We start from the raw sequence: 57,671 nt of genomic DNA on the forward strand, positions 1-57,671 counted from the left end.
GTCCCACGCACCCGTACGTCCTACCATGGCTACTGATATATTAAATCCTATAAAAATAAGGTCAACCAGTAAAAACTGGTTAACCTTATAATACGAAAGCACCCGTTACTTGAATAAGGATTGCCTTTTTTAGTCATCAAAATTTTCATCATAAGGGTTCGCATACAAATCTATATCAAATTCAGCTTTTATACTATTTGCAAATTCAATCTGTTCGTTATCAATATGCAAACCAGGTGTATATCCATTTTCCATTATTATAACAATTGAGAAATGGCATTCCAGTTCATACTCCGTTTTCAACTGATTTATTAAAGCTGCTTTATTTTTTAACTGTCCTAAGATTTGGTCCATTTGCACTTTCACATCAAAGGAATCTTGATAACCTGTACTTAGTTCCCAAGCTGTTTCTAATCGATAATGGGTTTTCGTTGAAGTAACTTCTTGATTAAAGGGTCTTACGATGGTATCACCCTTTTTATAGGTTTCTGTAGGTTCAATTTCCAATGTTTCGGTCACATAATCAATTGGAAACTCATCTCCATACAAGCTGAAGTAAACCATTACTTGAGTTTTGTCCAAGTTAAACTTTCCCCTCCGATAGTTCTCATTTTCCATCTTTATATGAAAATTATTATATCATCCTTCTTGAACTAACCTGCCCCGTTAGTCGAATAAGGAAAAGGATTGCCGCAGCAACCCTCCATCTTCAACTCTTGCACCCGTTAGTGAAACAAAGATTTCTAATTACTTGTTAAAATTCAAATAGCTCTGCTTTTTCTTCTTTAGTCAAACCTGTAAAGAAAACTTTGTGTACTCTTAACTTCTTCTCCTTTTTTGGTAATACTTTTTCGTGCCAAGTCACTGCCATAGGAGTATGTTCAGGTTGAGCGTTAACCTTTTCTAGAAATAATTCATATTCGTTTAATATAGTTTCATCAATAAGAGATATATCTTTCTTTCTACTTTGATAATCTAATTCGGCTAATTGTGCTGCTGTAATATAACCTTCAATTCTTTTTACTACCCCATACTCTGATGGTGTGCGTTGACTGTTTAATGCTACAAAGAAATATTTATATTTAGGCAAACGAAATAGGCTCTTTTTTGTATCTCGTTTATTTGCGATATAAAGCCATTCCCCTTGATTAGCAAAACAATTAAATTCCTCAACATTAAAGGCTACTAACATTTTTTCATACTTTTTCATAAAGGACTCCCAACTATAATCATTTTTTATGAAAATCATATATAAATTGTACTCAACTTCCTACTACTCAACAATTTTTGTTCAACTAAACTGCCCCGTTAGTTCAATAAGAATAAAGAGCCCCTAAGAAGCCCCTGTTATTCAACTAAAGCATCCGTTAGACCAATAACAAAAAGGTCACCCCATTTCAGTAGCATAATCGGAAGCCTCAAACTTTTTGTCCCCAAAAAGAGAACCTGTTAGCTATAGCACCGATCCTTTTACATTAACGTTTACTTTCCCGAATATAAAATAGCTAATTTAATTATTTCTCTCTCAAATCAAAACGAGCTATTTCTTTATCTTCAAAAAATACGATTAAAGTGGCATCTAAAGCATTATCATTAATTTTCTTTAATTGTTCCTTTGATGGTACAAGAAATCGAACGTTGGGATTTTCTTCGCTTACACCTAAATCATAGTGAAGAGTAAATTTCCCCTCTTGATCAAGCTTAATAACTGATTCATAGGTTTCACCGTAACCCATTCCACTTTCGTCATATTCGGATGGATTAAAAATATTAAAACCAATTATTGCTTTGGATGAAGCAACTAAATCGTCATTAGGCTCAATTTTTATATCTAAACCCTTGTTAGCTGGATCTCCAATTTTTTTATTTCCAATATTTTTAATTGTAAACTCATAGTACAATGCGGTTGGCACAAGTTCCTGCCCCTTTTTATCGCCTTCAGTTATACCTATGGCACCAACCCGATTGATATCATTAACAATATCTACACTTGCACTCACAAGTTCAACGGATGGTTTAGAAGAGCAAGCAGTTAAAAGTATAAAAAGAGATATAAAACCTAAAAGTATAATAAATCGTTTCAATTATATTCCCCCTTTGTAATAGACCTCACTTATAATATTATCAGAATCCTTTAGGGATTTATGTAAAACAAAAAATATTCAAAACCTTATCTACAAGTTATTTTCTTTTGTATAGAAAATAACTTGATAATTGTATATGGTATAACCGTTAAAACAGCATAGTGAATCTCCTGTCAGCAGCTATTGCGCAAGATAATATCTTTGCTAGAAACTATTTGTATCCCCCCTATTAGTTAATTTCTCCAATCTTCTTCTGAACTTCTTCAACTAACCTGCCCGTTTGTTGAATATAAAAAAAGAGCTCCCTAAGAAGCTCCTGTTGTTGGACTTAAGCACCCACTAGTTTAACAAGTAAACTTAATTTTTTTTCTCTTTTTCAAAATAGAAACCAGTCTCTTTTTCTTGTGGAACAAACCCTTGTTGAGCTGACATATTTTCTGCCATTTCTTGCTCTTTCGCTGTTATAACTGTAGAAACATCTTTTCCTTCAGCTTCTTCAGCTAACATACTTTCTCTAGTTTCTTGTACCTCTCTTGTTATTACTTTGTTTTGATCTCCGCTATTAATGCCTGTTTGTCCAACTTCTACTTTTGGTTGTTCATTTTGTGCAAATACCTTTGTGCCTTGCAAGTCTTTCGTAAAACCAATTGATAGTGCGAGAACTCCTACAAAACCAAGAATAAGAACTGATTTTCTTTTCATAAATAAACCTCCCAATATTTCCCCAACTTTTTACATCCTATTATTGTAATTATATTAACATGAATAAATTATTTATCCTAGTTCAACTATTCTTTCGATTTGGTTTACCAATCTTTTCCCCTATACTCTAATGGTATAAATAAATTCTCTACGGTAATTCCCAAATTCCTAGCAATATCAAAAGATAGAGCGTTTTAAGGTCGTTAGGGCGCGCTGTTTCAGTTGACTACGAACGGATCTGAATGCATTGAAGAAACCTATATACGAACGCCCTGTGCAGTTTAACGACTGCTTGAACCGTATTGTGTTATAGAACGATGAGGTTTTTGTCTTTCTGATTGTACAGAGGTGAATGCTATGTCAATCTCTGCGACTTTACAAAATCCTATATCTATCTCTCTGACATAATTTTTTTGTAATTTCCGCAAAAATCAGGTCGTCTCACGCGAATGAAACTAACCTTTGTGGTATCAAGGGATATGAGCATTTCTCGTCTCAATCCCTAAAAAGTTATCTCAATCTCTAAGATGCTATGTCAAACATCGAAAAGGATTACAAACACCAAAATCCATCATCCTATAAAAACAACCGACAGGATCCTTGGAGTGAACAGTAGTTAATACCAAATGACCGGTCAATGCTGCTTGAACTGCGATTTTAGCGGTTTCACTGTCTCGAATTTCACCTATCATGATCACATCAGGTGAATGGCGCAATATCGCTTTAAGGCCAGCGGAGTATGTCATGCCGGAACGCTCATTTACTTGAATTTGTAGAAGATGTGAATGATTATTTTCAACAGGATCTTCCAATGTAATCACATGTCGCTCAAGATTATTTACACAATGGGCCGTTAAAGAATAGATAGTAGTCGTCTTTCCACTTCCAGTCGGACCGGTCAATAGAAGCAGTCCCTGCGGCTCAGACATCGCCTGACGCAATTTATCTGCCCATTCTTTCTCCATACAGAGCTCGTCGATGGAAACAATCCGGTCATGCCTTTGCAGCCGAATGACAACACTTTCTTTCATTTGAATTGAAGGGATTGTTGATACGCGAAAAGAAAAATTTTCTCCTTGGAATTGTTTGTGAAATGAACCACTTTGGGGTTTACGTTTATCGCTGATGTCGAGTGAGGACAAAAATTTGTAAAATGAAATCATACGGCCCGCTAACTGTGGGGGAATTGTTCCAGACCGGTCCAGTTTCAAATCTTTTTTGAAGGATATATCATATCCTTCCTTCGTGGGGATAAGGTGGATATCTGAAGCTTCATATTTAATCGCTTTTTCTAAGAGTTGAAAACTTTTCTGTTCTACTACGTTGTCATTTCTAATCATTAAACACCCCTCTTTCTTTTTTAAATGCAACGGTATTTAAATGCTTAATAGGTTGAATAATCTGCATTCAACCTATGTCATATTATACGATTTCGAATTGCAGATTGGAATACTTTCCTTCAAAGTCGAATTGTGTATCGCGGAAAAGAAGGGATATTTCATATTTGGCCTTTTTTTACCTAGTAAATCTCATTTTTCATAAAAATACAGCTTATACACGTCTTTGTCACAATGAAAGAACGATTGGAGTTTACATCTGCAGTTGTTATCCTTTATAATGAATGGGAGCTTATTGTAATGTTTTATTAAGGAGGGACGCACATGGATAACATGTTTAAGTTGATGGGCTTCTGGACTGGTATTTTCGCAGTAATGTTTTATATTGGAGACATGCTGCCAGCCGCACTTCTTTTTGTTGCGAACACAGGGTTCTTCCTACTACTTGGATATTTGAACCTGACAGAGCGTATGTACATGTACCTATTCGGAGCTTATCTGATGGTGTTTATGGTTGGTTTCAGCTACTACTCAACGTTTATTCACGTACCTGGCGCTGGCCACTAATAGTACATACAAAAAAACAGCCTATTTCTGGCTGTTTTTTTGTTTTAAATGAATCATTCGCTTAAAATCCGTTCAAAAAAGGGTTTGAGTCTTTTTCATCCCCGGGATTAGTTGGAGCTCCATGTCCAGGGTAAATTACAAAATCATCATCTAAAGATAATAACTTGTCATGAATAGATGTAAGTAAAACTCCCGTATTTCCTCCAGGTAAATCCGTCCTACCAACACCTTGCTTGAATAATGTATCTCCTACAATCGCGAAGCGAGATGATGTAAAGACGTACGAAACACTTCCTGGAGAATGGCCAGGTGTATGCCTTGCCTCAAAGGTAAATGGTCCAATAGACATTATTCCTTCATTGAAAATAATTTCATCTGCTTTTTTGCAATATATATCCGGTAGTTGTGGATATTTGGCAGATCCATTCAGTTTTGGATCCAGGAGCCAATCTTGCTCCTCTTCATGAATATAGACTGGAATGTTATAGCGATCTCTAATACTCTCAACTGCTCCGATATGATCGAAGTGCCCATGAGTCAGAAGAACCGCAATCGGGGTTAGTTCCTTGCTTTTTATCTTATTAATAAGCCGTCCACTTTCTTCACCAGGATCTATGATTAGGCAATTACCCGCTTCATCACTTATGATGTAACAATTTGTCTGTATCGGTCCAAGCGAGTATGTATTGATTTTAAGCATGGCCTCCACCTCCTTCAAAACATATTACGCAAGATGAAATACAATTTCAAATAATCGTCACTTATATACCTCGACAAAAATGTTTGGAAACAGTACAATAGAAGAGGAATATCGCTAAATCGGCATTCATTTTTTATTGTTGAAAGGAGTGTCATCCCTATGAACTTATTGATGGTCATTTTTGGACTCATCGCAATCTTAGCGGTTGTTGGTACAGTCCAAGCATTCAAGCAACGAAACGCTTTAAGTATTTTATTTAATCTTGGAGCTGCAGTTATTTTCGGCGGCTTCACAATTGCTACACTTGTTTTTCAAGGGTTCCCACCTACTGCATAATTAGAACAAAAAGACTCTCCTGCGTTAATTCGCAGGAGAGTCTTTTTTTGAATAGAACTATTAACTTCTCAAAATATAGTCAATTCACAAATCCATCCGGGTCGTGCTTTAGCAGACGCCCAGTCTCAGTGTTCTATCATTCAGTAAAATTTAGCCACAAATTCTCAACCGCGGAAACTACATCAATCAAATTTTCCGAGGAATTGCCTGTTAAACATTTTTCTCCCGAAGGTGAACAACGAAGAAGGCCAGATGCGATTTCATCAGCTACAACATCTTGACGTCCTTCAGTTACTCGTATTAGTCGATAGGGTGAAAGGAGTTCATCAAGTTGCCCCCCCTCTACAGGAGAAGAAAGCAATACGGTATCCTTTGAAATCCATTCAACTTTAGGGATAACCCATTCCGAATAATTACTAATAACAGGCATCATCCATTCAGAACGAATCTTTCCGTCCTTGTCCATAATGGAGTAATGCGCATCTGTCTCCTCATTCACTGTAACAACAAGCAGTGACTCTTCATATGTATCAAAATAAACGACTTCATCCACCTCTAATTGGTCCCATTTTTCAGTGGCGGGCTCAAAAATATGTATTTCTCCTCCATCAAGTATGTGCCCCTCAATTTGACTGACTGCAACCTTGTCTTTGCCAAGCCATTTCGGAAAAGGATCTTCTATCGCTAAAAGTTCTAGAGATTTCTTTTCCCCATTATATAATAGCAAATCGAATGTCCAATCTTCATGAAAAGCTGTGAAAAGGATGAGTGATGGATCGATATCGTTCCATTCAATTTCCAGCTCTGTGGATGCAACTTTAATTTCATCATGTATCGCGCCATCCATACTGACTATCTTAATTATTGCAGACGTGGAATTATCGCTAGTATGTAGTAAAAAATAATTCTTAGAAGGGTGGATTAGAACATCAATAATTATAGAACTTTCTTCATAAACAATATCTGATTGACCTGATTCCAAATCAAATGTTTTCAATAGATAAAGCCCATTTTCCTTTTCGACATAGACAATCTTGGTCTCTGTTAACCAATCCACTACAAAATGGAACTTTGCGGAGTCAGCTGTTAATGTCTTACTAATTTCTTTTTCTTTCACTTCTTTAAACGCATTTTCTTCAAGGTCTTTTGAGTTTTCAATGATTTCATCAGTCTCTTCTGTACATCCTGTTACCAACAGGAGTGCTACACAAAAGATGAATAACCTTTTTCTCACCGCGTCTCCCCCTTTTCCGTATTTAGGTTAAAAAAAGGCTGCACGGAGAGTTCCGTGCAGATCCAATTCACTTTTATTCTTTACTATTTACTGCAGGTAAATTTGTCTGTTCATCTTTAAATCTAAGTAAGTCTCCGTTAATAATCATATCCGAATAATTAAGCTCAGTCATAGCACGTTCAATAAACGGCTCACACTCGCTTATATCAGTTTCCTCTTCGGTTTCACTATCATAACAAACCTCTTGCGTGTAGACATTTTTATCAGTTACAAAACGTCCATCACGGAAAATTGTAAATGGTTCATGACTTGGAGAGAAGATGTCAGCACCAAGTTGCATATCATCCTTGGTATCTATACCCATTAAGTGAAGAATTGTAGGTTTCAAGTCTACTTGTGATGAAACTTGGTCAACTGTTTTTCCTTTTCCATGACCCGGAATATGGATATACAGTGGAACCCTTTGCAGTTTCGCATTATCAAAAGGTGTAATCTCTTTGTCCAAGTACATTCCCATTGCCTTATTATGATTTTCGGAAATGCCGTAATGATCGCCATACATGACGATAATTGAATTATCATACAAACCGTTTGCTTTCAAGTCATCGAAGAGAACTTTGATAGCCTCATCCATATATCGCACGGCTTGGAAATATCTATTCAATGTGGCTGAATTGGATGTATACTCTGGAATAAGTTTATCTTCTTCATCCAATGTGAATGGATGGTGGTTAGTTAATGTAAGCAATCTCGAATAGAAAGGCTGCGGCATATCTTTCATAATGTCCACTGACTGTTCTAAGAATGGTATGTCTTTCATACCCCAGTTGACTGCTTGCCCCTCACCCACACTGTAACTTTCTAAATCATAGAATTTATCGATTCCTAGAGAGTTATACATGATATCTCTATTCCAGAAACTCCGATTATTTGCATGCATTACATTTGTGAAGTAATCTTCTTCGCCAAGTCTTTCAGCCATTGAATTGTACGTATTTCCACTATTCGTGAAGAATACTGCGCTACCATTTCTAGGGTAAAGTGAATTTTCAAGAATGAACTCTGAATCCGACGTCTTTCCTAAACCGGTGTTATGATAAAACTCAGGAAAATAGAATGTATCAGGATCCTTCGATAATTCGTTTAAAAATGGTGTAATGACATGTCCATCCATCTCTTCATTAATGACAAACGACTGTAAGGACTCTAGAGAGATGGCAATTACATTACGACCTTCCGCAGCACCAAACATCTCTGGATCGGGAGCAGCGTAGTTCGCATTAATATAGTTACTTACTTCGACAAGTTCACTGCCATCTGCAAGCGCACGTTGAGCGTGGGTCTTGGACTGAATAAACAAATCATAAATATGGTAGTTATACGTTCCGATATTTTTCACGAGAAGTTCTCTATCAAAACTACGTGTTAATAATTGTGGTCTTTCCATTTCGGCAAGGCCCAAATTCACCATCATAATTGCAGCTGACATGACAAAGTAAAGTTTGCGTGCAATTTTACTCCGTTGTTCAACGCTATTATTTTTCGGAATAAAGCGGATTGCCAACAAGATGATTAGCACGTCCGTGAAAAAAAATATATCCGTTGCATGAATATTGGCAGTAACCGATGATGTAAGATCACTGAAGTTACTCGTTTGAAATAGAACAGGTACAGTAATGAAGTCATTAAAGAATCTATAAAAAACTGCATTACTAAACATAATAATTGAAGTTAACATACTTACTGTAAGTAAATAGAAGTTACGTCTTTTCGTACTCTTGATGAATAGCGCAATACCATATACGAATAGAAGAAAACTAAGAGGATTCAAAAACAGAATGAATTCCTGCATCATATTATCGATTTTCATATTAAAACTTGTAATATAACCGAAATATGTTGTTAACCATGTTGCGACAATTGCGACGATGAGTACGGAATGTTTAGGCCATACTATTTTTTTCATTCCTTCTCTTCCTTTCAAAAAAAATGATATAAAAACAAGTCGTTCTTAATCTTACTACATTTTAGACGTTGTAACTGAGCAATAGTTTCACAATACGTTGAAAAAAAGTCCATGAGAATGATATTCCCAGTCCCTATTTCATAATTTAGCTGCTTCTTGACGTAATATGAGGATAGCTTTCAAGTAGTCTTCCTTCATCAGGAGTCCACTTTCGTATAAGTCCTTTACTTCGGATTGTACAAAATCAATATCATCAATTTTATTTCCTGTATAGACATATATGCCAAATCGCTTTAGTAATTGGAGGACCCCATAAAAGTCTTTCACTCACAGTCTCCTCCATTTTGGCTGATGATAACCTTTTCTTCGGTAAAAATTTTATTGACAGGAACATCGTGGGATTCAATAGGGACCTCTTGACCTGTCTGACATAAAAATGCCAATGATAATGTAGCACCTTTAAAATCGCTCATGTAACGGTCATAATAACCCCCACCAAAACCAATTCTGTAACCCTCATCGGAAAAAATTACGCCGGGTACAATTTGCAAATCAATTTCATGTTTTGCAACAGGAACCGTTTCTTCGATAATTGGTTCCAAAAGATTGACATAGACCGTTTCTAAACTGTTGAACGTAGTTATAGAACGAAAATCCATTTCACGGGTTGCATGCAAACATTTAGGTACAGCAATTCGTTTCCCAGTTTTCCAAGCCGCTTCGATAAGCGCACGTGTGTCCACTTCGGGATAACGAGAAATCGTTATCCCGATTGTGCCCGCACTTTGAAATTCATCCGATTCAAGTACTTTTTGAGTAATTTCCAACGACTTCTTTTTGTGATCTGCGTTGCTCATATTATTCAATGTAACTAGCATTTGTCTCCTCAAAAAATCTTTACTCAATTTTCTTACCCCCAGTTCTGAAATGAAAAGACCAAAACCGATGAAGGTTTTGGTCTGAGCGATTATTTCGTTTCACGATGCAAAGTTTGTTTCTTTTCACGTGAGCAGTATTTTTTCATTTCAATCCGTTCTGGATTGTTACGCTTGTTTTTCTTTGAAATATAATTGCGCTCACCGCATTCTGTGCAAGCAAGTGTAATATTTACGCGCATTGTTGGTCCCTCCCACTCATCAGGAATGTAAAATTTTATATGAGCATGATTTATACGACTAATTAAGTGTACCACATCAGAAGTATATGTCCACTAGAAAGATTGAAATTACCATAACGAAATGCATATGGTAAAATGGTAGCAAAAGAAGCAAGCAAAGGAAGTGATGAAATGGACATTCCGATAATTCTTCTTGTTATTGGACTTATAAGTATACTGGCATCATTTTTTATCGGTAATTCTGCGTCCCACTATGCGGACGAATTGGAGAAAGTTTCAATTAGTCTCCACCAAGAAACGAATAGCCTAAAAAAAAGAGTTAAAACTATCGAAGAAGAGTTAATGATTGGTGCCGGTTCTCTACCTTCAAGCAATACAGCTAAAAAGCAAACAAAGCCAGTACATGAAATCATCGTTAACCAAATCTTGTCTTTACATTCCCAAGGATATTCCGTTAATGATATTGCTAAACGCTCTTCCTTAACAAACGGAGAGGTAATCGCAGTATTGCAATCTAGAGGTGTGGTTTCATGATAAAGGATATGCTACGCATACTCGGGACCGCGTGTATTCTTGCCGGTGGGATTCTCTATTTCATCAACGAAAGCGAACGTATAACTCCTTCCAAAGCACAGCAACCGCAAAGTGAAGTCGTAGAACTTCGAGAGGAACTCGCCAAAACAAAAGAACAATTAGCTATCGCTCAAACCATATCTACAGTTAAGGAGCCTGACCTAGCAAAAAATGAGGAGAAAGCGAAAGAACAGCAAGATGGTGTAACTGAAAATAACTCCCCAACCACAGACACTGCTATCAGGACAATCTTAATGATTGAATCGGGTTCGAATTCTGCAATCGTCTCAGCTGATTTGGAAAGAATGGGTATTATAGAAGATGCATCCATATTTGATGCCTTTCTTGCTGGTAATGGGCTAACGGGTAAAATTCAGATTGGTGAACATAAAGTAGATTCGTCAATGGATTTCCATGCTATTGCTAAAGAAATAACGACTGTAAAATAGATAGTAGGGAAACCATTTTTCTGGCTTCCCTACTTTCTTTCTATTTACCAGTTTCCACTTCAGGTGCCTGGATGATTGGTTGAGTTACGCTTGGTGTGATTCCTTCTGAAGCCCTTGTTGCCTTCAGCGTGAAATATTTGTCCACAGCTTGCTGAATAATTTCATTCTGCGCATATGGATAGCTTCTCTGATTTGTCGATATGTTAGGAATTATGATTGCATATGCAATTTCAGGGTTTTCAAAAGGGGCAAAGCCGACATGTGATAAATTAATTGTCGGTTTTCCTGAACTGAATGCTTGTGCGGTTCCCGTCTTCCCACCGGCATCATAATCTTTTCCGGCAAAGAGATTCCTGGCTGTCCCGTTTTGACCGTAATAGACATAGTGCATACCGCGCTTCACTTGGTTGATCTCCGCTTCGGTATTTTTTATTCTGTTTAAAACCTTAATGTCCGTCTCCTGAATAAGAGGGCCTAGAGTTTTTCCATCTTCAGAAGGTTCGCGAATCTCCTTAAGTACCTTAGGAGCTATCCGATAGCCGCCATTTGCGATCGTAGAGACAAACTGGGCGAGCTGAAGTGTTGAATAAGTATCGAACTGCCCAATGGATAAATCCATTAAAATACCTATTGAATTACTATCGCCAATCAGGCCGCCTGACTCACCCGGTAAGTCAATACCGGTTTTTGTTCCAAGTCCGAAAGATGCGAATGATTGTCGAAACGTGTCAAATGCATTTGCTCTAATACGTGCCGAATCTTCAGAACTATAGTTAGAATTCGCCAAGGCCAATGCAATACGGAACATATATACGTTTGAAGACCTACCGATTGCTTCAATATCATTTACAGCAACCCTACCGTTTTGATTAAACAGTGATCTTTTTGTAAAACCACCGATTCTAATTGGTTCATCTATCTTCGTTTCGCCGATACGTGCCACATTTTCCTGATACCCCGTTAGAAGCGTCGCCATCTTGATTGTTGAACCCGCTTCATGGAGTGCAGTGAACGTACCAAATGCATAATCCCAAATTTCGAGCTTACCTGTTTCTTTATTAGTAACGACTTGCTTTCCAACAAGTGAAAGAACCTCGCCATTATTAGGATTCATCATAACTAAGAAAGCCTTTTCCAGTTCCCCCGAATTTGGTCCCCTTTTCAATTCCAAAAGTTTATCAGACACAACTTTCTCGAGTTCCTGTTGCAGTTCACTATCAATCGTTAATATTAAATCCTTACCGGGTTCGCCTTCGTTTATTGTCTTTGTTTCGACGACACGGCCGCTGCGGTCTTTAATATTCTTCACAATTGTTTTCTGTCCTTTTAGCAGTTCTTCATAATATTGTTCGATGTAACTTCTTCCAACCCTGTCATTCCTGGAGTAATCCCTTGCCAAAAAGTAATCTTCCCTTGATTTAGGAATACCTTCTATCGGACTTGTAGTTGATCCAAGTATCGTATTATCTGATTTCTTAACTCTTTCCCAGTCCGTCGTTGTATCGACACCTGGCAATTCTCCAAGGCGCTCGGACACTACTGCGAATTCCTCTTCCGAGACATCTCCACTTTTAACGATTTGCGGAGAATAAGCATAACCTGACATCATTTCCCTGTAAATCGCCAACACCTCAAGATCTTTTTCAGAGAAAGAATCTATTTCCTTTTTCGTAACTCGTTCTCGTGTAAGTCCATTTATCTTCCGCTGAACTTCCATTCGTGAAAGTGAACTATCCTTCTGAAGCGTCATCAATTCTTTTTCAGAAACTTTTTTAACTGCTTCTTCGGGATGATTTAATATCCAAAAGTCCCTTTTATCGCCCATTGTTATCCTTTTTGTATCTTGTTCAATCAATTCGGATAGTTTTTTAGCGATATTCAGCATTTCTAGCGAACTGGTAGATGTCGTCTTCGTATATGTAATGGCATTTTTCGGATCATTATCAACTAGGACATGCCCCATTCTATCAAATAACCTGCCCCGAGGTACGCTTGTATTAACAGCGATTTCTTCCGTTCTTTCCAGCGCACGGGAATAATCTTCACCTTTGACGATTTGTAAATAGCCAAGACGGAAAATTAACATTGAAAACAGGATAAAAATAGAAAAGAATAGGAAGTTCATCCGGAAAGCGATATGTTTCCGTTGGCGTATTTTAGCTTGATCCGCCTTACCTATCTTCTTTTTCATATTGTCCTCCTTTCTTCGTTTATCCATGTTGAATTATAACATTCAAAAATGGAAAAGCACACATCTTGACGAACAAGATGTGTGCTTGGTTCCTTTTCATCGAAGAATTAAGTAGAATAAAAATTAATTACTGAAACGTTTTGCTACCGCATCCCAATTAACAACATTCCAGAATGCTGAAATGTAGTCAGGACGACGGTTTTGATAGTTCAAGTAATATGCGTGTTCCCAAACGTCAAGACCAAGAAGAGGCGTTTTGCCTTCCATGATTGGTGAATCTTGGTTTGGAGTTGACGTGATTTCAAGCTCTCCGCCGTTTAGTACAAGCCAAGCCCATCCAGATCCGAAACGAGTTGCTCCTGCTTTAGCAAACTCTTCCTTGAATGCATCAAAACTACCGAATTTCTTATCTATCGCTTCCGCTAGTGCACCTGAAGGATTACCGCCGCCTTCTGGTGAAAGTAGTTCCCAGAATAGTGAGTGGTTCGCATGTCCTCCGCCATTGTTGCGGACAGCAGTACGTTTGTCTTCTGGAACTGCATCAAGATTCGCAATTAGATCTTCGATTGATTTGTTTAGAAGTTCTTCATTTCCTTCTAGTGCGTTATTCAAGTTCGTCACATATGCATTATGGTGTTTCGTGTGGTGAATTTTCATCGTTTCTTTGTCAAAGTGTGGTTCAAGTGCATTTTCTGCATAAGGTAGTTCTGGTAGTTTGTAAGCCATTTGTACATTCCTCCTCGAGAGATTCATAAATACGTTACGCATTCAACATTAGCAAAATTATTGAAAACGTTCAAACAAAATGGACTATTACATCATTTTTTATCTAACATAGAATACAAATACAATAATCATAATAACCATAACCAGCCCTTTTGTCACCACTGAAGTCAAAAATCCGACTAGCGAACCAATACCTGTTTTCACCGCCTGCTTCACTCCCGCGCGCGATACGGCTAGTTCTGCAATGACTGCTCCTAGAAATGGGCCAATTAAAATACCCGCAACCGGAATAACAAAAGGACCAATTAAAAGTCCGATTGTACTTCCCCACATACCAGCCTTAGAACCACCGAATTTTTTCACACCGACGAGATTCGACAATGTATCTGCGCCGAACAACAAGATAACGAACAACATTTGAATAATCCAAAACCATATAGTCATTCCGTCAAATGTATCGATAAATCCATATAGGAGGAAACCTCCAACTATAAAGAGGGCTGACGGAATGATTGGATATACGAGTCCGGCAAAAGCAATAATAAACATAGCAATCGCAACAATCCAACCTACAAACTCCATAAATTCATCCCCCTAAAAACGATTATGCTCTGTTTCCAAGAATTGCTTCCGCGATATTCACAGCATGGTCACCGACTCGCTCTAAATTAGAGACAATATCTACAAACACCATTCCCGATTGCGCTGTACAACGACCCTCATTTAGCCTTAAAATGTGATTCTTTCTGAATTTCCGTTCCATCCTATCAATGAGAACCTCTTTTTCAGCCACCATTCTGGCCAAATCAACATCATTCGAGTTAAGTGATTCGACGGCTTTTTGAACTGTTTCAATCGTTAATGTGAACATTTCAGTTAAGTCATCCATTGCATCTGCTGTCAGTTTAACTCGGTTTACATCGCGGTAATCAATAAGTTCTACAATGTTTTCGAAGTGATCACCTATCCGCTCAATATCACGCACAGTATCCATAAGCATGAAGTGACGTGCAGATTCTACCGGCGAAATACTTACTGTTGTAATCTCAACTAAATAGTCTGTAATTTTTCGATCAAGGTTATTGATGGCATCTTCAATTTGATATGCCGTCTCCGCATGTTTTTTATTGCCTGTCTTTAAATACTCAAAAGACTCTTGCAAACCACGCACCCCAAATTCACCCATTCGAATAATTTCTTCTTTCGCTTGTCCAATTGCAACAGCTGGTGATTGTTCTATAAAATGCCTGTCCAGATGTTTCGGTTTGTACTCGATCGTAACATCTTCACCGGGAATCAATTTTGTAACCAACCAAGCCCAAGCTCCAATTAAAGGAAACTGAATAATCGTATTCACAATATTGAACGTACCGTGCGCAAAAGCAATTTGCATTTTATTTTCAAGATCGAGTACATCTGATAACCACACTATATATGCCGTGAAAGGTACCAGTAACAACATAAAGATAATTGTCCCAACAATATTAAACAATACATGTGTAGCAGCTGCACGCTTTGCCGCTACTGATGCGCCGATTGACGCAAGAACCGCTGTTATTGTCGTTCCAATATTATCACCAAATAGAATTGGCAGAGCTCCGTGAATGTCTACAAGATTTTCAGCGTAAAGACCCTGTAAAATCCCAACCGTAGCACTCGAGCTTTGAACAATTAGTGTAAATACCGTTCCAACAACGACACCTAACATTGGTTGGTCACTCATGGAAACCATAAGATCCGTGAATGTTTCCAATTCCCTGAGAGGCTTCATACCACCACTCATTAGTTCAAGGCCCAGGAATAGACCTCCAAAGCCAAAGATGACTTCACCCAAGTTTCTAATTGAGCTCTTTCTAATGAAAAAGATTAGAAATGCACCAACAGCCATAATTGGAAGTGCATACGCCCCTACATCTAATCCGATGATAAAAGCCGTAACCGTTGTCCCGATATTTGCACCCATTATCACGCCAATCGCTTGACGAAGTGTCATGAAACCGGCACTGACAAGTCCCACCGTAATGACAGTCGTACCTGAACTAGACTGAATCAAGACTGTAACAATAATTCCGACCAATACGCCCATGAACGGGTTCGTCGTGAAACGATCAAGAATTGCACGCAACCTATCCCCGGCTGCTTTTTGAAGTCCGTCTCCCATATACTTGATTGCGAACAAGAAAATTCCGAGTCCACCAAGAAACTGGAACAACATCTCCTGCCAGTTAACTTCCATTATGCAGTCGACCTCCATCTAACTTTATATAGTGCATCTTATTATGGGAATAGCTGTATCGAATTGTAAATAGAAGCAATCCAAACTTTACAATCCCTTTACAATCAGTTTTAGAAGTGTCATCATACTGTCAGATATTGTTGTGGACAAAATGATAGAATTAGAATAGATGGAGGAGGTAAAAAATGAAGTTCCACCAGCTATTTAAAGCATCCCTATTTGAACCCAAAAAACTAGCTGCATTCCGCTTACTTCCGATTGGCAAGGTGTTCAGCTATATATTCATTTTTGTTGCTCTTTTTACAACCCTCTCATTCATACGTTACCTGGGAGGGAACGAGGTTCTCTTCGAGGCCTCACCCGAACAATTGGAACACGGTGAAACAATTGGCGGACTGGTCTATCCAATGGCCTTCCTGCTCCAACTCGTCATCAGCACTTCCTACATATTCCTCAGGGTTAGTCTTTTTGGATTAATAGGAATAATTGTGTTGAAACTGATGAAAAGACGTGGTGAGTATCGTCATATGTGGAGAACTTCTGCTATTGCGATTACCTTACCAATTCTTATGACGATAGGACTCGATTTCTTGCCTGCACTAAAGACCTTCAGTACAGTAATCACATTTTCTATTCATCTAGCATATATCGCAGCGGCGGCTAAGTATTATCCAAAAATAACTAGATGAATATTCCCCCCATACGTGCATATAGTGGCGGAAGGGGGAATTTCCATGAGAATACTACTACTCGCAGTTTTACTTTTTGTAACGTTCCATTTCATCCGAATTGATCTAGTGGAAGGCACTATCCCACTCGCTTCTTTTAAGAATGAACAAAAACAATGTGAAGAAGAAAAAAGTACATCCATAACTGTTACGACAGTTGCTGGGGACACTATTGAAACGCTATTTGCACTATACCCGGATACTGAATCCAGTTTCATCGATAGGTTGTCTTCCTTCTATTCCTTTAATCCTCATCTTCAAAACCAGCAGATTATTGGCGGAGAAAAAGTTGTTCTACCACTATCCAGCTTGCTAACGGAGAAGTGTGCAGGTTCTAATTGATAAGGGTTGTCCCTTGTCTTTTTGGCATGAAGATTGCTAAAATAGTTATAGTTATAAGGCTAATTGCCAACTAAGGAGAGAAACAAATGAGTGCAATGATAAATAGAAAGAACACACGTCCCGTAAAAGTCGGTAATTTGACTATCGGGGGGAGCGATGAGCTATTCATTCAAAGTATGACGACTACCAAAACGCATGACATTGAAGCGACAGTAGCAGAAATTTTGCGCTTGGAAGAAGCAGGGTGTCAAATCGTACGAGTTGCCTGTCCGGACGAACGTGCAGCTTATTCAATCGGTGAAATAAAAAAACGGATTAACATTCCTCTCGTTGTCGATATCCATTTCGATTACAAGTTGGCGTTAATCGCGATTGAACAAGGTGCCGATAAGATTCGCATCAATCCTGGAAATATCGGTAGACAAGCCAAAGTCGAAGCAGTCGTCAACGCTGCAAAGGCAAAAGGCATTCCGATTCGAATCGGTGTTAATGCCGGTTCACTTGAAAAGAAAATTCTTGAAAAGTACGGGTATCCAACTGCTGATGGTATGGTAGAAAGCGCTTTGCACCATATCAAAATTCTTGAAGACCTCGATTTCCACGACATCATTGTGTCATTGAAAGCTTCAGATGTAAATTTAGCGGTCGAGGCCTATCAAAAAGCGGCGGCAGCATTCGACTATCCATTACACCTGGGCATCACGGAGTCTGGAACACTATTTTCAGGGTCTATTAAAAGCTCTGCCGGTTTAGGTACACTTTTATCCGCAGGCATCGGCAACACGATGCGAGTCTCATTAAGTGCTGATCCTGTTCAAGAAATCAAAGTAGCTCGCGAGTTACTAAAAATATTCGGTCTTTCTTCCAATGCAGCAACACTTATTTCATGTCCAACCTGCGGAAGAATTGAAATCGACCTCATTACCATAGCAAATGAAGTAGAGGAATATATTTCACATATTAAAGCCCCACTAAAAGTTGCAGTTCTCGGCTGTGCAGTAAACGGTCCCGGCGAAGCACGTGAAGCCGATATTGGAATTGCAGGAGCACGTGGTGAAGGTCTCCTCTTCATGAAAGGGAAAACGGTTCGAAAAGTTCCAGAAGCAACTATGGTGGAAGAATTGAAAATTGAAATAGACAAACTCGCAGAAGAATATTTCGAAAAGAAAAGACAAGAAGAACTTCTCATACAAGGTGAGAAAGTCGAATGAGAAACCTTCGCTTCGGCATTGATATCGACGGTACAGTAACTTGCCCTACTTCTTTACTGCCACATATCAATGAGCAATTCGGATGCAATCTTGTTCTAGATGATATAAAAGAATATGATCTGACAAAAGCATTTCCGGTTGATGAAAAAATCTTCTTCGAGTGGTATAAAGGAGCCGAAACGGGCATTTACGAAACTTCTCCTGCGCAAAAATACGCTAAACAAGTTTTGACCGATTGGAAAGAAATGTTCGAACTTTATTACATTTCTGCAAGGGGTCATCAAGTATATGATTCCACACTTGATTGGTTCAAATTGCAGGATATTCCTTACGATCATATCGAACTCATCGGTAGTCACAATAAAATTGCAACAGCGAAAAAGTTTGATGTCCATGCATTTTTTGAAGACAAGCATGACAATGCAGTTGAAATTCATGAAGAGCTTGATATTCCAGTCATATTATTCGATACACCGTATAATCGGAATCCCATTCCCGATGGTGTCATCCGAGTTTACGACTGGCAAGAAGCAAATAATGTTATCAAACAGCTATTCCCGGTTTTGATAGCTTAAATCGAATATAAAAACGGTGTGGATCTCTATTAATAGAGATTCACACCGTTTTCTAGTTTATGACACATAATGGACATTTTCCGTATATCTCAAATTTATGCCCTTCCACTTCATAGTCAGGTAAATTGACGGTAATCATTTCCATGGGGCAATGTGTTATGCTTCGTGTCTTTCCACATGTTGTACATATAAAGTGATGATGATGAACGCCCGGATCACACTGCATTCGGAAGTGCCGGTCTCCATTTAATTCGGTTTCTTCTAGTATACCTAGTTCTGAAAAGGTTGATAAATTACGATAAATTGTATCAAAGCTAATTCCAGGATTATCGTCTTCCATAAAGTTTTTAACTTCCAAAGCTGTTAAATAACGATCATTTTCAGAGAATAACTGTAATATGGTATCTCTATTTTTTGTTCGTTTAAACTGTTTTTCCTGGAGAAGACGCCAAGCCTCATCAAGTGTCATACCAATTCCTCCTTAACCGCATGGGCATTTCGCCCTCCCTGTATTTTCTTCCAAACAAGAACGACTAATAGAACCAGTACTGACGTAACGACAATTGTTCCCCCCGGGGCGATATCAAGGTGATACGCGGAAATAAGTCCAATAATAACAGCCAATTCCCCAAATATAATTGAATAGATCATCGCACCCTTAAAGCTTTTTGCGAGCTGAATTGCCGATGCCACAGGAATCGTCATGAGCGATGAGACTAATAAGATACCAACAATCCGCATAGAAGCCCCAATGACAAGAGCTGTTATAATCATGAGGATCATTTGGATATACCGTGAATTAATACCTGAAACCTTTGCATACTCCGCATCGAATGATAAGACGAATAATTCCTTATACAGAAAACGGATATATAATACCACGATGATTCCAATAACGACAACAACAAGTAGGTCCTGTCTGCTAACCGCCGAAACGGAACCGAATAAATAGCCGATTAAATCGGAGCCGAACCCTTGCGATAATGAAATGAAAATTGCTCCGACCCCTATTCCCGCAGACATGATAACCGGAATAGCTAGTTCCTCATAATGACGATATGCACCTCTTAATTTTTCAATTAGCAACGATCCGCCCACAGCGGATGCAATCCCAAAGTAAACAGGATTCAATGCACTGAAAAACAGCACTTGCTGGCTCAAGTAAAGGCTTCCGGCGATTCCGGCAAGAGCAACATGGCTAAGTGCGTCGGCGATGAGTGAAAGCCTTTTGACGACGATAAACAAGCCAAGTAAAGGAGCAATAACTCCGATGATTAATCCGGATAAGAATGCATTCTGTAAAAACTCATAGGCTAAAATATCATTAATCATCGTTTTACCTCATTCGTTTGCTGGTGAACGCGTCGAACAGGGTGGCCATACCATCTTGAAACGTCTTCGTCTTCCATTTTTTTATAATCTGATTGTCTGCCATGAAAATGAATCGACCGATTTAAACAGGCTACATGCGTTGCGAGATCCGTCACGAGGTCAATTTCATGTGTTACAAGCAAGATTGCTATTCCATGCTCACGGTTTAGTTTATTAAGCATAGAATAAAACGATGCCACATTCTGTTGGTCAATTCCAACAGTGGGTTCATCCATAATAAGAAGATCCGGCTCCCCTGCAAGCGCTCTTGCTATAAAAACACGCTGCTGTTGGCCACCAGATAATTCACCCATATTCCGACTGACAAAACGATCCATTCCAACGATGCGAAGTGCTTCCAATGTTCGGTGCTCATCTTTTTTCGAAAAACTCTTGAACAATCCTACTTTTCGAGTCAAACCGCTGCGCACGACTTCACGGACTGTCGCTGGAAAACCAGAATTGAATGAATTAGATTTCTGTGAAACATAACCAATTCGTTCCCGGTGTCTAAATGAATTTATATCTGCACCAAACAATTTTACCGAACCACTGGATGGCTGTAATAGACCAAGAATAATATTGATAAGAGTTGATTTACCGGACCCATTTGGTCCTATCAAGGCCCAAAATTCCCCTTCTCCTACTTCGAGAGAGATTTGATCAAGAGCGATTGCCTGCTCATAACTGAAACTGACATCGTCCAATTGAATAATGTTATTTGTCATTTTACTATTCCTTTCACGAAACAGGAATCATTACGATTCACTCGTCAAATTATAAACTATTGTACGAGGGGATACAACCATTTAAGAAAGAAGGAATCAATAATGGATTATGTTCAACTATTAAATGAAGTGAAGACACGTAGCGATGCTGAAGTCAAAGTCATTGCAGGACAATATGGTATCGATCTTTCAAAATCAGAAATTAGGGCGCTTCGCCCTTTACTGGATGAAATTTCATTTCATTGGCTATTCACAGGTGTCCCTGAAACGTTCATTAATAAAGTTAGAATCGTTATAGGTGATAAAAAAACAGAAATACTATTCAAGAAATATTTAGACTCCACCCAGTGAAAAAACGTAAACACCCTTATACACTAAAATCCCGCCTGCACTTTGTAACTTTGCAGGCGGGATTTTCTTATTAGACTCTTAATAAATCAATTACATCAGGCTGAAATGATTTCGCTTTAAACATTTCTATTTCATATTTATAAGGTGCAGTTTTCTTTTTAGGATCAACACCTACAAATGGAGTTTCAAGAATTTTAGGCACCGTCTGGAATCCCTCGTGGTGCACGATATAAGAAAGAGGTTCGAAACCGATATGACCGAATCCGATATTTTCATGCCGGTCTTTCATTGCCCCTCGCTCATTCTTACTATCATTTACGTGAATGACTGAAATTCTATCCATTCCAACAATCTTATCGAACTCCATTAGCACACCTTCGAAATCATTTACGATATCATACCCAGCGTCATGGACATGACAGGTATCGAAACAAACAGATAAACGTTCGTTATGTGTCACACCATCGATAATTGCAGCTATTTCATCAAAACTACGGCCACACTCAGTCCCCTTACCCGCCATCGTTTCGAGGGCTATGCGAACTGGGTAGTCTTGTGAAAGTACTTCATTTAATCCTTCGATGATTTTTGCAATTCCGAGATCTACACCTGCTCCGACATGTGCGCCTGGATGTAAAACAATTTGGTCAACGCCAAGTGCAGCCGTCCGTTCAATTTCACTTTGCAGAAAATCAACACCGAGTCTGAAAGTTTCAGGCTTAAACGTATTCGCTATGTTGATGATGTACGGAGCATGGACGACGATATTAGAATGTCCATTTTCCTCCATATTTAGATGACCTGCTGCAATATTCAGATCCTCAATCGGTTTTCTCCGCGTATTTTGCGGTGCACCGGTATAAATCATAAATGTAGTTGCTCCGTAACTTGCAGCTTCCTCACTCGAGCCCAGTAGCATTTTACTACCACTCATCGAAACATGGGAGCCAAGCAATAATGGTTTATCATTTATCATTTTTTACGTTTCAATCTCCTTTCCCTCTTTTTAAAACTTTCAACTTGCTGAGCCATTTTCTTCTTATAGCCAGGTTTTACTTTCGATGGCTTTGGTACGAACGAAATTGCTTTGCGGTCAATATCGTCTGTTTCCTTAACTCTATTTCTTCTTGAATGGCGTTCTTTTACTTCAACCCATTCACCATTTTTCACTTCTTCATGGACAAAAGGAATACCCATCTTTTCAATTCTCACTACTTTGTCGTCCTCAGAAGGTTCATATAATGTAATTGCTGTCCCCTTAAGCCCTGCTCGTGCAGTACGACCCACGCGGTGAATGAAAAACTCAAGGTCATCAGGAAGTTCAAAGTTGATTACATGGCTGACACCCGGAATATCAATTCCGCGCGCTGCAAGATCTGTCGCTACTATATATTGGAATTCAAGATCACGAACCTGTTTCATCATCCGTGTCCGTTCGCGCGGTGTTAAATCTCCATGAATTCTTCCGACTTTAATGCCGCTTTCTGCAAGGAAAGTTGCAAGTCCTTCAGCATTTTGTCTTGTATTCATAAAGATAATTGCCAAATAGGGATTAATTCCCTCCATTACTTGCAACAATTTCTTTCTTTTGTTCATACCGCGAACAGGAACGAGAGAATAGCGCATCCCTTCCGTCAATGGTTTACGTTCACCAATTTTCACATGAACAGGTGACTCCATATATTTCGTAAGGAACGGTTTTAATTTCTCTGGAATCGTAGCAGAGAAAACATACATTTCCAATTTAGCGGGCATTTTCGATGCAAACTTATCGATATCCTCGATAAAGCCCATATCAAATGCAAGATCCGCTTCATCGATAACTAAAATTTTTGCAGTATGGATAGCAAGAGCTCCATTTTCAGACATATCACTGATTCGCCCTGGTGTTCCAACGATAATATGGGGATTTGATTTTAGTTTCCCAATTGATCGTTGCTTGTCTGTACCACCTATGAGTAGTGATGTACGTACTTCAGTACCTTCAGTCATCTTAGCAAGCTCGTTAAACAGTTGCGTTGCAAGCTCTCTTGTTGGTGCGGTGATGACTGCTTGCAATTCATCAACAGATACATCTGTCCGTTCCAGTATTGGAATGAGGAAACTGTGTGATTTACCTGTCCCTGTATGTGCTTGTCCAATCGCATTTGTCCCTTTCAGGATAAGCGGTATAATTTCCTTTTGAATCGGTGTCGGATTCTCAAAGCCGAGCCTCCCGATTGCTTCACGTATAAACGGTTTAAATTGATAATCTGTAAATTTAGACATTCGTAACCCTCCTAATGTACACCTATTGTAACATGATTTCGTTCCGCCGTATGCGATTTTCGCATAGTATACAATGTGAAAGTTCATTCTGATTTATTGAAAGGAGATAATTATGAGGTATGAGTCCTTTTATCCATTTGCGCGACAACAACCGCCACCCCATCCAATGGGACAATCGGGCTTCGGACAGCCCCCTCGAGTGGCACCACCACAAGCACACAGACAACCATTCATGAATGGTCCGTCGAACAATCCATTTGGCGGTCCGACGCCTGGCCCAGGTTCGCAACAAGGGCCATCAAAAATGGAGGAATACATGCAAACGGCTAATCGTTTCCTAAACACTGCTCAGCAATTCGCACCTGTCGTCCAGCAATTTGCGCCGATGGTTCAAAACTTGCCCGCGATGTGGAGATTATACAAAGGCTTTCAATCGCTCCCACCCGCAGGCGGAACGGCATCTACACCAACAAGGGCAACAGTTGCGAATGTCGCACCCGGCCCATCTGTCCCCCGAATATTTCAGCCGCCCATTCGATAATTTTGAAACAGCAGCCCAACTCCGCTATAATGGTGGTAGATCCTATTAGAGGAGTGAGTCTGTATGAAAGTATTAAAGATTACCCCTAGAGGCTACTGTTACGGGGTTGTCGATGCAATGATCATAGCAAGAAATGCGGCACTCGACAAAACATTGCCGAGACCCATTTATATACTCGGAATGATTGTTCATAACAAACATGTTACGGATGCCTTTGAAGCAGATGGCATCATAACACTCGACGGAGAAAATCGTTTGGAGATTCTCGAGAAAGTCGAAACAGGGACAGTAATCTTCACTGCACACGGTGTTTCACCTGAAGTGCGTGAACTAGCGAAAAGAAAAGGCCTTGTTTCGATTGATGCGACTTGTCCAGATGTAACTGTAACGCATGATTTAATCGGAGAAAAGACTGCGGAAGGATACGATATCGTTTATATCGGTAAGAAGTATCATCCCGAGCCGGAAGGTGCAATTGGCGTGGCCCCCCATGCTGTGCATTTAATTGAATCGATTGAAGATGTGAATAACCTGGAGCTCGAGACTACTAAATTGCTCGTTACAAACCAGACAACCATGAGCCAATGGGACGTCGTTCACATTATGGACGCACTTAAGGAAAAATATCCACATATCGAAGTTCATAAAGAAATTTGCCTAGCTACACAAGTTAGACAAGAGGCTGTTGCACAACAAGCAGGGGAATCTGAGCTTCTCATCGTCGTTGGGGATCCTAAAAGTAATAATTCGAACCGTCTAACACAAGTTTCCGTTGAAATTGCTAACACACCTTCATATCGGATTTCCGATGTTTCCGAACTTGATGTAAAATGGTTGGAAGGTATCAAGACTGTTGGTGTCACAGCTGGTGCCTCGACGCCAACATTGGTCGTCCGTGAAGTGATTGCATTTTTGGAAAACTTCAATCCAGAAGATCCATCTACACTAATTCCAGAACGCAAATTTCCACTGGAGAAAATTTTACCGAAAATCAAACATCCTACACCTGTCATACGAATTGAACCATATGCAACAACCTAAAGAAACCGGCCTCCGTAGTAAGAGGCCGGTTTTTATTGTTCTTTACATGAAAATGAATGGCTCCGTGATGATTTCTGATTGAAGATATGTAACATCGTATCCAGCTTCTTTACTCGCATTTTGCATGTGAACTGCAACCCCTTCAATCATGACCTTCTCAATATTATGACCCGGGTCTATAACCGCTAAATTCAACGCTTGTGCATCATGAGCAATATGGTAATTCAAGTCTCCGGTTACAAGGACATCTGCGCCACTGTACTTAGCGGCAGTTATATATTTGTTACCGTCCCCGCCAAGAACTGCTACCTTTTGAATTTCTTTTTTTGGATCACCAACGAATCGAAGTGCAGGCACAGCAAAAATACTTTTCACTTGTTCCGCAAAATCTGCAAGCGTCAATTTTGTTGGTAGTTTTCCAATTCTACCTAGGCCATATTCGGTCCCTGGCTGATCAAGTTCAAAGAAGTCATACGCTGGCTCTTCGTAAGGATGGGAATTAAGCATCGCCTTTAGCACCTTACTTTTGAGTGGTCCTGGCACAACAACCTCGATCTTAACTTCCTCAACTTCTTCCCCTTGGCCGATTACGCCAATAAATGGATCCGCCCCTTTTTTTGGTCTGAAGCGGCCAATTCCGGGTGAACTGAAACTGCATCCGGCATAATTCCCAATTGCACCCGCACCAGCCTTTGCCAACACATCCCTAATCGCATCCGCATGGCTCTCTGGACTGAAGACGACTAGTTTGTATAATGACTCAACAGATGTTGGTTCAACGATTTCCGTGTCAACTAAGCCTAGTTTTTTTGCTAACATATCGTTCACTCCGCCAGGTGCGATGTCGAGATTAGTATGTGCCGCATAAACGGAAATATCATTCTTAATACACTTTTCGAACATTCTACCTTGGGGTGTGTCCGTTAAAAGTCTCTTTAATGGCCTGTAAATCGGTGGGTGGTGCGCAATGATAAGATTTGCGCCTCTTTGGATTGCTTCGTCTACAACTTCCTCATTTACATCCAGTGTGATGAGGACTTTTTCTACCAACCGGTTTAACTGTCCGATGTGCAGGCCTACCGGGTCCCCTTCCACCGCAAAACGTTTCGGAGACCAGTTTTCAAAAAGCTCTATAATTTCATTACCGTTCACTTTTTTCATTTAGTTAACACCTTCCCAACTAATTCGATATGGCTTCTCAATTGTTCTTTTTTCACCCTAACCGCATCTGTTTCCGTTGCATTTTCGAGCGAATCAAGCACACGATTCCATTCTGATAACTCAATTTCCCATTTCTCAATGAATACATCCGTTTTAGATATGAGCAGGATGGGTCCCGCCATCATTTCCAATTCACTATACGTAGTTCTACCTTTTTCCAACACGAGAATTTCGTATATTTTTCCATCTTCTTTTAAAATATGTTCATCAACAACTTTCCAATCATTGGATACTGCCCATTCACGGACTGCCCTCGCATATATGTTGGGCTGTGCGATGATTCGATTTACATCAAAAAGGCGATCTTTGCCGTTTTCTAAAATAGAGGCTATTAGTGGGCCTCCCATTCCAGCTATCGTCACCGTATCAACCCCATCATTCTCCTCTATGGCAAATAAACCATCTGCCAAACGAATAGAAATAACATCCAATAGATTTTCTCTCCGTACATTGCTAACGGCGGATTCATATGGCCCTTTAGCTACTTCACCTGCAATTGCCTTTCTTGCCATCTTTGAATGGATTAGAAAACAAGGCAAATAAGCATGATCACTGCCGATATCCGCAACAACTGCTCCTTCCTTAACGAAAGAAGCAACCGACATCAATCTGTTCGATAATCGTTCGGAATTCATTACATCCACATCCTTCCTTAAAATAGTGTCTACGATATTAACCATTTTACACGATACACAAATAGAAAGAGCCATCAGTCAACAAAAACTTCTGCTGACTGACAGCTCCTTGCAAATTCAAGAATTATTTAAGTGATAAAATGTAATCCGCCATTGCATCTAGCTCGGCATCGTCTTTAACTAGTCCGCCCGGCATTCCGCCGTCAGTACCATGTAATATCACGTCTTTAAGTTCATCTTTAGATAGACTAGTTCCAGCCAACGCTGGTGCCATTCCACCTGTTAGATCTCCACCGTGACAACCGATACATTTCCCTTGAGCAACTGCTTCAGCATCAAAATCGGCTGTGTCTGCTGGTGCGACTTCTTCAGTTGCCCCATCTTCACCTTGTTCAGCAATTTCTTTTTTCTGATCAAGTCCGTAAAGAGACATGAAGAAAATTAGACCAATTCCAAGTGCGAAAATTAAGATATAAGGTACTATTGGATTTCTACTCATTAAATTACCCTCCTTTATCAGGATCTATTCTGTAATGAATACAGTTCACAACTATTATTGTACTGTATCTAATAGAAAACTGAAAGAGTTATTGCTGATCTTTTCGCCCTTTGTGACAAATTCGACAAATATTTCAGTTTAAATCAGCAAACTTCTCGGAATCCGGTAAGTTCTTAACAGCCGATTAGTCTTGCAATGACCATTCGTTGGACTTCTGAAGTCCCTTCTCCAATTTCAAGAAGCTTTGCATCTCGCAAATAGCGTTCGACCTCGTACTCTTTCATATAGCCGTACCCACCATGAATCTGTATTGCTTCACTTGCTACTTCCATAGCGATTTCTGAGGCATATAATTTACACATCGACGCCTCTTTTGAAAAAGCTCGTCCCTGGTCTTTCAACCAAGCAGCTTTATAGACCATATTACGCGCCAGTTCTATTTTCATTGCCATATCAGCCAACTTGAATTGCGTTATTTGAAATTCGGAAAGTGCTTTCCCGAATTGTTTACGTTCTTTCGAGTAGCGCAGTGCCCTATCAAACGCCGCCTGAGCGATTCCTAACGCCATAGCGCCGATCCCGATGCGTCCGCCATCTAGTGTGACCAAGAACTGCCTGAAGCCGTTACCTTGGATGCCGAGAAGGTTCTCTTTCGGGACACGTACGTTTTCCAATACCAACTCCGTCGTATTCGAAGCATTAAGGCCCATTTTTTCATAATTATCGATAACCGTGAAACCTTCTGCATCGGTTGGCACAATTATCGCACTAATTTCTTTCTCCCCGCCTTTATTTCCTGTAATGGCAGTGATTGCAATGTGCTTAGCGTAGCTTGCATTTGTGATGAACACTTTTGAACCGTTGATGACAAAATCATCCCCGTCCAATTTTGCAGTCGTTTGCGTCCCCCCCGCATCGGATCCTGCATTAGATTCTGTCAAACCAAATGCACCAAAAGATTCCCCAGTACAAATTGGCGTCAAGTACTTATGTTTCTGCTCTTCCGTTCCGAACAGGTTGAGCGGTGCTCCTCCCAGTGATATGTGCGCGGAGTATGTAATCCCCGTCGATGCACATGCGCGGCTAAGCTCCTCCGTGACAATGGCAAAACTTACCGTGTCAGAACCTCCGCCTCCATATTCTTCCGAAAACGGCAAGCCCATCATTCCCATATCAGACAGTTGCTTAAAAATTTCCACTGGAAACTCTTTAGTCCGATCGCGATCAATTGCACCGGGTGCAACAACTTCATCCGCAAACTCCCGAATCATTTTTCTAATCATCTGTTGTTCTTCAGTCAAATCGAAATTCAACATCTTCATCCCCTTTTTTGTGAACGCTTACAATTCCAATTATAACGAATTGTTTTCTGTTTTCACAGCAAATCTTGAAAGTTAGTTGGATTGTTAGAACGAAACGATTAGAAATCCGATGATTAAAAGCAAACCTACAATTCCAGATATCGTCAAATACGCTAATTTGTGAAAACGACCGGCAATTAGCCAAAGTGAGCAGTTCAAAATGAGCAACCCAATGAGAAGCATTCTATTTCCTTCGAAAAAGACCATCCATAACTTGAGGGACATAAACAACAATAAGAAAGAAGCCAATATGTATAGTAAAGGAGTAATCCGCATTTGGACAGTTGATTTACGTAGTGTAGACAGTAGAAATAGAAAGATTACAAATGCTGCTAAAGATAGCGTCAGTATAGGATGATGGCTAAAAACGAACATGCAAACGCTGATAAGAGTCGTTAACATGGTGAGCATAATAATTGTTCGGTTTAATTTCTTTTTTTCCTTAAGTAGTACTCCTTCGACAATTTTTATTTCATTTTCATCTTCACCCTGGGTGTACAGAGTGATAAGGAAATCACAGTAATGCTCAGGCAACAGCTTATTTTCTTTCCAATACTTAATTTCAGAAATAATCATCCTTTTTCGCTGTGGATTCATGGTCATAATCGCTCCTTGATGAATGTAGGGAGAAGCCAATGCAAAAAATCAGCTACTTGTTATCTGTGTAGACACAAAAGCACTAGAAGTTGCTAGCACTGATAAAGATAAAACCTTCAGGGTTGTATAACCTCCTAGTAAGATTTCTACAACTTCTTCGTAAGTAGTAAAAAAAACACCGGCAATAGTTATGCCGATGCCCGTTTATTATTCTAAGAAATCTTTTAAACGTTTACTTCTTGAAGGATGACGCAGTTTACGAAGTGCTTTAGCTTCAATCTGGCGAATTCGCTCACGTGTAACACCGAACACTTTACCAACCTCTTCAAGTGTTCTTGTACGACCATCGTCGAGACCGAATCGTAGACGAAGGACATTCTCTTCCCTGTCCGTCAATGTATCAAGTACATCTTCTAATTGTTCTTTCAATAGTTCATATGCAGCATGATCAGATGGAGATTGAGCCTCTGAGTCTTCGATGAAGTCACCAAGATGAGAATCATCTTCTTCCCCGATTGGCGTTTCCAAAGATACAGGCTCTTGTGCAATTTTTAGAATTTCACGTACTTTTTCAGCAGTCAAATCCATTTCTTCCCCAATTTCTTCTGGAGACGGTTCACGACCGAGATCTTGAAGCAATTGACGTTGAACCCGAATCAATTTATTGATCGTTTCAACCATGTGTACAGGAATTCGGATTGTTCGGGCTTGGTCTGCGATTGCGCGGGTAATTGCCTGACGTATCCACCATGTTGCATACGTACTAAATTTGAAACCTTTCGTATGATCAAACTTCTCTACTGCTTTTATAAGACCCATATTACCTTCTTGTATTAAGTCTAGGAACAACATCCCGCGTCCCACATATCTTTTTGCAATACTGACGACAAGACGAAGATTGGCTTCAGCAAGTCGCTTCTTCGCTTCTTCATCACCATCGAGAATTCGAATTGCGAGTTCAACTTCCTCTGCACCCGTCAATAAATCAACACGGCCGATTTCTTTCAAGTACATTCTCACAGGGTCGTTGATTTTAACACCTGGCGGTACACTAAGGTCGTTCAGATCGAATTTCTCTTCCGGCACTGCTTTGCCATCTCCAGCTTCTTCGTCACCCTTACGATCCATTTCAATGCCCTGCACTTCAATCAAATCGAGGAACTCTTCAAACTGTTCAGGTTCCATTTCAAAAACAGATAACTTTTCTGTAACCTCATCGAGAGTGAGTTCACCTGTTTTCTTTCCGGCTTCCAACAGGTTTGCTTTCACTTCTTCAACAGTCAATTCAATTTCCATATCTTCGGATTTCTCTTTTTTACTCATCTAACCCGTTCCTCCTTAGTACACCGGAATACGACTACAATGCCGTCAATGATTTCCGGAGCTGTATAATTTCCCTGGCCAGCTCCAGCGCCCGGGTATGATTCTTCATCTTTTCTGCTTCTTTTGATTCGTGCATTTTAGACTGAATTGCTAAACTAATCCGGTACTTCTCCAAATGAGTGATGCAATCAGAAATTTCTTCTTCGGCATGTTCAGGATCTCTTTCCACCATCGCGGAATCTAGTACAATTTTCCTGAGTTCACGGTCTTCCAATGACTCAGCAAATCTGTGAAAGTCAGGTGTTCCATGTTGTTCGTAAAATCCGGCTAGCCGGATGAAGATGGCGATATACCCTTCCCGAATGAACAAATTTTCCTTTTCCTCACGTAAACGGTCGAATAAGTCAACGTCACTTAAGAGATGGTACAACAATAAACGCTCAGCACGTTCTGTACCTGTCTTTTTTCGAATTGGAATCGTATTCTGTGGTTGAATTATCTCTTTGTCTTGCGGTTCTGTCTTAGCTCTTTTCGCCTGATTACCTGCCATTTTTATAAACTGCTGATTAATTGCCTCGACAGAAACACCTGTCACAGTTGACAGTTGTCGGATATAGAGATCGCGTTCTACTGGTGATGAACGCTTCGCCAATTCTTCCAGCACTTCATGGATATATTGCAATACATCGTTTTCATATGATAAGTTCTTGGATCGCTTAGCATATGCCATTATAAATGACATAAATGAATGTGGATTGCCAATAATCTTTTCGCGGAAAGATTCACCGCCATGCTCTGTGATATAGTCGTCAGGGTCCATTGTCCCCGGCAATAAAGCGATTTGAACGTCCATTCCTTTTTGTGTAACCATGCCAGCAAATCGTTTGGCTGCTTCCCATCCGGCATCGTCCCCGTCACAGCAGATGATAATATCTTTGGCAATTCTTTTTAATTTAAGAAGATGCGTGTCTGACAAAGATGTGCCCATTACTGCAACACTATTCATCACGCCAACTCGATCTGCGGATATCGTATCCATAAATCCTTCAAACAGTATTACTTTACCCGATTTCCGGACGTTAAGACGTGCATTGTGAAAATTGTATAAGATATGACTTTTTTCGAATATTGGTGTTTCAGGACTATTCAGGTATTTAGCGTCCTGTTTCATACCCGATATAGTCCGTCCGGAAAATGCCACAACGTTTCCAAAGTCATCACGGAGAGGAAACATAATACGTGCTCGGAATCTGTCGAAGTAGCCTGTCCCATCATCTTTCATAATACATAGTCCCGCTCGTTCCATTTCCATCATGTTGAAACTTTTACGTTTCAGAAGGCTTGATAAAGCTTCGTTATCATTAAGCGACCATCCGATTCCATATTTTTCGATATTCTCTCGCGTAAACCCTCTTTTTTCAAGATATTCTAATGCTGCCTCTCCTTCGACAGTGTTTAGTAAGAGGTGACTATAGAAATTTGTTGCAAGAGCGTGAGCTTCAATCATAGATTTAAATTCATTATTCGGTTTGACCCCGAATCCTTCGCTCACTACTGCATCAATTTCAATACCTGTACGCTCAGCGAGTTTTACGACAGCTTCAGTGAAGGGACTGTTCTCCATATCCATAACGAATGTAATTGCATTACCGCTGGCTCCACATCCGAAACAATGAAATAGTTGTTTATCTTCTGACACGGAAAAAGAAGGTGTACTTTCACCATGGAACGGACACAGTCCAAACCAATTCTTTCCCCTTTTTGTCAATTGAACATATTCCCCTATTAAATCCACAATATCAGTCTTCGATCGAACGGTTTCTATAGTCTCTTCTGGTATTCTAGTCAACTTATCACCAACCACTCTATCTAAGTATAAATTCTAGATAGTATTCAAAAATCCTTCATATTCGACAAATTATTTTCGATTATACTCGGAATCTTTCATATTACACTAATTGCATGACTTTATCCTATTACAAAGCTCATATTTGATAAAAAAACTTTAAATCATCCGCAAAAGAAGAACCGCCCTATTTAAACAGGTGGTCCTTCTGCAGATTTTATCGGTTGCGGTTCGTAATTTCGTTTAGTATAACATTTGCTGTTTCTTCAACAGCCCGATTTGTTACATCAATTACTGTACAGCCGATTTTCGAAACGACATTATTAAAATGATTGATTTCTGCTTCAATTCGATCAACTCGCGCATAATTCGCATCATCTTTTAAACCAAGTGCGATGAGTCTTTCCTTACGTATAAAGTTCAGCTTTTTAGGCGATATGACAAGTCCGAAGCATTTGTTTGGGTCAATGGAATACAACTCTTCCGGCGGATCTACTTCAGGTACTAAGGGTATATTGGCAACTTTATATCTTTTATGTGCAAGATACTGTGACAAAGGTGTTTTCGAAGTTCTGGAAACGCCAATGAGAACAATATCGGCTCTTAAAATACCCCGTGGATCTCTACCATCATCATATTTCACGGCAAATTCAATCGCTTCAATTTGTTTGAAATAGTCTTCATCAAGTTGACGGACAAGTCCCGGTTCCTCTAAAGGTTTCTCGCCGAGTTCTATACCAATCCGTTTAATAATTGGACCAAGTAAATCTAGGCAATGAATACCTTTAAGATGACATTCTTCTTTCAGTTTCTGACACATCGTACTTTTTACTAGTGTATAAACAATAATCGCATTTTGTTGTTTCGCTAAATAAACGATTTCATTAAGTTGAGATTCATCATCAATATGTGAAAATCTTTTTATCGAAATAGTTTCAAGTCCTTGTTTGAATTGACTTGCCGCAGCTTTTGCAACAAGGTCGGCCGTTTCCCCGACTGAGTCGGAAACGATGAATAAAGTTAATCTTCTCATAGTATCCCCCTCATAATTCATGGTCATCCGCAAGTGAAAGGAAGGCTGCGGTAATATTCGTTTTGGTGATTCGGCCAACAACCTCAAGTCCGTCGCCGCTCTTATTAACAACTGGGAGTGAGTCTATTTGCTTATCTATCATTTTCTTTGCCACCTGAAGAAGCATATCCTGTTTTTCGCAGTACGTAATGTTTGGCATCCGGGTCATAATAACATGCACCGGTATTTTTTCTAATTCATTATTGCCCAGGCTTGTCCGTAACAAGTCCTTCCTTGAAAGAACCCCTGTAAGATGCGAAAATCCGTCGACAACGAATAAAGTTCCTACATCTTCAAGGAACATCTGGCAAATTGCGTCATAGACGGATATATTCTCTTCAACAACGACTGGAATAGATTGAAAATCACGTACCTTCATACCAATCATACTATCGGCCACCGATTGAGTGGGTCTCTTTCCTGAATAGAAATAACCTACACGGGGCCTAGCATCTAAAAAACCAGCCATTGTTAAGATAGCTAAGTCAGGACGGATTGTTGCTCTCGCAAGCTTAAGCCTTTCTGCAATCTGCTCGCCAGTAATCGGGCCATCAGCTTTAACGATTTCAAAAATCTCCGTCTGGCGCTTATTCAGTTCCATAAAAGTCACCGCCCTAAGCGTTCAATTGTTTATCCTTGATTATTATATACGAAGATGCCCGCTATTGCGAAGAAAGAGGAACCATGTTAATATGAAAGAGAACTAAATAGGCGAAGATGGGTTTATAAGTAATGTCAAATTAGAGCGAACGGGGACAGTGGAAGCCCGTAACGACGTGAAACGGCAACCTGGAGCTAATGCACTATTAAAGTGGGCTGTTTACGCAGTCAATTAGGGTGGAACCGCGGGTTATCATGCACTCGTCCCTGGACATATTGTCCAGGGATGGGTGCTTATTTTAATTGGAGGGATTAATTATGTCAATGGAACAAGTAGTTAACTTAGCGAAGCAAAGAGGTTTTGTTTTCCCAGGATCAGATATTTACGGTGGGCTCGCAAACACTTGGGATTACGGTCCCCTTGGTATCGAATTGAAGAACAACATCAAGAAAGCATGGTGGCAAAAGTTCATTCAAGAATCGCCGTATAACGTCGGTCTTGACTCAGCTATTCTTATGAATCCTAAAGTTTGGGAAGCATCTGGTCATATCGGCAACTTCAATGACCCAATGATCGACTGCAAAAAATGCAACACGCGTCACCGTGCAGACAAACTAATCGAGGATGCACTCGATGCGAAAGGTATTGAAATGATTGTCGACGGTCTGTCGTTCGACAAAATGGCCGAGCTAATCAATGAACACAAAGTTGCCTGTCCTACTTGCGGTGCTTTGGATTACACAGAAATCCGTCAATTCAACTTGATGTTCAAAACTTCACAAGGCGTTACTGATTCATCTGCAAACGAAATTTTTCTACGTCCTGAAACAGCACAAGGTATTTTCGTGAACTTTAAAAACGTTCAGCGTTCGATGAGAAAGAAATTACCTTTCGGTATTGCACAAATCGGAAAAAGCTTCCGTAACGAAATTACACCAGGGAATTTCACATTCCGCACGCGCGAGTTTGAACAGATGGAACTTGAGTTCTTCTGTAAACCCGGTGAAGACATGGAATGGTACGCGTTCTGGCGCGATTTTTCAAAACAGTGGTTATTGAACCTTGGTTTAACAGAAGACAATATGCGTCTGCGTGAACATGATGAAGATGAACTCTCCCACTACTCGAATGGGACTGTTGACATCGAATACAAATTCCCGTTCGGCTGGGGTGAACTATGGGGCATTGCGAACCGTACTGACTTCGACCTAAAACGGCATATGGAACATTCCGGTGAAGATTTCCACTACCTCGACCCTATAACGAACGAGAAGGTCGTTCCTTATTGTATTGAACCTTCTCTAGGTGCAGACCGTGTAACACTTGCGTTCCTCTGCGATGCGTTCGCTGAAGAGGAACTGGAAGGCGACGACAAACGGACAGTTCTCCGTTTCCACCCAGCATTAGCACCTGTTAAAGCTGCAGTTTTGCCTTTGTCAAAAAAACTCGCGGATGGTGCGGATGAAGTTTACGCCGAACTACGCAAGCATTTCAATGTCCAATACGATGATTCACAATCTATCGGTAAACGCTATCGCCGTCAAGATGAAATCGGTACACCGTTTTGCGTTACGTACGATTTTGATTCCGAAGTAGATCGTCAAGTAACTGTTCGTCACCGTGACTCTATGGAACAAACACGTATGCCCATTACTGATGTAAAAGATTACATTGCAAAACATCTTGAATTTTAATGTTAGCTAGTACAAAATGACACACATAAAACAATAGAAACTACCTGGCCGCCAAATCTCATTGGTGTCAGGTAGTTTTTCTTTAAAGATAGCTGATTATGTTCTTCAGTTTCAATGGAACGCATGATTAGACTCTCTGTATCGATAAACAGCTTTCCCCCTCATCATTTCTACTATATTAATGCAATGAGATATTTTTGTATCAATGTTCATAACGAGGCGAAATACTACCATCAGCTGCCGATTTCCCTTTCTAACTGATTCAAAAAATCCACCATATAGTCATGTCGCTGTTGTGCGAGTCTTTTCCCTCCTATTGTCACCATCAAATCTTTTAACAGTAATAACTTTTCGTAAAAATGTGTAACTGATGCTGTTTCCTTGCTACGATATTCTGCTTCCGACATATTTTCACGTATGATTTCATCTGTGTCATACAACTTTCTTCCCCTTGCTCCGCCGAACGCAAATGTTCGTGCAATCCCGATAGCTCCGATTGCGTCAAGCCGATCTGCGTCACGCACGATAGCCCCCTCGATGGATGTGATATCTTTCGCATTCCCCCCACTGAATGATACAGTAGCAATACAATCCTCCACTTTCTGAGATAGTTCAGCATTAGCACCAATGGACTGTAAAATTTCCAAAACGGAAGGATTTTCATTCGTTTTGTATTTAGCATCTTCTATATCGTGTAACAATACAGCAAAACGGACAACGTCCTGATTAACAGACGGTTCATGAATCATAATTTCTTCCGCATTTCTCATTACACGTTCAATATGTGCAAAGTCATGACTTGCATCAAAACTGTCATATATACCCTTAACAATATTCCTGCATTTCACAATTAGTTGTTCCATTCAACCACTCCTGTAATATATTTAATATTTAAATAAAATTATGTCTGAATAATTAGGCATCTCATTGACGCACAATGTCGATTCATGTATAGTAAATACATCCATGCGTTTGATGGATAGGACATCGAATCGCCGAGGAGGAATGTACATGTACCAGGGAAAAGTGAAATGGTTCAGCAATGATAAAGGTTATGGTTTCATCGAAGCGGATGACGGAGAAGATGTGTTCGTCCACTTTACCGGTATTCTATCTGAAGGCTTTAAAACGCTTGATGAAGGACAGTCCGTATCTTTCGAAATCATCGAAGGGAACCGTGGTCCTCAGGCAGCGAATGTCTTAAAACTTGGTGATGAATGATTGAATGCAAAATCCCGCTGATGTAATTTCCAGCGGGATATTATTTTGTTATTTTATTCATTTCCTGACCTAGAAATTTAAGCTGTTCACCGATTGTACACGTGGTAATACAAAACTTATGCGATCCTGGCTTCCCTTTGTCTTTCGACAGTTGTGTTTTAAGGAAACAGCCTTCGCAATAGGTATCCAAAATTCCATCAATGTCATTCATAATGATTGTCTTATCCATTATAGAACCTCCCAAAAACACGATTCATTAATTCTAATACGCTTTGTAAATTGGTGCAACTATCTTAGATGATCGAGGTGTTACTAAATGATTGAATTATACGTTGATGGTGCAAGTGCGGGAAATCCTGGGGAAAGCGGAATCGGCATTTTTATAAAAGGTGAAGGTCATTTAATTAAGTTATCTGAACGCATTAATCCAACAGATAATCACACCGCAGAGTTTATAGCACTATTACGCGGAGTGGAAGAGACAGCTAAATTGACATCCGGCGTAGTATCAGCGCGTTCAGATTCACAAGTAGTCGTCATGGCCGTTGAAAAAGAATTTGTTAAAAATGAAAACTATAAAGAGTACTTGAAGAAAATACTGGAAATTGCTAATAAGTTTGATTTCTTTTTCATCAAATGGATTCCCGATTCCGAAAACCGTGCCGCAGATGCACTTGCGCGAGAAGCTATTCACAAAAAAGACTAAACAGATTCTGTTCAGTCTTTTTATTATGCTTTCATAAAGGTAACTGTACTATTCAACAAATCATACAGGACCCATTCGCGTTCATCTTTTACAGCTCCTACATTTACAAGATTATTTTCCCCGCTAACATCATAAGGGACGTCAAATTTAATTTGTTGGTGAATTCCATTATGCATTATTCCGGATGTGTGGCTATGTCCATAAAAAACTAGTGATTTATCTGCTTCCTTGAAGATAGGCAAACGCGGCTCCCCACTCCACTTCCATTGATGTCCATGGATGATTTTGGCGCGATGAATATCAAGGCTCTCTGGCATTGTTGCTAATTTTTCTCTGAGGGGATTTTCTGTTTCAGTGATTAAAACAATTCGTTCTTCTTGATTTCCTCTGACGGAGAGGAATGGTAGTAGCTCAGTAAATCCCTCCGGAATAATCATTACGTCTTGAAGCTTCGTAAATTTCTTTTCCGTGATATCTCTTTTACTAATTATGCACTCATACAAATCACCTGTGCCAACAATAGTTGCTTCAGGTGATTTTACTACAATATCAGCGAGTACTTTTTCTAAATCTTCTTTTGATGAATGGATATCTCCAAGTAATGCATAATACAAATTTGTTTCCTCCATATCTTACTAATACACCTTAATTAAAAACCTTCTGTGTCAGCCCACTCGCTAATCGATTTATAAGCTTTCTTCAATGTGTAGAATGGTCGGTTCTACTTCATTTACTCATTTAAAATACTTTTGTCATAGGGATAACTTATCCTCGTTCAACTTCCGTCCCCACGCTTGAAATCCAATCACTGTAGCTACCAATATACAAACGGACAAATTCATAACCTTGCTGTTTAAGCATGGCATATAGTGGTGCTGCCGTTACGCCGCTTCCACAATAAACAGTTACCTGGTCGTTCGAATCAACAACCTTGTTCAATTCCATTTTAACTGCTTCATCTATTTTGAAAATACCCGATTCTTTTAGTTGTTCCCAGTCAAAGTTCACTGCCCCCGGAATCCGGCCGGCAATTGGGTCAAGAGGTTCCGTTTCGCCACGGAACCTCTCCGCTGATCGGGCATCTAGAAGGATATTAGCCGTTTTACCAGCGACCGTTTCTTCAACAAAATTTCTGGGAGCATAGATTGCTTCGTCCCATTCAGGTATTACGGAACTCGGTTGTGGCTGTGGTCTATTATTATCTACCGGAATGCCTGACTCTTTTATCGCATCGAAACCTTCAAGCACAATAAATGACTTTTTGAATCCTGCATATTGTAACAACCACCATGCTCGTGCTGCAAATGGACTTCCCCCATCATCGTAAACGACGATTTGGTCATCGATGGATAATCCACTATCTCTGAAAAGCCTAGTGAGTGCTTCCTTCTCAGGTAATGGATGCCTTCCTGCCATTTTCGTCATATCAGACAAATCATGTTCAAGATTCCAGTAAATTGCACCTACTACATGATTTTCATCGAATTTCCGCTGTCCTTCGGTTGCATCTTTCAATGAAAAGCGGGTGTCTACCCATTTCGTCAATTCATAATTAATGTCTTCTACTGAAACAAAAACGTTTGGCACTCATACCAGCTCCTCTACTTGTATTTCCTCGTAAATAGTACGCCATACGCCCAGTTGCTCTGTGCTTTGAAGTAGTGTCCGTTCGGAAGTGATTTGATTCAGACTTTCTTTGAGCAAGTGTAATCTAAGTCCTTCCGCCTCACTGTCAATCCATTGATCAGTCCACTTTTCAAGGAGTTCTTTTTCTTTCCCCAAGTACGTAGATGCATCTGTTTTCAGCAACTCTTCAAGCCGGTTTTTCAATATATCTCTTTCTCCACGCTCAAAGAAGGATTTTGGATTTTTAAATAATCTGTTCACACTGTTATATACGTTCGGGTCCTCGAATGGTGTATCAAATGATAACATATCAGCATCTTGCGATTCATACGGTGATGGCGCAATCGATCTGTCCATATCGTTTAATTTGATAAATTCCATCCGTTGGCGTTCATTTAACTGCTTTTTCATAAAATTGAGCATCCGTAAATTAGTCACTTTCAGTTCCTGTGTCAGATCAAATCCAATCATTTGAACAGTTTCAGCAAGCGCTCCCTTCAATGCCCGATCTGCCGAATTATTGACGAAGACGGATGGATTGTATGCCTCTTTAAAGAAATCACCGAAACGCAAAAATACACGTTGTAAAATATAGTAGACGAGTTCACTCAGCTCATTATGTGCAGATTTCGTAAGTACTGTCGTAAACTTTAATGCACAATGTTGTCGTATTTCTCCTTCAAGCTTGTTCAATTCTGCTAACCTTTCCGCTTTTCTTGTCATGTTCGTCTCAGTTCTCGTTATCAGCGAAGAAAGGCGTTCGATTGTTTTCATCGCTTCTTCTTTGAGCGCTTGGACCGCGAGTCCCTTCAATTCATGTTCAAGAAAATGATGGAATTCAACTTCAAATGGCGCCATGAACTCATCCATTTGATTTTCCAATTTCGCTTCAAGTGCCTGCAAGCTAGAAATACCATGAACCCTCGGATTTCGAATACCGAATTTCCTAAGTTCATCACCAACGAAATTCTTGACCTCATTTGCCTCTTCCTTATTGGAAGCTAAATCAATCGCATTCACAATGAAAAACATCTTGTCGAGTTCGAATGCATCTTTCACTCGTCCGAGTTGAACGAGGAATTCCCTGTCTGCCCTTGCAAATGCATGGTTATAGTATGTGACGAAAAGAATTGCATCTGCGTTTCGAATGTACTCAAATGCAACATCCGTATGGCGAGCATTGATAGAATCAGCTCCTGGTGTGTCAACCAGTGTAATTCCTTTTCGAGTCAATTCACAGTCATAGAAAAAGTCAATTGATTCGACAAAACAGCTTCGGTCTTCTTCTGCTACAAATTTGACGAATTCCTCCCGATCAACATTAATGACTGTACCAAGCATCTCTTTGTAAATGGAGTATCCTTTTTTGAAGGCGGTAATAAAAGCTTTATGAATGTGATAACTTTCATCAGTCAATTCCGAATTTAGTGCACCGTCCGCATTTTGAAATGCATCTTCCAGAGACACCGCGACGATACCAAGCGCTTCGAAGGAACGTAAAACGTCTTCCATCATCCGTTCTTGCGTTTTCAGTAGAATATCAGCCGTTCTATCTTTTTTACCTGGAGAAATTGGGCGAATCCTGTTTATGGCTGCTGTAGTTGGATTTGGAGAAACCGGTAATATATTTTCTCCCAGTAATGCATTGGAAAAAGATGACTTTCCAGCGCTGAATGCACCAAAAAGTGCAACCGTAAACTCTTGCCCATCTAGTCTGTCTGCTTTTTTCCGTAAATAATTAGCAGTTTCTAGAAAACCTGGGATCGATTCAACAGCATCTCCAATGTGATTGGCTTGACTGACAACAGATGCCGAATTATCCATTACTTCATAACTTTGTTCGTCTTTTTCAAACGGGGTTTCTACTTCATCACTTATTATTATTTCTTCGGCTTCGTTAAATTCAATAAGTTGTAGTTTTTCTTTTGTTTTCCACTGCTTGAGCAGTACTTCAACCTCTTCGGCTGATGCGTCCATTGCATAATCAAGTTTTGCCAATTGGTTTGCGACCTCATTGACTTGTTTGATTGCATATAATTTCTCATTCAAACGATAAACTTTCTGCTCTAGACTACCCGATTGCTCATCTCCATTCTTCAATGCAATTTGAGCCATAACATGTTTCCATTCATCGGTTATTCTGCGAAAAGCGGTATGAATAGTTGTTTTCATCCTTTCCGCATAATTTAGCACTGTATCTCCTGTAATTGTATCCGAAACATTGAATTCATTCTCAATATCAGCGAATGGTATCTCCATGTCGATTCTATCAATCTCAAGTGATCTGTCATCCGTTAAAATACCTGCGTCTTTTAATGACTTTTTCATAAGTGTTTTTAGATGAACTTCAATCTGAGCGTGTACGAGTTTACCCATATTATCAGCAAGAGCAATTTTTCGGCGTTCTCTTTCTTCCGCGGTTTTTTTTGCGCCAAATAGGATACCGACTTTAAAGCGAGACGACAATGACTCCAAATAAGCTTTTAACAGTTCTCGTGTTTCGTATGGAGTAATTGCCGCAACCTGCAGCAAGGCATTCCTCTCTGTTTCAAACGAGCTAGAAAATGCATCTCCCGAAAGTAGGTTTAGCATTTTCTTCGCCTCTGAAGTTTCTTTCTCTAATTCCTCTTGCATAGCCCATTCATCTTCAGTAACGATCTCAGCAAAGTTATTTTTCCGCTCTATAATTTCATCAGATAAAAATTGTTTGTGCTCATCCTTTAATTTCAATAGGATCTGCCTAGCATTTTTTACGAGTTTCTCTTGCGAGTTTTCCATTGAACTGTCAACAATGGATAACACATCACTAAAATCATTGAATGGATGCTTTAAGTCTTTCAAAGAAGTATAAAAAATTCCTTTGGGTATGACACCCCACATGCTAAATGAATCCTCGACTGACTTTTTAAAATCTACAAATGGCAATTCACTATCTCGATGTTTGTCAATTTGGTTAATGATTAAGTAGACGTTCTCGTTGTACCGCATTAACTCTTTAGTGAAACGGAAATTCAATTCCGATTGCACATGATTATAATCCATTGTGTAAAATACCAAATCGGCTAGATGAAGAGCGGACTCTGTGGATAAACGGTGCGCGTCATCAGTCGAATCAACGCCTGGTGTATCCATAACAGTGATTCCTTCTGGTAAATTGGAATCCGTGTGACCGATTTCAACAAGAGAAACCGCCACTCCATCCTTACTGAACGATTTTATGGCTGCAGGAAAACCGTGACCGCCATATTTTACGGCTGTGCCATCTGTCATATGAATAACAGCATAATCGGAGGCTGTTTTACTAATTTTGACGATATTGGCGCTCGTAGGTATTGGGCTCGATGGTAATAAGTCTTCTCCTGTCAAAGCATTGATCATTGAAGACTTACCGGCAGAAAAATGTCCTGCAAATCCAATCGTGTATTCTTTATCAATTAGTTTTTTAGCGAATAACACGGTCTTTTTATACCGGTCTTCGTCGTCATTCTTTTTAAATAAAAGTCCATATTCAGCTGATTCTTGTATAAGTTTATCCAATTCTGGCATTTAAGTCTCGATCCCTTCGTCAATTTCTCTTCTTATCATACCATTTTCGACGTCGATATTATGTACAAATTTTTCTGCCAATACTTTTTCTATCCTTGCATGAGTTTTATATTTTACAGGTGAACTTGGCATAAGGTCTATTAGAATAAAAGCAATCCCATTTGGCGTTGTTTGCCAACATTCGAGATTGCTCTTACTGTTATAAGTTATAAAGTCTTGTATATTTCTCTTCCAGGTAATCTGCCAGGTATTTGGCGTTTAATCCTTCACCCGTCGTGTCTCTGATAATGTCAAGTGGCTTTTTCATCTTACCGAATTTATGGACATGCTCCGTCAACCATTCAAGAATCGGTCCGAATTCACCTGTAGCGCATAACCCATCGAAATTAGGAAGATCTTTTAACATTGCGACTTTCAACTGTGCTGCATACATATAACCAAGCGCATAGGAAGGGAAATAACCGAACGATCCACCGGCCCAATGGACATCTTGCAAAACACCTTCACCGTTATTTTCGGGACGGATTCCAAGGTACTCTTCGTATTTATCATTCCAAATTCCCGGTAGATCCTTCACTTCGTAATCGCCGTTGAATAATCCTTTTTCGATTTCATAACGAATCATAATATGAAGCGGATAGGTCAATTCGTCTGCTTCAATCCGAATAAGGGACGGTTTTGAAACATTAATTGCACGTAGAAAGTCTTCGAGCGCAACATCTTCAAACTGTTCAGGAGATTCCCTTTTCAATAAATTGAAATTATACTTCCAAAAGTTTTCATTATGACCAACAAATTGTTCATAAAACAGCGATTGCGATTCATGGATTCCCATTGAAGTTCCATCCGCAACCGGTAAACCTTCTAATTCAATACTAATATTTTGCTCATATAGTGCATGCCCACATTCATGAATCGTCCCGAACACAGCAGATCGGAAATCATTTTCATCGTATTTTGTTGTGATACGGACGTCGCCGATATTTATGCCTGTTGCAAATGGATGAACGGTTTCATCCAAACGACCCGCTTCAAAATCGTAGCCAAGTTGTTTCAATACCTCATGACTGAACGATTTCTGATTTTCTTTCGGGAAATGTTTGAATAGAAAAGACGTTTCGGGTTGATTATTCAACTCTGAAATTTTCTTTACCAACGGCACAATTGTTTCCTTCAGTTGGTTAAAAACCTCATCGATAATATCCGTTGTCATCCCCGGCTCGTATTGATCAAGAAGTATATTGTAAGCATTATCACCTTCATTGCCCCAATAGCCGATAAACTTTTTCGTAGTTGCAACAATTTTTTCAAGATATGGGAGGAACATATCAAAATCGGATTTATCTTTTGCCTCTTCCCAAGCCGATTCTGATTGAGAAGTCAGGACAACAAATTCACGATATTCTTCTGCAGGGATTTTTTCACTCAAGTCGTAGACTTTTTTCACTTCTTCAACCGTTTTTAATAATATCGGGTTAAGCGTTTCTTTTCTATTGCCAAGTTCTTCGAGGTAACCCTTCATTTCTGCAGATACACTCAATTTGAATAGCTCCGTAGACAAGGTGCCAACAGCTTCCGATCTCGCTGAAATCCCTTTTTTCGGCGCTCCTGTACGCATATCCCAATACATGATTGAAATCGCTTCCGAATATGCACTCATTTTTTTTAACAACGCCACAAAATTCTCTTCAGTAGACAAATTCATTCCCCCTCTTTTACTATATTGGACTCAATACTATCATAATTTGGTTAAATATAGTTTTCCAAATGAATATCGTTGCTAGTATATCTTCAAATTCACTAAGTAATATTCTAAACCCTCTTTATTTATTACCCTCAATCTAGACAATTCATTGTATCGACCTACTTATTTCAATCAACTAAAAAGGACGCCCAACTGGACGTCCTCGTTTGTTAATTGAAAAACCTTATATGATATACATTGAAAACCCTGGTTAAAATCTTAGTTTGTCATCTTCATTCTCACTGGGAAAATACCTTCAATTTCCGCTTTCATTTCTTGTTCTTTTCCTTCAAGCAGAAGGTGAACTGTCCCTGAATCATCCGATGTACGTATAAGACGTCCCGCCCCCTGGCGTAATCTAAGCAACATGAAGGGTACATCTACTTCACGGAATGGATCAGCAGCATACTGGCGTCTCGCGTCGAACAATGGATCTGAAGGCGGTAATGGCAAGTCATATATAATGACACGCGTTAAAGCATCTTGAGGAATATCAAGTCCTTCCCATAAATGGTAAGAGCATAACACAGGAACTATTTTTTGTTGAAAATCACGTACGATTGAAGATAATTCCCTCTCTCCCTCGAATGCGATACTTTTTTTCCACTCCACAGGTACTTTTTCCTTGAATTGATTCATTGCCCGCTCTGATTTAAAGAGAATTAGTGTTTGTTTACCATCTTTTAAAAGTTCAAGTGCTTGTTTTGCTTTCCCACCCGCTTCAACATCTGTTGCGAGCACTTCCATTACTTCATCATAATCAAATGGTGAATCCACAGAAAATGATAGGTAGTCATGAATGCCCAGCCCGTCAGCTAAATAGTTAAACGTTTCACCAACCGATAAAGTTGCTGATGAAAAAACAATCGGGGTATTCGATGAAAACAGTTTTTCCCTTAATATATCTGTTACAAGACGCGGCATAATAACGAGCGTCGATTCGTCTTGACGGTTCTCAAGCCAGTCTACTGCGTCATTATTAGAAGTAAAGAGTTCCATCGAGTAGATATATTGATCTAGGTATTCTTCGACCATTCTTAAATCGTATTCCGGAATTATATACAATTCGCCTTCGAAAACGAATTCTTCAAGTAGTGCATTTGAAATCTTCACTACCTCTTTACCGATTTCAATAAGAGCCGGTGCTTTTTCGATAGCTCTACGTTCATTACCGGTTTCATCCGCGTGAACATTCAGCAATGCAAAAAATGCTTCATGAGAATCAATTAAACGTTCCATGAGTAGAAGAGTTGTTTCCCTTATACGATCAACCATTATTCGCTCTAGCAAATTTAATAGGGTACTGTTTTGAACTTCATATGTCAATGCCCGCTGTGCTGAATATTCAAGAAGATGGCCTTCATCGAATACAATCATAGATACTTCAGGCAATAACGGTAACTGTCCCTGACGTTTCCGAGAATCTTTCGTCCAAATATGTTCCATATATGAATCGTGTGAGCAGATAATTAGTTCAACAGCTTCACGATAATGATTTCGGTGAATAGTTTGACCGCATCGGTTTCGGATATCACATGCAGCACATTGCTGGATGGGGTGAAAATTCACTGTCTTCCATTCTTCATCACTCATGTCCGGATAATCTGAACGCACACCATAAGGACCTATTGATTGTAAAGATGCATTACCATAAACGAAATCTGGTAGTCCATCAGCTAAGACATCAATATAATCCTCATCAATCGTATTACCTGCTTCTTCTAAACGTTTTAGACAGAGGTACTGATCTCGTGATTTGGCAAGGCGTACATCTATATCAAGACCAAGTGCTTCACTAATTTTACGAATATCACCGTCTTCTTTTACAAGCTGATCGATGAGAGTTTCATCCGCACATGAGATGAGGGCTGGTTTACCTGTATAACGAGCATAGGCAATTGCAGGGAGCAAATAAGCGATTGTTTTCCCTGTCCCTACACCTGCTTCAGCGAACAATACCTTCTTTTCCTTCAATGCCTGCTCAATTTGGAAAGCCATATAAATTTGTTCATCCCTGCATTCAAAACCTTTTTCAGTTAGATCATCGTACAATGTATCCCCTATCCAATCATTCAAGGATTCATAGAACGATTTTTCTTTTGATAACGGGAATGGCATCTTACTTTTCATCGTATACCCCTTCCTATTTACATGCAAAAGGAAGAGGAGTTTCCCTCTTCCGCATATTATCAGTTATTGACGTTGTCCCCAGAATTGATACAAGTCAGTTCTAATAAAACCATTGAATAATTTTCTCTTTTTCGTTGCTCGATGACCGTATAGTTTTTCATAGTTTTCTAATGAAGACAACATATAAACTGACCACGAAGGATAATTTTTCATTACTCGGCCAAGTTCGTGCGTAATTTCTTCGGCTTCTTCAACTTCACCAAGTCGTTCACCGTATGGTGGATTTCCGACCATTACGCCATTTAAGCCGTCCACAGTCAAATCCCGTACATCACACTTCTGCCATTTGATCAAATCTGCAAACCCAGCACCCGCCGCGTTTTCCCGTGCGACGTTAATCATTCTCGGATCATAATCTGACCCTGTAATATCAAGTGGCTGATCATATTTAGCGACATCTTCCGCTTCTTCCCGAACCTGATCCCAAATATTTTTGTTGATCCACGGCCACTCTTCACTTAGGAACTCGCGGTTGTATCCCGGTGCAATGTTTTGCCCTATCATTGCGGCTTCTATCGCAATTGTTCCTGAACCGCAGAACGGATCAACGAAAGGCCGATCAGGATTCCAGCGTGAAATTTTCACAAGTGCTGCTGCTAATGTTTCTTTTAATGGTGCATCACCTTGCGCGAGTCTGTAACCGCGTTTATGCAAACCTGTTCCACTTGAATCAATTGTCAATGTCACTTTATCTTTTAAAATTGATACTTCTAATTTGAATAAAGGACCTGATTCATCAAAAAAGCCGATTCTTTTATAAGCAATTTTTAATCGTTCTACAATTGCTTTTTTCACAATTGCTTGGCAATCAGGAACACTGTACAATGTAGATTTTACTGATTTACCTGCAACTGGGAATTCTGCGTCGACCGGCAGAAAACGTTCCCATGGAATTGCCTTCGTCTGTTCGAAAAGTTCATCGAATGTTGTAGCTTGGAACTCGCCCGCAACTATTCGGACACGGTCCGCTACGCGAAGCCACAGATTTGTTTTCGCAATCGCCAATTCATCGCCTTGGAAAAAGATTTTACCGTTTTCTGAAGTTGTTTTAAACCCAAGTGCTTTTACTTCATCCGCAACAAGTGATTCAAGTCCCATTGCAGAGGTTGCTACTAATTTAAATTCAGTCATGCGTTTCCAACTCCAATCCTATACCTTCAATCATACCCATAAATTCATACCTTTTTTAATAAAAAAACAAATTAATTGCATTTCCTTAAAAATATAACTAGATTCTGAAATAAGCTTGCTCATTAAACATCCTAACAAATCCAACTGTATTTACCGAAGCCTTAAAACGTAAATACATATCAAAATTAGATGTATTCTCCGCATTCAAACCACCACTTAAAGGCGATAAGACTTTCTCTAGATAAATTCCAACCATAACGTTTTCACTCATTAATTTTCCAAAAGAAAAGCTCCCCATGTTTCAGGAGAGCAATCATTGTAATAATAATACCATAGGAAATTCGATAAGCCATGTTTTGTTCCCGTGTACTCAAACGGCTTGCGCCTCGTACTAAGGGTGGTAATCATCTATCTACAAGCAAAAAATTGCTTGTCTCTTCCTCAGTTCATTTCCTTCGGAAGAGTGCCCCTACCATAGTTTGGGTTTCTCACTCGTGGGGTTTACCGCGTTCCATCTGACCCGTTTCCGAATCAGCTACGTCACTGTGGCACTGTTCAGGGAACCTCATCCATATCCGAAGACTTAGGATTTATTCCCGCCGTCAACGCGCGATGCGCGAAGCCACGGCTTATTCTTTCGCCGAGCACGAACACTACGGTCATCTCAGATCCGTGTGAGCATGGACTTTCCTCTACAACATAGGATGTTGCAGCGATTACCTAAATTTGCACTATGATATCTACAGTATACCTTACTTTTAAGTCTTTTACAATAATTAATTAGGCTAATATATTATTCTTGATCGAAAAGCTTACTTCCGAATACATGTTTCTCCAAATTTGAGATCCTCTTTAGCAAATCAAAGTTAGTTGTGCCAGCGCTTCCAGCCGCAGGTCGTTTTTGAGCAGACTCTAATTCTTTTTGCATCCTAGACTTTTCTTGTTGCAACTCCATAATTGTTTTTTTAAAAGCCTCATAATCATGAATAACATCATCTAGGAAGAGATCGACTTCTTCCTGGTTGTAGCCTCGAAGGCCCGTTTTAAATTCTTTCTCAAGAATTGTTTTTGAATCCAATTTAGTATCCATGAAAATCGCCCTTCCGTCTCTGTTTATATACGGTCAATTATACCATATAGTGACTGACCTTGTCTTTTTAAATAGGATGATTAATAGTTCCCTGTCGATTTGTGCGCTTGCCCGGGAAATAATTTTCTGTTTATTCTAATTTCCCTCTTCAAAAAATCATCTCCTGAACGAATCCGAAATTTTTCTGTTAAGATGGTGGCCTCTTTCAAATACCTGATGGCTTCCTGCGTCGAGTCCAATGCATTATTTAACTCTTTCAGCTTATGCTCATACAGCTTCGCTAATTCCTCCAATGCGATAATTCGTTCACGACCAGTAAGTTTAGCCGCTGCTATCGTAAATGAAGAAACTGCCTCTTTATAAGCCTGTTCCTTTTTCAAAATAAAGCCAAAGTAAAAATGTGTCATGGGATGATGTACCCCATATTCTGTTATCACACGCTCAAAGATTTGTTTACTTCGATCGTGAGACTTCAAATCACCAAACCATTTCCCAATATTCGTATGCGTTATAGCTGATTCAGGAATATCCATTTTCAATAGCAAATCTGTAGAGCGTATATAAAGTGCAACAAGTGAAAGTATATCCCACTCATTATGGACGAGAATTTTCATAAGAAGATCCGCACGACCATTTTTCACTGCATCCTGATAGATGATTGGTGCCATATGTCCGGGCATATCTCCTTCGCGAAAAAAACCGAGCTGTTCTTCCTCTATGGCCGGTAGTCTGAATGTAGCCATTTCACCCTTCCAAATCCGTCTAGAACCGTGCAATAAATCAATTTGTTTATGCTTTATAAGCGGGGGTAATTCTTTGCGGTTCATCGTCCACCTTGTTTCAACCATTGGAATATCAAAACTTTTTCCATTATACGTAACGAGGGTCACCGGCTTTTTCCATAATCCCGTTTCATAAAGAAATGCAGTTTCGTGATCTGGACCTGGAAGTACATACTGCGTCATTTTAAAAGATGATACTGTCTGTTCCATAAAACCCATTAGAAAAATCAGTGTACCAGCACCTTTTAACCCAGTGGTTTCTGTATCAAAGAACAATAGAGGCTTAGAAAAATCAGGAGAAAGCGGATGTACTTCACCCGAATCCCCCCATTTTTCAAGCATTGACTTTAAACCAGCCAGAATAATATGTCCGTGCCGATAGTCCGTGTTGTATTCAATAACACGCTTATAGACAATGCCGTGTTTATTTACGACCTTTGTCAAACCCGCATCAAGCCATTGTTGTTCATAAGGCGGTGGTTGTGGAACATTCTTTACAACTTCAGAATCATTCTCAAGAATCTTGCTCTGGTCTTTTTTCTTCAATAGTTTCTTCATTTGCATTAATTTCTGTTCATAAGACATTGGATTCTCCTCCCGCCAATGTGTGTAGAAGAGAACCAACGTCTTTTTTCATACCCATTCCCGCTTCTTGTGCACCGATACAAACTGGACAACCAGACTCACAACGACAGCTAGATACATGATTAGCCGCTTGGCGGAGCAGTAAATCCCACTGTTCAAAGATTTTTTCACTCAGACCAATCCCCCCTGGATAACTGTCATATATGAAGAACGTCGGCATTCCAGTATGAATGGCTTTTACTTGTGGTACTACATGTACATCTGTCTTATCGCATCTGACGAATAACGGGATAAAAGATTGGATGGCATAAGCCGCTCCCGTCATTGCATCCGTTAATCCAGCACGCGTCCACCCTTTTGGAATATCGAAAGTGAACCAAGTTGACGATGTATGCAATTCCTCCGCAGGTAACGAAATCGGACCTGAACCAATATTATCATGCGTATCGAATCTGATTTTCTTAAAGATCGTTGGAATCGCAAGAACTGCAATGTCACCATAAGCTGCATGATTATCACCGAACTGTTCTACATTATCCTCATTCATCACTTTCAGTTCAACTGCAAGATTTGCATCCGTAAAGTAATCGACATCAACTTCACTAACATATGCCTTCTTTTCCGCCCAATCGAGTTCCTCAACTTGAAACTGTGTGCCCTGATGAATATAGATTGCTTCTTCGTGGAGCAAAGTCATCGCACTGAAACGATCCATCTCCCCAATTACCTTTGTTTCTTTTGGATAGGTTTTATCAATAATGATAACGTTTTCCTGCGATGCAGAACGAAGGCTGATTTCACTAGCTGGAAAACTGTCTGTCATCCAATGCCATTTGTCTGTGGTTTTTATCAATATACCTTCGCTTTCCAAGAATGCGAGCAATTCCTGTACTTCGAATTCACCATAGGTCTCTGTAGATGAAAAGGGTAGCTCGAATGAGGCACATTTGAGGTGGTCCATTAAAATAAACATATTATCCGGATGTATTCGTACTTCTTCGGGCGTTTGTCCCAGAAGATAGTCGGGATGTTCAATAATGTATTGATCAAGCGCTAAAGATTGTGCAACATAAATTACAAGCGCTTCATCTTGCCGCCTCCCAGCACGACCCGCTTGTTGAAATGCACTTGCAATATTTCCCGGGTAACCGGTCATAATACAGGCTTGCAATTGTCCGATGTCAATGCCCAGCTCAAGTGCATTCGTGCTAACTACGGTACGAATATCACCATCGCGAAGCCCTTTTTCAATTTTACGACGTTCTGAAGGTAGATAGCCCCCTCTATACCCCATAACCGTTTCATCGAATAATTTCTTCTTCGTTAAAGCTTTCATATACGTGACAAGCATCTCGACCCGTACCCTACTTTTTGCAAAAATGATTGTTTGGATGCCTTCATTGTATAAGAGCTTGGCGATATCCCGCACTTCAAGCACTGCACTTCTGCGGATACCGAATGTCGGATGGACGACTGGTGGGTTATAGAAGACGAAATGTTTCTTCCCAGCAGGTGCCCCGTTATTGACGATCACTTGCATCTCAGAGTTTATGAGCGACTCAGCTAATTCCTGCGGGTTCGCGATTGTAGCAGATGTGCAGATAAATATCGGATCACTTCCATAATAGTTACAAATACGCTTCAGTCTTCGTAATACATGTGCTACGTGACTGCCGAAGACACCTTTGTAAGTATGCAACTCATCTATAATGACGTATTTTAAGTTTTCGAATAATGAAACCCACTTTGTGTGATGAGGCAAGATTCCTGAGTGGAGCATATCTGGATTAGTCAGTACAATATGTCCGGACTTCCGGACTTTTGAACGTAATCCAGGAGCAGTATCGCCATCATACGTATAACTGAGGATTGTCTCCCCACTTGCTTCTATTAGATCATGGAGATCCGCAAGCTGATCTTGCGCTAACGCTTTTGTCGGAAACAGATAAATTGCCCTGGAAGTATCATCTTCAAGGATACAATCCATAACAGGCAAATGATAACATAAGGATTTTCCGGATGCAGTCGGAGTCACGGCTGTGAACGACTTTCCTGACGAAGCCAGTTCGTAGGCTTCTCTTTGATGACTGTATAACTTATCAATGCCTTTAGATGAAAGTGCTTTAATGATTGACGGATGAAGTTTGTCTGGAAATTCTGCGTACTTCGCTTCTTTACTTGCTATCGTTTTATAATGAATGACATTATCCGAAAATGATGGATCAGAACGTAGTATTCTTAGTACTTCGTGAACCGCAATTTTCTTTGTCATTTCCTATCTCCTTCTTGCTCTAGATGCAGAGCGTCCAAAATAGTCTTCAATGTATATTCTGCAGAATTGATAGAAAGGATAAATCTTTTTTTACCGGTCTTTTGATAAAATGATTGCACGATGAATTGCTTCATTGAGTCGTTCAGTGTTTCAATTTGAATCGGATGAACATATTTAGGTTTTGCAGTCTTGATAAATTGAGATACTTCCTCCGTCCATTCATCGAGCAGTGTATGGTATTTATCCGCATAAGGTTTCACTTCTATAAAAAAGTTAGGTTCCCGGTCGAGTTCCCTCATATATGTGAGTCTTTCAAAACATTCTTTACAAACAGAAAGTAGTTTTTCTGTTTTCTCTATTAAATTTATCAAATTCTTTCATCCTTCCCTTGCATTCCTTCTATTTTATCAGATATGAAGCTGATTCACCAAATAACAACGAACATATATTCCTGAAGGTCTCTCAAGTCCTTTTTTTATAAAATTTCAATTAAACATGATAAGACTTCAATTGCACTACTCCTATTACATCATCTCATTTAATTCTCTCAGAGAATCATCTAAATATCTACTTTTCTCAAATTGCAGTACAATGAATCTTTCTTGACTGGAAAGAAATTATTGTTGAACCATATTTTTGGTTGCAACTTTCCCTTTTCTATTCCGTCTAATCCTTGTGGTATAATGGTCAGATGTGAGGTGGTATCTATGACAATACGCTATCCGAACGGCAGGAAATATATACCCGTTCAAAGAAACGTAGCTCAAAAAAAAATCGATCTTTCTTTCAGTAATCGTGGTAAGTCGTTAGAGGATGAACTGAATGAAACCAATGAATACTATTTGAGTCGCGGTATTGCTGTCATTCATAAAAAACCTGTGCCCATACAAGTCGTAAACGTGAATTACCCTGCAAGAAGCGCCGCTGTCATCACAGAAGCTTACTTTCGGACACCGTCTACAACAGACTTTAACGGAGTGTGGCAAGGGAAGTATATCGATTTTGAAGCGAAGGAGACAAAAAGTCTAACCTCCTTCCCTTTACAAAATATCCATGACCACCAAGTGGTTCATATGAAATCTGTTGCGAAACAAAATGGAGTTGTATTTTTCATTATAAAGTTCACTTCGCTTGACCGATATTTTATCGTCCCCTATCATAATTTTGAAATGTATTGGGAGAGAATGCAGACAGGCGGTAGAAAATCAATCACACTTACAGAGTTTGAAACTATGGCGATAGAAGTTTTCCCTAGTTTCAACCCTAGAATCGAATATTTACAAGCGGTGTCGGATATTTTATCGTCACCTAACGAAGCTACTGAAAGGCAGGAAGAGATATGAGCGAAAATATAAATTCAAGAACTGCTAGACGAAAGAGCATGGAGGCAGAACGTACAAAAAAGAAAGATAAAAAGCCGAAACAAAAGAAGGGCATCTTTAAAAAGTTAATTCTTGCAGTTATTGCAGTCGGATTTGTCATACTCATCGGTGGTGCTGGCCTGTTCACTTTTTATGCAAGTTCGGCACCCGATTTAGATGAAAATCTTTTGAAGGACCCTCTATCATCTGAGATTTTGGATAAAAATGGTAATGTTATTTATAAGTCCGGAACAGAAAAAAGAGAATTTGTTCCTTATAGCGAAATTCCAAAAATTATGGAAGACGCCATTCTCGCTACGGAAGACGTTCGATTCTATTCCCACCACGGAATGGACTTTTGGCGACTTGGTGGAGCAGTCATTGCAAACTTCCGAAATGGATTCGGTTCACAAGGTGCAAGTACCCTGACACAACAGGTCATTAAGAACTCATTCCTATCCACAGAAAAAACCCTTAAAAGGAAAGCACAAGAAGCATGGCTTGCCAATAAACTTGAACGTAAATATGAAAAAGAAGAAATCTTTGAAATGTATTTCAATAAAATCCTAATGTCCGGAAATAATTATGGTTTTGGAACAGCTGCCAACTATTTTTATGGTAAAAAATTGAATGAACTTGAATTACACGAAGTCGCTATGTTAGCAGGGTTACCGCAAAGTCCAAACGGATACAATCCATACAAAAATCCAGAACGCGCCAAAAAACGCCGTGATATTGTACTTGGGCTAATGCACCAGCATGATAAGATTTCTAAAGAAGAAATGGAAGCGGCAATAGCAATTCCTGTAACAGGCACACTTCTTGCTGAAGAGAAAAGGAAAGCTAATGACAATACAAAATATGCTGCATTTGTCGATATTGTATTAACCGAACTGGAAGATGCAGGAATGCAAGACATACTTTCAGACGGTGTCACAATTCATACAACATTAGATGTGGAAGCTCAACAGGCTGTCGAAAATGCACTCAAATCAGACATCTTTGCTAATGACAAAATGCAAGGTGCGTTAACTGTCCTAGATACGAAAACTGGTGGAATCGTGGCAATTGGTGGAGGTCGAAATTTCTCAACAGGACTTTTAAACTTTGCCGCTGCTGAAAAACGTCAACCAGGTTCAGCTATAAAACCGATTATTGATTATGGTCCTGCAGTTGAATATTTGAATTGGTCTACTGGTCAGACTATGCATGATGAAGCATACAATTATAAAGACTCCAAACCTGTACAACCCGTTCGTAATGTGGATAGAAAATACAAGGGTACAATTACAATGCGTGAAGCGCTAGCTACTTCACGGAACGTCCCCGCAGTGAAAACCTATGAGGAAGTCGGTCGAAAGAAAGCAGTAGGTTTCGCGGCTAAACTCGGTTTGAATTTCAAAAATGAATTCCCTTCGAATGCGCTAGGAGGAACGGATGAGTTTTCTACAATTGAAATTGCGGGCGCTTATACCCCGTTCGGCAATGGTGGTATTTACACAAAGCCACATTCCATTAAAAAAATTGTTTATCGCGATGGTGTAACTAATCTTAACATGACTCCCGAACCTGTTGAAGTTATGAAAGATTCAACAGCTTATATGATTACAGATATCCTTCGAGACGTTTTCACTGGTAATGGTACTGGAAAACGAGCAGCCATCCAAGGGCTAGATGTAGCCGGTAAAACAGGTACAACAAACTTCTCGGACAAAGAAGGAGCACAAGATTCTTGGTTTGCGGGTTATACGACTGACTATACAATTGCAGTTTGGGGCGGTTATCAAGATCGTTCTGCAATGAAGAGTTTTGAAGGCGAACGATATGTCCCACAAGATTTGTTTAAACAAGTCATGTCATCCATATCTTCTGGGAAAAATACAGCACAATTTAAAAAACCCTCCTCCGTTGAAGAGGCTACAATTCAATATGGTTCAGATCCACTTATTCTAGCAAGTTCCTCCACACCATGGAACTTAAAACGGACGGAGTTATTCGTACGCGGGACTGTCCCTGTAGAAGTTGCTAGAGAAAAAATCATCGAATTGGAAGCGCCAAACAGTCTAACAGCTGAATATGACAGTGCCTCCAGTTCTATTAAATTGAACTGGGCCCATAATGCTTCTGACTTTGGCGAGGTAGAAGATAACGTCGAGTTTACCGTATTAGTAGGAGCAGATGGTGGGGATATGCAGGTAATGACAACAACCGGAGATACTTCTGTCACGTTCTCTGGCGCAGAGTCAGGCAGGAAATATACATTCTCTGTAATTGCCAAACTCGGTGACTTGCAAAGTGGCGCAGCATCTACTACAGTGCAAATCGAAGATGTTGTTGAAGACATACCTGAAGTGGATGAGGATGAAGTAGAAACTGAAAATCCTGACGGTGAAGAATGGAACAATGAGAATAACGAGAATAACGGAAATAACAATAATAACAATGGCAATAACGGGAATAACGGCAACAATAATGGAAATAACGGGAACAACAATAATGTAGATGGCACAGGCGATGGTTCTGTTATTGATGATGGAACGATCCCTGATCCAAATGTTGGTACAGAGGGTACAGAGGGCACAGAGGGCACAGAAGGCACAGAAGGCACAGAAGGCACAGAAGGCACATCTAACGATAGTAACCCATAATCAAAAATGTATCACACTTCTTTAAATGTGTTATTAGTCAATAGTGGAAATGCCATGAAATCCAGACAAAAAAACAGAACCTCAGATGCAAAACACATCTGAGGTTCTGTTTTTTATTTCTTTTGTATTGAAAGTCTTGCAGTTTTCTTTTTTGTTTCCGTAAAGAGCGCATCCAATTGAATATAAGCATAATGACTGGCTATTTTATCTTTTACAAACTCAAAACGTTCCTCACCATTCAAAGGTAAAAGTGTATAAACAACCTTTCCTTTACGGTCATCAAACTTACTTCCACCTAGCTCAAGCAAGATATTGTAATTCTCAATTGCCGACTCCATTAACTCTACGGCTTGATGATCTTTTTGTTGATAAAAAGTCTCTATTTCTTCACGAACTGTCTCCCATTTATCAAAATAGGGAGTTAGCAGCTCTTTGTCGATAGGGTTTACTTCACTCAGCATTCTCTTTCATCCTTTTCTTTCCTTCTCTGCATAACGGCAATAGCGGACAAACATTGCATCCAGGGTTTTGCGCCTTGCAGTGGTA

At 39.7% G+C, this 57,671-nt stretch carries 59 protein-coding genes and 1 other RNA gene (1 of these 60 running past the window's edge); 16 read left to right on the plus strand and 44 right to left on the minus strand.

What is annotated here, in order from left to right; translation table 11 throughout:
* Positions 1–129: 129 nt before the first annotated feature.
* From AC1TO4_RS04700 to comGA, 5 genes are all read right to left on the minus strand, one after another.
* On the minus strand, positions 130–582 hold the full coding sequence (locus AC1TO4_RS04700; RefSeq protein WP_482104386.1) for a DUF4279 domain-containing protein: 453 nt from the start codon (positions 580–582) through the stop codon (positions 130–132).
* 172 nt (positions 583–754) lie between these two features.
* Positions 755–1,210: a hypothetical protein gene (locus AC1TO4_RS04705; protein ID WP_482104387.1), complete on the minus strand. Its 456-nt coding sequence runs from the start codon at positions 1,208–1,210 to the stop codon at positions 755–757.
* Positions 1,211–1,514: 304 nt separating this feature from the next.
* A complete protein-coding gene (locus AC1TO4_RS04710; RefSeq protein WP_482104388.1) occupies positions 1,515–2,084 on the minus strand; it encodes a hypothetical protein in 570 nt (189 codons plus the stop codon).
* 357 nt (positions 2,085–2,441) lie between these two features.
* Positions 2,442–2,786: a hypothetical protein gene (locus tag AC1TO4_RS04715; protein WP_482104389.1), complete on the minus strand. Its 345-nt coding sequence runs from the start codon at positions 2,784–2,786 to the stop codon at positions 2,442–2,444.
* Between the two features lie 530 nt (positions 2,787–3,316).
* Entirely contained in the window at positions 3,317–4,126 is an 810-nt protein-coding gene (gene comGA / locus AC1TO4_RS04720) for a competence type IV pilus ATPase ComGA (RefSeq protein WP_482104390.1), read from the minus strand.
* Between the two features lie 321 nt (positions 4,127–4,447).
* Here comGA and AC1TO4_RS04725 point away from each other — a divergent pair, with 321 nt between their 5' ends.
* On the plus strand, positions 4,448–4,690 hold the full coding sequence (locus AC1TO4_RS04725; protein WP_482101803.1) for a DUF2626 domain-containing protein: 243 nt from the start codon (positions 4,448–4,450) through the stop codon (positions 4,688–4,690).
* Between the two features lie 61 nt (positions 4,691–4,751).
* Here AC1TO4_RS04725 and AC1TO4_RS04730 read toward each other — a convergent pair whose 3' ends face one another.
* On the minus strand, positions 4,752–5,390 hold the full coding sequence (locus AC1TO4_RS04730) for an MBL fold metallo-hydrolase (protein ID WP_482101804.1): 639 nt from the start codon (positions 5,388–5,390) through the stop codon (positions 4,752–4,754).
* 159 nt (positions 5,391–5,549) lie between these two features.
* Between AC1TO4_RS04730 and AC1TO4_RS04735 the strand changes: the two genes are divergently transcribed.
* A complete protein-coding gene (locus AC1TO4_RS04735) occupies positions 5,550–5,726 on the plus strand; it encodes a DUF2759 family protein (RefSeq protein ID WP_482101805.1) in 177 nt (58 codons plus the stop codon).
* Between the two features lie 136 nt (positions 5,727–5,862).
* Here AC1TO4_RS04735 and AC1TO4_RS04740 read toward each other — a convergent pair whose 3' ends face one another.
* From AC1TO4_RS04740 to rpmG, 5 genes are all read right to left on the minus strand, one after another.
* Complete coding sequence (locus AC1TO4_RS04740) at positions 5,863–6,960, minus strand: YqgU-like beta propeller domain-containing protein (RefSeq protein WP_482104391.1); 1,098 nt, start codon at positions 6,958–6,960, stop codon at positions 5,863–5,865.
* Between the two features lie 73 nt (positions 6,961–7,033).
* Complete coding sequence (locus tag AC1TO4_RS04745; protein ID WP_482101807.1) at positions 7,034–8,926, minus strand: LTA synthase family protein; 1,893 nt, start codon at positions 8,924–8,926, stop codon at positions 7,034–7,036.
* Positions 8,927–9,064: 138 nt separating this feature from the next.
* Positions 9,065–9,253, minus strand: coding sequence for a YqgQ family protein (locus AC1TO4_RS04750; protein WP_482101808.1), 189 nt, complete (start codon positions 9,251–9,253; stop codon positions 9,065–9,067).
* Positions 9,250–9,831, minus strand: a complete 582-nt coding sequence (locus AC1TO4_RS04755; protein WP_482104392.1) for a 5-formyltetrahydrofolate cyclo-ligase — start codon at positions 9,829–9,831, stop codon at positions 9,250–9,252. The genes AC1TO4_RS04750 and AC1TO4_RS04755 overlap by 4 nt, the downstream gene beginning before the upstream one ends.
* A 62-nt stretch (positions 9,832–9,893) precedes the next feature.
* Positions 9,894–10,043, minus strand: a complete 150-nt coding sequence (rpmG, locus tag AC1TO4_RS04760; protein WP_179391711.1) for a 50S ribosomal protein L33 — start codon at positions 10,041–10,043, stop codon at positions 9,894–9,896.
* 171 nt (positions 10,044–10,214) lie between these two features.
* Between rpmG and AC1TO4_RS04765 the strand changes: the two genes are divergently transcribed.
* Together AC1TO4_RS04765 and AC1TO4_RS04770 are read left to right on the plus strand one after the other, a co-directional pair.
* Positions 10,215–10,577 carry a hypothetical protein gene (locus AC1TO4_RS04765; RefSeq protein WP_482101810.1) on the plus strand — a complete coding sequence of 121 codons (363 nt, stop codon included), beginning with the start codon at positions 10,215–10,217 and terminating at the stop codon, positions 10,575–10,577.
* Entirely contained in the window at positions 10,574–11,065 is a 492-nt protein-coding gene (locus tag AC1TO4_RS04770) for a hypothetical protein (RefSeq protein WP_482104393.1), read from the plus strand. Before AC1TO4_RS04765 ends, AC1TO4_RS04770 begins: the two co-directional genes overlap by 4 nt.
* A 40-nt stretch (positions 11,066–11,105) precedes the next feature.
* On the opposite strand, the gene AC1TO4_RS04775 is transcribed toward AC1TO4_RS04770, so the two are convergent.
* From AC1TO4_RS04775 to AC1TO4_RS04790, 4 genes are all read right to left on the minus strand, one after another.
* On the minus strand, positions 11,106–13,256 hold the full coding sequence (locus AC1TO4_RS04775; RefSeq protein WP_482104394.1) for a peptidoglycan D,D-transpeptidase FtsI family protein: 2,151 nt from the start codon (positions 13,254–13,256) through the stop codon (positions 11,106–11,108).
* 123 nt (positions 13,257–13,379) lie between these two features.
* Positions 13,380–13,982 (minus strand): superoxide dismutase, encoded by a 603-nt coding sequence (locus tag AC1TO4_RS04780; RefSeq protein ID WP_482104395.1) that lies wholly within the window; start codon positions 13,980–13,982, stop codon positions 13,380–13,382.
* A gap of 99 nt (positions 13,983–14,081) precedes the next feature.
* Complete coding sequence (locus tag AC1TO4_RS04785; RefSeq protein WP_482104396.1) at positions 14,082–14,564, minus strand: DUF456 domain-containing protein; 483 nt, start codon at positions 14,562–14,564, stop codon at positions 14,082–14,084.
* A gap of 22 nt (positions 14,565–14,586) precedes the next feature.
* Positions 14,587–16,218, minus strand: a complete 1,632-nt coding sequence (locus tag AC1TO4_RS04790; RefSeq protein WP_482104397.1) for a Na/Pi cotransporter family protein — start codon at positions 16,216–16,218, stop codon at positions 14,587–14,589.
* A 185-nt stretch (positions 16,219–16,403) separates the two neighbouring features.
* On the opposite strand from AC1TO4_RS04790, the gene AC1TO4_RS04795 reads away from it, so the two are divergent.
* From AC1TO4_RS04795 to AC1TO4_RS04810, 4 genes are all read left to right on the plus strand, one after another.
* The gene (locus AC1TO4_RS04795; protein WP_482104398.1) at positions 16,404–16,907 is read left to right on the plus strand and encodes a DUF1189 family protein; all 504 of its coding nucleotides are present in this window, start codon (positions 16,404–16,406) and stop codon (positions 16,905–16,907) included.
* Positions 16,908–16,952: 45 nt separating this feature from the next.
* Complete coding sequence (locus AC1TO4_RS04800; protein WP_482101817.1) at positions 16,953–17,288, plus strand: hypothetical protein; 336 nt, start codon at positions 16,953–16,955, stop codon at positions 17,286–17,288.
* Between the two features lie 86 nt (positions 17,289–17,374).
* Positions 17,375–18,499: a flavodoxin-dependent (E)-4-hydroxy-3-methylbut-2-enyl-diphosphate synthase gene (gene ispG / locus AC1TO4_RS04805; RefSeq protein ID WP_482104399.1), complete on the plus strand. Its 1,125-nt coding sequence runs from the start codon at positions 17,375–17,377 to the stop codon at positions 18,497–18,499.
* Positions 18,496–19,074, plus strand: coding sequence for a 5' nucleotidase, NT5C type (locus AC1TO4_RS04810; protein WP_482104400.1), 579 nt, complete (start codon positions 18,496–18,498; stop codon positions 19,072–19,074). The genes ispG and AC1TO4_RS04810 overlap by 4 nt, the downstream gene beginning before the upstream one ends.
* 52 nt (positions 19,075–19,126) lie before the next feature.
* On the opposite strand, the gene AC1TO4_RS04815 is transcribed toward AC1TO4_RS04810, so the two are convergent.
* From AC1TO4_RS04815 to AC1TO4_RS04825, 3 genes are read right to left on the minus strand one after another with little or no spacing between them, the layout of a single operon-like run.
* The gene (locus AC1TO4_RS04815; RefSeq protein WP_482104401.1) at positions 19,127–19,543 is read right to left on the minus strand and encodes a Fur family transcriptional regulator; all 417 of its coding nucleotides are present in this window, start codon (positions 19,541–19,543) and stop codon (positions 19,127–19,129) included.
* Complete coding sequence (locus tag AC1TO4_RS04820; protein WP_482104402.1) at positions 19,540–20,406, minus strand: metal ABC transporter permease; 867 nt, start codon at positions 20,404–20,406, stop codon at positions 19,540–19,542. The genes AC1TO4_RS04815 and AC1TO4_RS04820 overlap by 4 nt, the downstream gene beginning before the upstream one ends.
* Positions 20,403–21,173 carry a metal ABC transporter ATP-binding protein gene (locus AC1TO4_RS04825; protein WP_482104403.1) on the minus strand — a complete coding sequence of 257 codons (771 nt, stop codon included), beginning with the start codon at positions 21,171–21,173 and terminating at the stop codon, positions 20,403–20,405. The genes AC1TO4_RS04820 and AC1TO4_RS04825 overlap by 4 nt, the downstream gene beginning before the upstream one ends.
* 102 nt (positions 21,174–21,275) lie before the next feature.
* Between AC1TO4_RS04825 and AC1TO4_RS04830 the strand changes: the two genes are divergently transcribed.
* Complete coding sequence (locus AC1TO4_RS04830; protein ID WP_482101823.1) at positions 21,276–21,524, plus strand: hypothetical protein; 249 nt, start codon at positions 21,276–21,278, stop codon at positions 21,522–21,524.
* A 70-nt stretch (positions 21,525–21,594) separates the two neighbouring features.
* Here the strand turns inward: AC1TO4_RS04830 and AC1TO4_RS04835 are convergent, their stop codons facing one another.
* Together AC1TO4_RS04835 and AC1TO4_RS04840 are read right to left on the minus strand one after the other, a co-directional pair.
* Entirely contained in the window at positions 21,595–22,500 is a 906-nt protein-coding gene (locus AC1TO4_RS04835; protein ID WP_482104404.1) for a deoxyribonuclease IV, read from the minus strand.
* The gene (locus AC1TO4_RS04840; RefSeq protein WP_482101825.1) at positions 22,497–23,792 is read right to left on the minus strand and encodes a DEAD/DEAH box helicase; all 1,296 of its coding nucleotides are present in this window, start codon (positions 23,790–23,792) and stop codon (positions 22,497–22,499) included. The genes AC1TO4_RS04835 and AC1TO4_RS04840 overlap by 4 nt, the downstream gene beginning before the upstream one ends.
* A gap of 112 nt (positions 23,793–23,904) precedes the next feature.
* Here AC1TO4_RS04840 and vrrA point away from each other — a divergent pair, with 112 nt between their 5' ends.
* Positions 23,905–24,333, plus strand: a complete 429-nt coding sequence (gene vrrA / locus AC1TO4_RS04845) for a VrrA/YqfQ family protein (protein ID WP_482101826.1) — start codon at positions 23,905–23,907, stop codon at positions 24,331–24,333.
* A gap of 63 nt (positions 24,334–24,396) precedes the next feature.
* Entirely contained in the window at positions 24,397–25,374 is a 978-nt protein-coding gene (locus AC1TO4_RS04850; RefSeq protein ID WP_482104405.1) for a 4-hydroxy-3-methylbut-2-enyl diphosphate reductase, read from the plus strand.
* A 42-nt stretch (positions 25,375–25,416) separates the two neighbouring features.
* Here AC1TO4_RS04850 and AC1TO4_RS04855 read toward each other — a convergent pair whose 3' ends face one another.
* The 9 genes from AC1TO4_RS04855 to ccpN form a co-directional block, all read right to left on the minus strand.
* Positions 25,417–26,535 (minus strand): Nif3-like dinuclear metal center hexameric protein, encoded by a 1,119-nt coding sequence (locus tag AC1TO4_RS04855; protein WP_482104406.1) that lies wholly within the window; start codon positions 26,533–26,535, stop codon positions 25,417–25,419.
* Positions 26,532–27,230, minus strand: coding sequence for a tRNA (adenine(22)-N(1))-methyltransferase (locus tag AC1TO4_RS04860; protein ID WP_482104407.1), 699 nt, complete (start codon positions 27,228–27,230; stop codon positions 26,532–26,534). The genes AC1TO4_RS04855 and AC1TO4_RS04860 overlap by 4 nt, the downstream gene beginning before the upstream one ends.
* Positions 27,231–27,354: 124 nt before the next feature.
* Complete coding sequence (gene cccA / locus AC1TO4_RS04865) at positions 27,355–27,729, minus strand: cytochrome c550 (protein WP_482101830.1); 375 nt, start codon at positions 27,727–27,729, stop codon at positions 27,355–27,357.
* Positions 27,730–27,902: 173 nt separating this feature from the next.
* On the minus strand, positions 27,903–29,042 hold the full coding sequence (locus AC1TO4_RS04870; protein ID WP_482104649.1) for an acyl-CoA dehydrogenase family protein: 1,140 nt from the start codon (positions 29,040–29,042) through the stop codon (positions 27,903–27,905).
* Between the two features lie 93 nt (positions 29,043–29,135).
* Entirely contained in the window at positions 29,136–29,687 is a 552-nt protein-coding gene (locus tag AC1TO4_RS04875) for a hypothetical protein (protein WP_482104408.1), read from the minus strand.
* Between the two features lie 207 nt (positions 29,688–29,894).
* Complete coding sequence (gene rpoD / locus AC1TO4_RS04880; RefSeq protein ID WP_482101833.1) at positions 29,895–31,010, minus strand: RNA polymerase sigma factor RpoD; 1,116 nt, start codon at positions 31,008–31,010, stop codon at positions 29,895–29,897.
* 34 nt (positions 31,011–31,044) lie between these two features.
* On the minus strand, positions 31,045–32,874 hold the full coding sequence (gene dnaG, locus AC1TO4_RS04885; protein WP_482104409.1) for a DNA primase: 1,830 nt from the start codon (positions 32,872–32,874) through the stop codon (positions 31,045–31,047).
* 199 nt (positions 32,875–33,073) lie between these two features.
* Positions 33,074–33,889: a pyruvate, water dikinase regulatory protein gene (locus tag AC1TO4_RS04890; protein WP_482104410.1), complete on the minus strand. Its 816-nt coding sequence runs from the start codon at positions 33,887–33,889 to the stop codon at positions 33,074–33,076.
* Between the two features lie 10 nt (positions 33,890–33,899).
* On the minus strand, positions 33,900–34,529 hold the full coding sequence (gene ccpN, locus AC1TO4_RS04895) for a transcriptional regulator CcpN (RefSeq protein ID WP_482101836.1): 630 nt from the start codon (positions 34,527–34,529) through the stop codon (positions 33,900–33,902).
* A gap of 314 nt (positions 34,530–34,843) precedes the next feature.
* Between ccpN and AC1TO4_RS04900 the strand changes: the two genes are divergently transcribed.
* Positions 34,844–36,223, plus strand: coding sequence for a glycine--tRNA ligase (locus tag AC1TO4_RS04900; protein WP_482104650.1), 1,380 nt, complete (start codon positions 34,844–34,846; stop codon positions 36,221–36,223).
* A 233-nt stretch (positions 36,224–36,456) separates the two neighbouring features.
* On the opposite strand, the gene AC1TO4_RS04905 is transcribed toward AC1TO4_RS04900, so the two are convergent.
* Complete coding sequence (locus AC1TO4_RS04905) at positions 36,457–37,086, minus strand: HD domain-containing protein (RefSeq protein WP_482104411.1); 630 nt, start codon at positions 37,084–37,086, stop codon at positions 36,457–36,459.
* Positions 37,087–37,234: 148 nt separating this feature from the next.
* On the opposite strand from AC1TO4_RS04905, the gene AC1TO4_RS04910 reads away from it, so the two are divergent.
* Complete coding sequence (locus AC1TO4_RS04910; protein ID WP_067210265.1) at positions 37,235–37,444, plus strand: cold-shock protein; 210 nt, start codon at positions 37,235–37,237, stop codon at positions 37,442–37,444.
* Positions 37,445–37,484: 40 nt separating this feature from the next.
* Here AC1TO4_RS04910 and AC1TO4_RS04915 read toward each other — a convergent pair whose 3' ends face one another.
* Positions 37,485–37,673 (minus strand): zinc-finger domain-containing protein, encoded by a 189-nt coding sequence (locus AC1TO4_RS04915; RefSeq protein WP_482104412.1) that lies wholly within the window; start codon positions 37,671–37,673, stop codon positions 37,485–37,487.
* An 87-nt stretch (positions 37,674–37,760) separates the two neighbouring features.
* On the opposite strand from AC1TO4_RS04915, the gene AC1TO4_RS04920 reads away from it, so the two are divergent.
* Positions 37,761–38,150: a ribonuclease HI family protein gene (locus AC1TO4_RS04920; protein WP_482101839.1), complete on the plus strand. Its 390-nt coding sequence runs from the start codon at positions 37,761–37,763 to the stop codon at positions 38,148–38,150.
* 23 nt (positions 38,151–38,173) lie between these two features.
* On the opposite strand, the gene AC1TO4_RS04925 is transcribed toward AC1TO4_RS04920, so the two are convergent.
* From AC1TO4_RS04925 to AC1TO4_RS04975, 11 genes are all read right to left on the minus strand, one after another.
* A complete protein-coding gene (locus tag AC1TO4_RS04925) occupies positions 38,174–38,764 on the minus strand; it encodes a metallophosphoesterase family protein (protein WP_482104413.1) in 591 nt (196 codons plus the stop codon).
* A gap of 151 nt (positions 38,765–38,915) precedes the next feature.
* The gene (locus tag AC1TO4_RS04930) at positions 38,916–39,737 is read right to left on the minus strand and encodes a sulfurtransferase (RefSeq protein ID WP_482104414.1); all 822 of its coding nucleotides are present in this window, start codon (positions 39,735–39,737) and stop codon (positions 38,916–38,918) included.
* A complete protein-coding gene (locus AC1TO4_RS04935) occupies positions 39,738–43,322 on the minus strand; it encodes a dynamin family protein (RefSeq protein WP_482104415.1) in 3,585 nt (1,194 codons plus the stop codon).
* Positions 43,323–43,521: 199 nt separating this feature from the next.
* Positions 43,522–45,027: a carboxypeptidase M32 gene (locus AC1TO4_RS04940; RefSeq protein WP_482104416.1), complete on the minus strand. Its 1,506-nt coding sequence runs from the start codon at positions 45,025–45,027 to the stop codon at positions 43,522–43,524.
* Positions 45,028–45,285: 258 nt separating this feature from the next.
* Positions 45,286–47,196, minus strand: a complete 1,911-nt coding sequence (locus AC1TO4_RS04945) for an ATP-dependent DNA helicase (protein WP_482104417.1) — start codon at positions 47,194–47,196, stop codon at positions 45,286–45,288.
* A 63-nt stretch (positions 47,197–47,259) separates the two neighbouring features.
* Complete coding sequence (locus AC1TO4_RS04950) at positions 47,260–48,387, minus strand: THUMP domain-containing class I SAM-dependent RNA methyltransferase (protein ID WP_482104418.1); 1,128 nt, start codon at positions 48,385–48,387, stop codon at positions 47,260–47,262.
* Between the two features lie 340 nt (positions 48,388–48,727).
* An RNA gene (gene rnpB / locus AC1TO4_RS04955) (RNase P RNA component class B) lies at positions 48,728–49,115 on the minus strand.
* 65 nt (positions 49,116–49,180) lie between these two features.
* Positions 49,181–49,477: a cell division regulator GpsB gene (gene gpsB, locus AC1TO4_RS04960; RefSeq protein WP_482104419.1), complete on the minus strand. Its 297-nt coding sequence runs from the start codon at positions 49,475–49,477 to the stop codon at positions 49,181–49,183.
* Between the two features lie 80 nt (positions 49,478–49,557).
* Positions 49,558–50,844: a ribonuclease H-like domain-containing protein gene (locus tag AC1TO4_RS04965; RefSeq protein WP_482104420.1), complete on the minus strand. Its 1,287-nt coding sequence runs from the start codon at positions 50,842–50,844 to the stop codon at positions 49,558–49,560.
* On the minus strand, positions 50,834–53,116 hold the full coding sequence (locus AC1TO4_RS04970) for a DEAD/DEAH box helicase (RefSeq protein ID WP_482104421.1): 2,283 nt from the start codon (positions 53,114–53,116) through the stop codon (positions 50,834–50,836). Before AC1TO4_RS04970 ends, AC1TO4_RS04965 begins: the two co-directional genes overlap by 11 nt.
* On the minus strand, positions 53,113–53,487 hold the full coding sequence (locus AC1TO4_RS04975) for a YppE family protein (protein ID WP_482104422.1): 375 nt from the start codon (positions 53,485–53,487) through the stop codon (positions 53,113–53,115). The genes AC1TO4_RS04970 and AC1TO4_RS04975 overlap by 4 nt, the downstream gene beginning before the upstream one ends.
* A gap of 336 nt (positions 53,488–53,823) precedes the next feature.
* Here AC1TO4_RS04975 and recU point away from each other — a divergent pair, with 336 nt between their 5' ends.
* Together recU and AC1TO4_RS04985 are read left to right on the plus strand one after the other, a co-directional pair.
* Positions 53,824–54,459 carry a Holliday junction resolvase RecU gene (gene recU / locus AC1TO4_RS04980; protein ID WP_482101850.1) on the plus strand — a complete coding sequence of 212 codons (636 nt, stop codon included), beginning with the start codon at positions 53,824–53,826 and terminating at the stop codon, positions 54,457–54,459.
* On the plus strand, positions 54,456–57,125 hold the full coding sequence (locus AC1TO4_RS04985) for a PBP1A family penicillin-binding protein (RefSeq protein ID WP_482104423.1): 2,670 nt from the start codon (positions 54,456–54,458) through the stop codon (positions 57,123–57,125). The genes recU and AC1TO4_RS04985 overlap by 4 nt, the downstream gene beginning before the upstream one ends.
* A 113-nt stretch (positions 57,126–57,238) precedes the next feature.
* On the opposite strand, the gene AC1TO4_RS04990 is transcribed toward AC1TO4_RS04985, so the two are convergent.
* Positions 57,239–57,586 carry a YpoC family protein gene (locus AC1TO4_RS04990; protein WP_482104424.1) on the minus strand — a complete coding sequence of 116 codons (348 nt, stop codon included), beginning with the start codon at positions 57,584–57,586 and terminating at the stop codon, positions 57,239–57,241.
* Positions 57,576–57,671, minus strand: partial view of an endonuclease III gene (gene nth, locus AC1TO4_RS04995; RefSeq protein WP_482101853.1) — the 3' end only. The gene runs 558 nt beyond the window's last position; the window shows 96 of its 654 coding nt (coding positions 559–654); its start codon lies beyond the right edge, outside the window; the stop codon is at positions 57,576–57,578. Before nth ends, AC1TO4_RS04990 begins: the two co-directional genes overlap by 11 nt.

The organism is Sporosarcina sp. Y838 (assembly GCF_056786515.1).

What these genes read in the sequence shown, in the direction of transcription:
- rpmG (WP_179391711.1), bottom strand. Translation starts at nt 10,043, where the DNA reads ATGCGCGTAAATATTACACTTGCTTGCACAGAATGCGGTGAGCGCAAT.
- gpsB (WP_482104419.1), bottom strand. Translation starts at nt 49,477, where the DNA reads ATGGATACTAAATTGGATTCAAAAACAATTCTTGAGAAAGAATTTAAA.
- cccA (WP_482101830.1), bottom strand. Translation starts at nt 27,729, where the DNA reads ATGAGTAGAAATCCAATAGTACCTTATATCTTAATTTTCGCACTTGGA.
- AC1TO4_RS04780 (WP_482104395.1), bottom strand. Translation starts at nt 13,982, where the DNA reads ATGGCTTACAAACTACCAGAACTACCTTATGCAGAAAATGCACTTGAA.
- AC1TO4_RS04725 (WP_482101803.1), top strand. Translation starts at nt 4,448, where the DNA reads ATGGATAACATGTTTAAGTTGATGGGCTTCTGGACTGGTATTTTCGCA.
- AC1TO4_RS04735 (WP_482101805.1), top strand. Translation starts at nt 5,550, where the DNA reads ATGAACTTATTGATGGTCATTTTTGGACTCATCGCAATCTTAGCGGTT.
- AC1TO4_RS04905 (WP_482104411.1), bottom strand. Translation starts at nt 37,086, where the DNA reads ATGGAACAACTAATTGTGAAATGCAGGAATATTGTTAAGGGTATATAT.
- AC1TO4_RS04940 (WP_482104416.1), bottom strand. Translation starts at nt 45,027, where the DNA reads ATGAATTTGTCTACTGAAGAGAATTTTGTGGCGTTGTTAAAAAAAATG.
- AC1TO4_RS04835 (WP_482104404.1), bottom strand. Translation starts at nt 22,500, where the DNA reads ATGATAAATGATAAACCATTATTGCTTGGCTCCCATGTTTCGATGAGT.
- AC1TO4_RS04830 (WP_482101823.1), top strand. Translation starts at nt 21,276, where the DNA reads ATGGATTATGTTCAACTATTAAATGAAGTGAAGACACGTAGCGATGCT.
- AC1TO4_RS04705 (WP_482104387.1), bottom strand. Translation starts at nt 1,210, where the DNA reads ATGAAAAAGTATGAAAAAATGTTAGTAGCCTTTAATGTTGAGGAATTT.
- AC1TO4_RS04730 (WP_482101804.1), bottom strand. Translation starts at nt 5,390, where the DNA reads ATGCTTAAAATCAATACATACTCGCTTGGACCGATACAGACAAATTGT.
- AC1TO4_RS04745 (WP_482101807.1), bottom strand. Translation starts at nt 8,926, where the DNA reads ATGAAAAAAATAGTATGGCCTAAACATTCCGTACTCATCGTCGCAATT.
- AC1TO4_RS04770 (WP_482104393.1), top strand. Translation starts at nt 10,574, where the DNA reads ATGATAAAGGATATGCTACGCATACTCGGGACCGCGTGTATTCTTGCC.
- AC1TO4_RS04850 (WP_482104405.1), top strand. Translation starts at nt 24,397, where the DNA reads ATGAAAGTATTAAAGATTACCCCTAGAGGCTACTGTTACGGGGTTGTC.
- AC1TO4_RS04910 (WP_067210265.1), top strand. Translation starts at nt 37,235, where the DNA reads ATGTACCAGGGAAAAGTGAAATGGTTCAGCAATGATAAAGGTTATGGT.
- ispG (WP_482104399.1), top strand. Translation starts at nt 17,375, where the DNA reads ATGAGTGCAATGATAAATAGAAAGAACACACGTCCCGTAAAAGTCGGT.
- AC1TO4_RS04950 (WP_482104418.1), bottom strand. Translation starts at nt 48,387, where the DNA reads ATGACTGAATTTAAATTAGTAGCAACCTCTGCAATGGGACTTGAATCA.
- AC1TO4_RS04815 (WP_482104401.1), bottom strand. Translation starts at nt 19,543, where the DNA reads ATGACACTTGATGAGGCTTGGCGTCTTCTCCAGGAAAAACAGTTTAAA.
- AC1TO4_RS04915 (WP_482104412.1), bottom strand. Translation starts at nt 37,673, where the DNA reads ATGGATAAGACAATCATTATGAATGACATTGATGGAATTTTGGATACC.
- AC1TO4_RS04795 (WP_482104398.1), top strand. Translation starts at nt 16,404, where the DNA reads ATGAAGTTCCACCAGCTATTTAAAGCATCCCTATTTGAACCCAAAAAA.
- AC1TO4_RS04965 (WP_482104420.1), bottom strand. Translation starts at nt 50,844, where the DNA reads ATGTCTTATGAACAGAAATTAATGCAAATGAAGAAACTATTGAAGAAA.
- AC1TO4_RS04825 (WP_482104403.1), bottom strand. Translation starts at nt 21,173, where the DNA reads ATGACAAATAACATTATTCAATTGGACGATGTCAGTTTCAGTTATGAG.
- AC1TO4_RS04985 (WP_482104423.1), top strand. Translation starts at nt 54,456, where the DNA reads ATGAGCGAAAATATAAATTCAAGAACTGCTAGACGAAAGAGCATGGAG.
- AC1TO4_RS04765 (WP_482101810.1), top strand. Translation starts at nt 10,215, where the DNA reads ATGGACATTCCGATAATTCTTCTTGTTATTGGACTTATAAGTATACTG.
- recU (WP_482101850.1), top strand. Translation starts at nt 53,824, where the DNA reads ATGACAATACGCTATCCGAACGGCAGGAAATATATACCCGTTCAAAGA.
- AC1TO4_RS04855 (WP_482104406.1), bottom strand. Translation starts at nt 26,535, where the DNA reads ATGAAAAAAGTGAACGGTAATGAAATTATAGAGCTTTTTGAAAACTGG.
- AC1TO4_RS04935 (WP_482104415.1), bottom strand. Translation starts at nt 43,322, where the DNA reads ATGCCAGAATTGGATAAACTTATACAAGAATCAGCTGAATATGGACTT.
- AC1TO4_RS04790 (WP_482104397.1), bottom strand. Translation starts at nt 16,218, where the DNA reads ATGGAAGTTAACTGGCAGGAGATGTTGTTCCAGTTTCTTGGTGGACTC.
- AC1TO4_RS04920 (WP_482101839.1), top strand. Translation starts at nt 37,761, where the DNA reads ATGATTGAATTATACGTTGATGGTGCAAGTGCGGGAAATCCTGGGGAA.
- comGA (WP_482104390.1), bottom strand. Translation starts at nt 4,126, where the DNA reads ATGATTAGAAATGACAACGTAGTAGAACAGAAAAGTTTTCAACTCTTA.
- AC1TO4_RS04860 (WP_482104407.1), bottom strand. Translation starts at nt 27,230, where the DNA reads ATGAATTCCGAACGATTATCGAACAGATTGATGTCGGTTGCTTCTTTC.
- AC1TO4_RS04840 (WP_482101825.1), bottom strand. Translation starts at nt 23,792, where the DNA reads ATGTCTAAATTTACAGATTATCAATTTAAACCGTTTATACGTGAAGCA.
- AC1TO4_RS04970 (WP_482104421.1), bottom strand. Translation starts at nt 53,116, where the DNA reads ATGACAAAGAAAATTGCGGTTCACGAAGTACTAAGAATACTACGTTCT.
- AC1TO4_RS04890 (WP_482104410.1), bottom strand. Translation starts at nt 33,889, where the DNA reads ATGAGAAGATTAACTTTATTCATCGTTTCCGACTCAGTCGGGGAAACG.
- rpoD (WP_482101833.1), bottom strand. Translation starts at nt 31,010, where the DNA reads ATGAGTAAAAAAGAGAAATCCGAAGATATGGAAATTGAATTGACTGTT.
- AC1TO4_RS04945 (WP_482104417.1), bottom strand. Translation starts at nt 47,196, where the DNA reads ATGAAAAGTAAGATGCCATTCCCGTTATCAAAAGAAAAATCGTTCTAT.
- vrrA (WP_482101826.1), top strand. Translation starts at nt 23,905, where the DNA reads ATGAGGTATGAGTCCTTTTATCCATTTGCGCGACAACAACCGCCACCC.
- AC1TO4_RS04715 (WP_482104389.1), bottom strand. Translation starts at nt 2,786, where the DNA reads ATGAAAAGAAAATCAGTTCTTATTCTTGGTTTTGTAGGAGTTCTCGCA.
- AC1TO4_RS04810 (WP_482104400.1), top strand. Translation starts at nt 18,496, where the DNA reads ATGAGAAACCTTCGCTTCGGCATTGATATCGACGGTACAGTAACTTGC.
- AC1TO4_RS04990 (WP_482104424.1), bottom strand. Translation starts at nt 57,586, where the DNA reads ATGCTGAGTGAAGTAAACCCTATCGACAAAGAGCTGCTAACTCCCTAT.
- AC1TO4_RS04775 (WP_482104394.1), bottom strand. Translation starts at nt 13,256, where the DNA reads ATGAAAAAGAAGATAGGTAAGGCGGATCAAGCTAAAATACGCCAACGG.
- ccpN (WP_482101836.1), bottom strand. Translation starts at nt 34,529, where the DNA reads ATGGAACTGAATAAGCGCCAGACGGAGATTTTTGAAATCGTTAAAGCT.
- AC1TO4_RS04800 (WP_482101817.1), top strand. Translation starts at nt 16,953, where the DNA reads ATGAGAATACTACTACTCGCAGTTTTACTTTTTGTAACGTTCCATTTC.
- AC1TO4_RS04875 (WP_482104408.1), bottom strand. Translation starts at nt 29,687, where the DNA reads ATGAATCCACAGCGAAAAAGGATGATTATTTCTGAAATTAAGTATTGG.
- AC1TO4_RS04820 (WP_482104402.1), bottom strand. Translation starts at nt 20,406, where the DNA reads ATGATTAATGATATTTTAGCCTATGAGTTTTTACAGAATGCATTCTTA.
- AC1TO4_RS04785 (WP_482104396.1), bottom strand. Translation starts at nt 14,564, where the DNA reads ATGGAGTTTGTAGGTTGGATTGTTGCGATTGCTATGTTTATTATTGCT.